The following is a 57,671-nucleotide window of genomic DNA, read 5'->3' as shown; positions in this document are numbered from 1 at the left end:
ACGCGCTTGTGGGTGCGGCGGTTGTCCCGTTTGATCTGCTTTGTCCGCTTTTTGCGGCGCTTTCCGGTTCGCCGCTCAAGTTCCTCCAACCCTTCCTCTTCATAATCGTCCAGCCGTTCCCAGTAAACGCCGGCCTCCTCCGCGACTTCCACCAGTCCTTCCGACGCACGGGAGGCGTTGGCCCTCACATGGGTCGAGTCCGCCCCCACCACGCGCCCGCTGACCAGACCTTTTTCGATGCACTGCCCCACGACTTCTTCAAATAACCGCCGAAACACCTTGCGGAAGGACGGTTTCCGGCGGCGCAACTGCGAGACGGTGCTGTGATCCGGCACCCGGTCGAAGAGGTCGAGGCCCAGGTACCAGCGCAGGGCGATGTCGGTCTGGACGCGTCGCTCGATCTGCCGCTCCGACGGGATGCCGTACAGGAAACCCACCAGCAGATACTTCACGATGACCACCGGGTCGATGGCCGGGCGCCCGTATTTTTTGCTGTAAAACGGGGCTGTTTCCTCGTAAACGAAGGACAGATCCAGCGCTGCTTCCAACTTTCGGAGGAAGTGCTCCCGGGGCATCAGATCCTCGATCGTTACCATGTGCATCGCCAGCTGCATCCCATCACCTCAGGTCGTTTTCCTCATTATAACATACCGCGAGGGCTGTTGCGAGACTTTGTCAACAGCGCCAACTTGGCCCGAAGCGTGGAGCAGAACGAAAGGGCAGCGCCTTTTACCGGGCGCTGTCCTTTCGCGTTTCCCCACCGGGACAATGCGGGAAAACGCTGGCCGTCAACCAACTATGCAAAGGAGGCTTTAATGGTACAATCCGTTACTTATCAGAGTGAAACCAAGACCGTTCCTTTTCAGGGAAAAAGCATTGTGCTGGAAAGTCTGACGCCGGTACTCTCCCCGAAGGAAAAGGAGAAGCGGAAAAAAGACATTGAACGCTGTCTGTATGAGGTGTTCAGCAAGTACAGAAAGGCCGGGGACAGCCCCGCCTGACCATCCACAACATTGTCCTGCGGGGCTATCAATGGTATAATATACTTGTAGGTTGGTAGCTCCATTCCACAGGAAAGGAGCCCAATATGAATAACAGAGAAGATGTAATTTATGCAAGACAATCCGTAGACCGCAAGGACAGTATCAGCATTGAGAGCCAGATTGATTTCTGCAAGTATGAGTTGAAGGGAGGCAGTTGCCGGGTTTTCAAAGACAAGGGCTACTCGGGAAAGAACACCGACAGGCCCGAGTTTCAAAAGCTCCTTGGCGAGATACGCAAAGGCAAGGTACGCCGGGTAGTTGTCTATAAGCTGGACAGAATAAGCCGCTCCATTCTGGACTTTGCGAACATGATGGAGCTGTTTCAGGAATACGATGTGGAGTTTGTTTCCTCCACAGAGAAGTTTGACACCTCGACCCCGATGGGCCGGGCCATGCTGAATATCTGTATCGTATTTGCCCAGCTTGAACGGGAGACAATCCAGAAGCGTGTCACGGACGCTTACTACTCCCGGTGCCTGAAAGGCTTCCACATGAGCGGCCAAGCCCCCTATGGCTTCGACTTGGAGCCGACGGTAGTAGAGAATATCCGCACAAAGATGATGGTAGCCGACCCCATAGCCGCCAACCATGTGCGCCTGATGTTTGAGATGTACGCCGAGCCCGAAACTTCCTTCGGAGACATTACCCGGTACTTTGAGGAAAAGGGTATCAAAGTATATGGGAAGTCATTGACACGCCCCTTCCTATCCCAGCTCCTACGCAACCCGGTCTATGCACAGGCCGACTTGGAAATGTATGAGTTCTTCAAAAGTCAGGGTGCTGTGGTAGTCAATGACGCCGCCGACTTCGCCGGGACAAACGGCTGCTATCTCTACCAAGGGCGGGATGTGAAGGAGGACAAGGACAAGAGCCTGAAAGATCAGATCCTTGTGCTCGCTCCCCATGAGGGCTTCATATCCTCCGATATTTGGCTGAGGTGCCGCAAGAAGCTGATGACAAACATCACCTTCCAGAACGGGCGCAAGGCCCGGAACACTTGGCTGGCCGGGAAAATCAAATGTGGGAAATGCGGGTATGCTCTCAAAACGACCCATAACCCCTCCGGCTATGAATACCTGCGCTGTTCCAAACGGGCTGACCACAAGGGCTGTCCGGGGTGCGGTACACTCCGCAAGAATGAGTTTGAACAATTCATTTTCACCGCTATGGGAGAAAAGTTCCGGGAGTTCAAGCTACTCCGTGGCGGCGAGGGAAAAGTTAATCCCAAGATTACTGCCTATCAGGTGGAGCTTGCACAGGTGGAGGCCGAGATTGAAAAACTGCTTGATACGCTGACCGGGGCCAACGCCACCTTGCTTGCTTACGCCAACAAGAAAATCGAGGATTTAGACAACCGCCGCAAAAAACTGTCCAAGGCGATTGCCGACCTGTCCGTTGAAACGCTGTCCTCCCAGCAGATTGAATTGCTGTCCGGGTATCTGGACGATTGGGAACATATCAGCTTTGAGGACAAACGAAAAGCCGCTGACGGCCTGATTTCATCAATCAGCGCAACCAGCGACTATGTAAAAATAGAGTGGAAAATCTGATACTTTTTCCACTCTATCAAACCACTTGTTTCTTTATACCGCTTGTAGCCCCTTGTAAACCGTTGCTTCTCAAAGCATATGAAAAGCTGGATACATTAAAAAAAGAGAAATTTTTCCGAACCTGGATCACCCGAATACTAATTAACGAGTGTAACGGAATCATTCGCAAAAGAAAAAATATCATTCCTTATGAAGAATACATGGAAAATGCGCAAATGTTTGAAGAGAACCGTTACGACCACCTGTATATGGCAATTATGGAACTTCCGGAAAATCTGAGAATACTGGTAACCTTGTATTATATTGAGGGCTTTTCTCTGAAAGAAATCAGTGCAATTTTTAATATCCCAGAGGGAACAATCAAAAGCAGACTCTCTAAGGCGAGAGAACTTTTAAGGGAACAGCTTCTCGAGGAAACGGAACGAAAATCTATTGTAAACACACGTATTTGCAAAGTATCCGAAAAAATGACAAGAAAGGAGCATATGCCATGTTAGAAAATAATTGGAAGGACTCAGCACCGAAGGTACCACAGGAGTTCCATGAAAGATTTGAAGAAACGTTGAGACAGATTGAAGAAACGACGATATCGGACAACAAAAGGAAAAATAAAAAAATCCGGATTCGTGTTTTGACAGTAGCAGCTGCACTTTGCGCCTGCATGACTGTTACCGTAGCCGCAAAAGAATTTCTTAAGTGGAATGTAGTATTAAAAGAACGATTAAATCCGTCCGAGGAACAACAGAAATCTTTGGAAGAAACGAATTATATCCAAAATGTTAACCAGTCAGAAACACATAATGGTGTAACAGTTGCTCTGTCAGATTCTCTTCAGGATCAGGGTATTTTATATGCAGTTTTTGAGATAAAGACCGGAGCGGATATTTCCATGGATCAAAATACTTCTTTCGAACATTTGGATATAAAAATTGACGGAAAATCAGTGTTTGGAGATGAACAATTTGGATCATGCAGTGTAGGCGGAGGTTTGGCATATTTAGAGGATGATGCAAATACATCTGCGCATCTTCAGTATTATGAGGCAACTTTTTCTTATGACTCCGATTACAATTTAAGTGGAAAAAAAGTAGAGATCACATTAGAAAATCTGACAGAAGACGGAGACAAAGCATCGGAAGGAACTGTAGTGGCACAGGGAACCTGGAACTTTGAATGGACTGTTGGAGAACTTGATCCAGAAACGCTTCTGGAGGTGAACAAGAAATGTGATTTTGGAGGCTATGAAATTAATGTGAGAAGCATGGAGATATCCCCATTTTTCTGGAAAATTTATCTTGACTATCAGGATGCAATGAAAGTATATGAGGATGAAAGAAATCGCTTTGAGTACAATGGTTCTGATTGCGGAATGGATCTTTATGCAAGAACCCATATTGATGCTGTGAGGTATAAAGATGGTACAGTCGTAAACTTTGATTCGGCTTTAGGCGGAATTGGAGGTGGTGGTGAACTAGAGGACAAGAAAAATGGTGTTGTGGTGATTCGAAATAGCTTCGGACAAGCGATAGATGTAGATCAGCTTCAGGCTGTGCATTTTGGAAATGTGGATCAGTGGCTTGAAGTAAGATGATTTTTGAAAAAAAGATAGAAAGACCATTCGTCTTCCAGGATAAAATACAATATATAAGAATGCAAAAACACAATATATAAGAACGCAACTGTTGACATGTACTATATATTGTGCTATCCTACAATTGAATTATCGTTTATGCATAGCACCCTATGTAGTAAAATTTTGTTCTGGTGTAAAGCCAGGAGCAATCATTTGAGAAACTATATCTGGAAAACATAGAAAGACATCAAAAACCTGGAATGGATTTTTGGTGTTTTTTTTTGTTGCAAAAATCTGGAATTCAAGCAAAGGGAGCAAATACAAAAGAAAGGAGAAACGGGATAATTCAAAAAAGAAAATATGGAAATCGGAGGATAAACATGGAACAGAAAACTTTGGACTAGGAAAGAATCTGTGAAGAGGGCGATTAGGCATAAGGGACGAAGAATACGCTGGTTACTATTGCCTGGTCCTGGCAATTGTATGCAGATTAAATGCAGCGGAGGCATGGAAAATCTATCAGTATGGTCCAGGTCATCCGTTAAGCAAAAAAATTCTGAAAAATAAGATCAGGGATTCCTCCCTGAAAGAATTAAAGAAAAAAGATCAGGGACCTATGATGAAAAAGCTGTTTTCACAGGGATACAGTAAAAACGCGATTGCAGATGCGTTTGGATGCTTACCTGAAACTGTAACAGCGAGAATCAAAAAAGCAGAGGAGGATACGAATGGAACATAGTAATATAATCGGACCTATATTTAATGACTTTTTAGGATTGTATACAGGAAAGAAGCCTGTTGGAATCCAGGAACTGATTCAAAAATATGACAGGCATCCGGTTCTGATGGGGCTGTTATCCAATATGAATTCTATCATATACGTGGATGCCGAAAAGGTTATGCATGAAATCTATCCAATTTATAAGAAATACAGACATCGTGCATTGGATGATAGTGTGTGGAAAGACATTGTAGAGAGTGCGGAGACCCTTGAAAAGAAGTGGAATGGAAACCTTTGGGTACGCCGGGTAATCCTGAACCTGGTGAATGAACTTGACAGGGAATCACAGGAGGTGCAAAAGGCTGCTACAGGTGAAATGCAGGAAAACCTGAAACAAAAAGCTGCATAGTAGCAGGAGGAATTTTATATGCTGGAAAGACTTGCAAAAAGTAAAGAGGAATTAAATATTCTGGCTGAGCATTACCGGACCTGTCAAAATGTAGCGGCAATTGAAAGGCTTGCGAAAGAGCATGCTATTCCGAAGGAGGACACGGATGCATTTATAGCAGGAAAAAGCTGCTGCCTGTTGAAAGTTCCATTAATGGGGCAATCCGGTTCAGTAACCGAAAAACTGACAGAAGAAATGCTTCTTTTGCAGGATTCCGGGTATGCGACCGTGCTTGGCACGTATCTTTTAGACCTTGCCAGAAAAGATCCTGTTATGAAAGATGTGATCCTCCAGCCTCATAAGACGCTGAGACACTGTCTCGAATATGTCCATGAAAAAGCATATGAGACGGCGCTGGAAAAGGCAAAGAAAGAGGGAAAAACTGGTGTGGGGCAAAATGCTGGTATAGTGATTGGCTCTACAGAGGTATTTGCCTGGGGAATAGACTATTACCTGTTGGACGACCGTAAAGACATGGAGAAAAAAGCACAGGAAGAAAAAGATACAATAAAGAAAGCCTGGAAAAGAGCGGAATCAATCAGGACAGTGTCAGCAAAATCAAAAGATTCAGATACGAAGAAAGATGTTTCGGAAGAGGCAAAGGTGGCAGCAAAGCCAGCAGCGCAAAAGAAAGAAGAACCGGAGCAGCTTTCTTTATTTAATTTAGGAGCCTGAATATGATTGCATACAAAGGGTTTGAAAAAAATTTAAGTTGCAGGGGTTATCAATTCAAACGATATGGGATCAATGAGACAACGGAGGCAAATTGCAGACAAAATGGATTCCATTGTGCGGAAAATCCGCTGGATTGTCTTGTTCACTATCCGAATTGGAGAAACTCCAGGTATTTTGTAGTGAAAGCATTTGGAGATCTGGATGAAGATGACCGGGATACCAAAATCTCGTGCACCAAGATGGAACTGAAGGAGGAACTGGATTTTTCAATGCTTTTACTACGGGGAGCTGCGTATATGGCAATACATCCGGACCGCCCATGGTGCAGCCTGGTTTGCAAAGAAACAGGTGTGGGCAATAATGGATTCGTAATTGTACGCGGCAAACAACCAAAAGCAAAAGGAAGGAAAAATGATCTTCTTATTCTTGTCCAGGAAGAGCCTGACAGCAATGAGATTATATATGTAAACCAGCTCTGTGTGGATGGCATAAGACATAAGGAAAATGAATGGTACGGAATTGCAGATTGAAAATTGGATGCTGGATCAGCGGTCATAGAGAAACCGCAGAAAGGATTATTACGATGAAGTTAGGATATTTGGAATTTGTTGAGGTATTAAGAAAACAGCTTTTAAATGCTTTGCATTTACAGGAACAGCAAATATTTTTCAAAAAGAAAGCCATAGATAATAAGGATCGCTTGTTTGTGGACGCATTTGAAAATTTAAGTGGAAAGCAACTGTGCGGTATTGACGTGAAAGATTTATATGAGCGTTATATGGAAGGGAGTTCGATGGAGTCAATTTCATATTCTGTACAAGATGAAATCGAGAAACTAAAAACGGTTGGCATGTTAGAGGGCGAGATGACTCCAGACAGTTACCAAAAAATCAGAAAATACCTTTTTGTAAAACCGCTAAACAAGAAAGCGCATTCGCTTGAGTTGGAAGATGCAGTGCATAAGGATGTTGGAGATATCGCTTGTGTCGTGTATATGATGCTTAGTAATACGAACGCGTATTTTTGCGTGAAGATAAAAAATCAGCATTTGAAGCAATGGAAAATGACAAAAGAGGCTGTTATGGAAGAGGCACTTAAAAATACCTGCCAGATGGCACCCCCTCTCATTTGTACTAATGATGAGAACAAGTGGGGAGGATCCTTTATGGAGAATGGAGCATTCTGCTTATCGAAAAGTGATAAAGTTATGGGGGTTCGACTTTCCACAAATACAAAAGAATATGGAGCGATTTCCGTATTTTACCCTGGTGTCCTTCAAAGACTGGCACAGCTTATGGGAAGTGATTTGTACATTTTATTTACAAGTGGGAATGAAAGTACAATTTACAGTGCAAATGAGAGTAATTTAGAAGATATTAAGACTGAACTCAATGAAATGGTGATTGAGTATAGGAATGCTATGGTGTTTAAGTGTAGGAATGGTATGGTGTTTGAAGAAAAATTATTGTCAGAAGAACTCTACTACTATAGCAGAATCGAAGATAAGATTTCTGTATATATGGAAAAAGTAAAGGTTAACTTTACTACGGTTAATTTAAAGGAAGTGCACTGATTATTAGAAAAGGTAGATAAGGCTGCGTAATAGTTAAGTAGTAAGCAGTATCTGTATAATCCTAACGAAAGGAAATGAAAAAATTATGAATGAAATTTTAAGTTATGAAAAGTTTGTCGAAAACTTAAGAGCGTATCTGTTAGATACTTTAAATCTGCAAGAAGAGCGAATTTATTTTGAAGCAAAAGATGAAGAGGGAATGGCTCCGAATGGAGACCGTTTATTTATGGAATGTCGTGTAAGTTCAGAAGGGAAAGAAGTATGTGGAATCCATACGGAAGAGTTATATGAGGATTATCTGGATGGTATTTCCATAAAAAGAATTGGAGATACTGTTACAAATGAAATCCTGAAATTAAAAGATGCAAGGCTTTTCAAAAAAGTACAGGATGTAAATAATTATTTCAAAGTAAAGGGAGACCTGTTTATACGGCTTTTAAACAAAAAGAAACATGAAAAGGCACTGGAAAATGCTGTGTATAAAGAAGTGGATGGCATAGCCTGTGTTTTGTATATGAAAGTTGGTCAGCAAGATGGCCGTATCTCCAGCATGAAAATCCACAAAGCCAGTCTGGCAGACTGGGGAATGGACGAGGACGAAGCCTACGAAAATGCTTTGGCGAATACATATTTCCTTACTCCCCCAAGAATTTATAAGTGGGAATGCCTGCTTTTTAATCCTGATTATGAGGGCGATGACTTTATGGACATGAATTATGAAGAAAATATTGTGGAAAGAAATGCTGGAAGCTGTCTTTCTACAAGTATTCGCACCAATGGGGCTGTGGCTGTTTTTCTGCCGGATGTGGCACAAAGGATTGCAGACCTTATGGATGATGATTTCTACATTGTATTTACAAGCGTCCATGAGGCAATGATTCATTCTAAGAGGATGTTCTGTCCGGAAGATCTTGAAAGAATTTTAAAAGAGACACTTAAAGAGGCTACCCTGGACGAAGATTTTCTGACAGATGAAATATATTACTATGACAGAGGTGCCCGGAAAATAATGAAATGGAAAAAGGTGGTATCAAAGGTAACTTTACCGGCAAGCTGTGTTGAAAGGCTTCCGTTGTAAATAGCAATGATAATGTTTTGCGGATTATAAGAAAGGAAACGGAAACTTTATATGTGTCAGCGTTTAACGTATGAAGAATTTGTCCAGAAATTACGGAAATGGATCATAAAAGCTGCTCATCTTCCAGAGGACTATGTTTTCTTTAAGAAAAAAGAAAAGACTGGAATAACCGCAAATGGGGACCGGTTATTTGTAGTCTGCGCTGAAACGGATTCCGGAAAAGACATCTGCGGGATTTTTGTGGAAGAACTTTACCAGGATTATGTAGAAGGAACTTCTATGGAAAACATAGAAGCAAGGGTGAAGTGTGACCTGGATAGAGCGGGAAATATGGAAAATACCAGATATCTGAATGACTATGAAAAAGTCAGGGAACATCTCTTTCTGGGGCTTTTGAACCTGGAAAAACACAGGCATGAACTGAAAAATGCCGTATATAAAACAATGGGGGACATTGCAATCACGTTATATGTGCATGCAGGAACCTTGAAGGATGGGATTACATATTTGAAAGTCAGATCGGAATATTTGGAAACATGGGGCTTGGAAAAAGACGATGTTTTACACGATGCTCTTTTAAACAGTTATCGTATATTGTCTCCAAGAATCTATGATTTCAAAAAATGATGTACACTCCGGGGTATGCTGGTGATGACTTCATGAATGTGGATCCCTATTTTATTTCAGATAAAAAAAAGAAGGAGGTAATCTGTCTTAGTGTAAAAGGACTCACAAATGGAGCTGTGGCAGTCCTGTATCCAGAAGTGATAAAAAAACTGGTGGAATTAATGGATGGGGATTTTTATGTGGTATTTAGCAGTGTGCATGAAGCCCTGATACACAGCTCAAAACTTTGCAGCTTAGAAGAACTTGAGAATTTATTAAGAACTTCCAATTCGAGAATGACATTCCAAAAGGAGTTTTTAACGGATAAGGTCTATTATTACTGCAGGGAAGAGGATAAATTTATTATGCTTCAAGGCAGGCTGAAAATGTTAGTTACAACAATCCGTATGGATGAGGAAAATTAAATGATAAGGAACGAGATGCGGCGGGAATTTCCTGCCGTATCTTTTGTTAAGAGGAGAAGAAAATGTCCGAGGGATACGAATACAATTTGTTGACACAGGAGCTGCTTCTTCAAGGATATACGGCGGAACACTATCCGGACTATGTTCGAATCGGAAACGGAAGGCTGGGAAAGTCACCACTTGAAAATTCATGCGGCGGTTTTATATATACCAAAGATTATCTGGAAAAGAAAGCATTTATGTCTGGCTGTGGTCTATACGTGAGTTGGGAAAAATGTATTAACGATATAGATTATCTGGAGGAAACATTCTGCTTTGAAAATGATAATGTCGTTTTTCGGTGTCCATGGCATAAGAAAAATTGTGAACAGAATCATCCCTTATTAAGGGAAGATAATTTCGGCTTCTGTGCCTGCCATATGGTATCAGATTACCAGTATGAAAAAAGTGCAGAATATTTGGAAAACCAGGCAGATCAGAAAAAGGAAGAATTGTTTCAGAAATTTAAGGAACAGCATAAAAACTGTATTTGTAAGATGCATATGTCTTATAACTACGAGAAGCAGGAATGGAGCCTGCAATATGATCCGATGAGGTGCATGTGCGGACCAGGAGAGTATTGTATGCTGCGGGGCAGACCTCTTTCCAAAAAGACAGGGAATATATATTACGATCTAAAGGTATCTACAATCCGAAAAGATGATACCTTTTTTGCCGGGGAGCCTATAGTGACGATCACAAGGGGGAAGAAATTTTTGCAAAGCAAGGTTTCGGTTGATATCTGTGAAGAAATTGTAAAAAGAAAACAGGAGGATATTTTTAATAAGGAATGGTGGAATGGCTATTCTATGCAGGCCTTGTACGATCCAGATTTGAAGATGGAAATTCTGAATGTTAGAGTTGCTACGCGATTGACGCGAGATAAGGCACAGGATATTGAGGATGAGAAAGCCGGAATATACATTGGCTATGAAGCAGACTTTGCGAAAGCGAAGAAGAAGTGGAAACAGAAACGAAAAGAGAAACGCCTGGAGCAGGCAAAAAGAAAGGTTGTGAAAAAGGGCTGGGAGTCTCTGAATGATACAGAACAAAGATTTATGAAGAAGAGACTTTCTGCCGAACAGATTGAAGCTTTGCAACAGGAGTGGGTTACGGCAAATGAGCATAAGGATGAGGCTGAGCAGTTAACCCTGGACTTATAAAATAACTTCGGAAAGGACAAATTAGATGGAAAAACGAAAGCTTAAAAAAATGAAGGTATTGGAACCATCGGAGGAGATGGTTCTGGCGGCAGAAAGTGATATTCCAGTTATCGGAAATATGGCTTATGATAGAATGAAATATCCAATTGGTTTGTTCATTCAGGCAGAAATGGACGAAAATATCTTAAAAATTGGTTTTTTTGTTACAGATATTTTGACTGCTGGCGGAAGAAGACCATTATATACCCTGTTCATTGATAAGGAAAAAGATTGCTTCATAGGATATGATTACCGGCTGAAGAAATGGACTAATAAAATGCTGGATAAAATTGAACTGCCCAAAGGTGTAAAGGGAGATCATGCCTGGTGTGATCTAAACAGCCGCAGTCAAATATGGGAAACCCTGGGTGAGGAATATAGAAAAGATAATGTATGTTATGGCCTTTTTCATTTTGAAGATCAGGTACGGGAAAGGCAAAAGATACAGAAACATTTAAAACGAACAACCGCCTGGGATCAGATTATGAAATATGTTAGGGAAACTCCGAAGGACTGGGAGAAATGGCTGAAAAAAGTGGGAATTACACAGAATTACATTTTTTATGAATACTCCCGGAAGAAAAATATCACAGGCTACTGTACATGGTGCGAAAAGAATGTGGTGGTGAATGGAGTAAAACACAACAGGACGGGAAAATGTCCTAACTGCAGGCATAAGATCCAATATAAGGCAGTGGGAAGGCAGCGCATGGTAAAGTCAAAAGAAGAAACTGCATATCTTTTGCAGACATGCGGTGATAACTTTGTTATTCGTGAATTCAGGGCAGATGTGAAATATGACATGGTTGCTTATACAAAACCAGTTTATAACTGGAGAGAGCTGCGACGATATGTATTTGATAAAGACCTTAACGAAAAAGAATTTTACTGGGGCTATTATCATGGGACAGAAGAGAACAGATGGATCCATGGGTCATTAAATACATACAACCCTTATTGCTGGGGGAATTGTAGATATGAACTCCGCTATCCGGGACATATCTACAAAAAGTCACTCCATGGAATAAAAAATAATCAGCTTAAAAGAAGCGGATTCCATGAGCTGGCCAGAAAAAGTGAAACAGTAGAGCCGGTAGCCTATTTTCATCGGTTAAAGCAATATCCTTATCTGGAGCAACTGATAAAAGCCGGGCTGAATGAGCTTGCAAAGGAAATCATAGGAAACAGCACTTCTATTTTTTATAAGGAAGCAGATTCGCTTGGACATGCTCTTGGGATTGATATGTTCCGCCTGAACCGCCTTCGCAATAATCATGGTGGAAAAGTATTTCTGCAATGGTTGATTTATGAAAAAGGATTTAAAAAAGTGATGAAAGATAACGTGATTTCCTGGTTCTCGAAATGGCAGATCTGTCCGGAAGAGCTTTTGTTTGTACTGGATCGGATGAGACCGGAGCAGATAAAAAATTATTTGGAAAAACAGGCAAAAGAAAGTGAAAAAAAACCAAAGGAGCTTATTGGTACCTGGAAAGACTATCTTGACATGGCGTCAAAGCTTGGTATAGACGTGAAGGATCCAATTATATACCGTGTGAGAAAACTGGAAAAACGGCATAACGAACTGGTTCAATTGATGATAGAGAAGAAAATGGATATAAAAGCCGAAGAGATCGCAGAAAAATTTCCTGGTATAGAAAACGTCTGTGAGAACCTGAGAAAATATGAATATAGCGATCATACTTTCCAAATTGTGGCACCGCGGAAAATCAAGGATATTCTGGAAGAAGGAGAAGAACTGCAGCACTGCATCATCGGAAAAGATACTTATTTTGCGCGCATGGTAAAACAGGAGTCTTATCTTTTGTTCCTGAGAAAAAAGAATGCACCCCAAAAGCCATATTATACATTGGAAGTAGAACCAGATGGGACAGTACGCCAGAAACGGACATATTTTAACAGGCAGAACCCGGATATTAAGCAGGCCGAGAAATTTTTATTGCGCTGGCAGAAACAGCTTTCGCGTAAACTTAATAAGGAAGATAAGATTCTTTCGCTAAAAAGCCGTGATCTTCGAAAGAAAGAAATTGAGGATCTGCGGGAAAAGAAAATAAAGGTGAACGGATTTGGCTTTACTGGAAAGCTGCTTGCGGATATTCTGGAGGAAGATTTAATGGAAAATGCTGCATAAATGGTATTATTCCTATATTGTTGGCTCATACGAGTCTTAGAAAATAATTTTGTAAATTATCATGGTGATGAAATTAAAATACTACGTATATGGAACTACGGTGAAATTGACACAAAACTACAGAATGATATAATAAAAATGGCATTTGGCAGCAGATACTGCGTAAATTCTTATCTCGATTTTGTTTGAGATTAAAAAAATTATATGCGTGAATAGAGCGCCCAAAATCAAGAAGATTATTGATTTTAGGCGCTTTTATTGTTTCCAAATGCCAATCTCCAATACGAAAGGGGGAAAGTATGTGCTGTGTCAACTCCATATGTTGAAAGGAAGACGATATTATGCATAAACCAAGGCGGAGAACCAAATATTTTGAAAGATTCTATTTTGAATATGAAGGTATTTTATACCTAAGCAAAAAAAATTGTTGTGAGAAACTTGGATTTGAGTATGGTTCTGTTTTAGGGTATAGACATACGAATAATTGTTCTTTCACGGAGGCACTTGATCATTTCATGGAAATACGTGAGCAGAATCAATTTGTTTTTCGCAATCGGAATTGGTTGAATCTCGACAACTGCTGTGAATTTTATGGTGTAAATAAATTTACCGTGCGACATTACCAATATGATTATGGTGATACCATTCAGGAAGCATTAGAAAAAGCAATTAAGTATACGAAACAGATAAAATTCGTTTACAAGGGAAAAACATATCCTTCTTTAGCAAAATGCTGCAGGGAAATGGGAATACCAGAATCAACAGTACGAAAATGCATGGCAGAAACTGGAAAAACCGGAGCTGTTGCATTGACCCATTGCATAAAAAAAGCGGAAGAAAGAAAATATAGTAATCCGTCCCCGTTTTTTTATAGAGAAAAGGAATATTCAATGTTTACAGAGTGCTGTCGTGAATTTAATCTGGAGCCAAACAAGGTCAGACAAAAAAGCATTTCGCTGAATAGCTCGTTACAAGATGCACTGGATTTCTTTCTCTTAGATCACCCTGTAAGGAGAAAAAAGAATTTTGATGACAATTATTCTATTGAATCGGTATCAGCAACATGTAGGCAATATGGAATTAAAAGAGCTGATGTTTACAATTATATAAAAGACAATCAGTGTTCCAAGGAAGAAGCAATCAGGTATTATATTGCTGTTAAGAACAAAATTGGAACTGGGCCTATTACATTTGAAGGCGTTAAATATGTAGATGTCCGAGAATGTTGCAGGAAACTTGGAATTTCTTACAGATGGGTGTGTGACAGGATTATATATAAAAATGCTGGAGTGGATGAAACTTTGTTTTATTACAAGACAGAGAAAGAAAAATGGCAGAAGATGTCAGAAGAGCCGATTTATCTGGAAGATGGAACAAAATATGATAATCTTCACGATTTTTGCCGGGTTCTTAAGATACGCCAAACAGATATTTATGGGTATATATACCGTCATGATTGTTCCGTGCAGGAGGCAGCAGATTTTTATGCAAGCAGACAAGCAGCTGTGGATAAAGAAATGATACAAATTGGGGAAATGGTGTATACAGATCTTCAGAAATGTTGTAAGGAACAGGGAATTCTTTATCGCTGGGTGTGTAATAAGATGCTGCGTGAAAATATTACAGCTTCTGAAGCAGTCAAGTATTACATTCGCAAAAATGAAAAGAAACAGTTAAAAGCCCAGAGAAAAGCAGCACTTAAAGTGAAAGGGAAAATGCCGGAACCACAGAGAGTTGTTGTTATGGGACAGGAATATGAGTCAAAAGAAAAATGTTACAAAGCCCTTGGGATCACTAAAAAACTGGTTCTTAGACACATGCGGGAAACAAATTGTCTGTTTGAAGAGGCGGCTGCTTATTGTTACGAAAAGAAACGGAAAAAACAATTTGAATTTCGTGGGAAAACATATAAAAGCTATAACGCCTGTTGTAAAGCATATGGAGTGGCACAGGAATATGTTGCATTAAAAGCCAACAGGGAACGAATAACAAGACAGGAGGCAATAGAAAAACTACTGGAGCAAAGAGAAAATAAAAGTACGTTGTTGGTTGATAACTTAATTACGAAAGATGAGGGATAATATGACAAGAAAAGGAAATAAACAGGAAGAACCAGAGAAACTTCTTCTTTCAGTAAAGGAAACATGCGAATTAACTGGTTTATCAGAAAGAACTGTGCGAACTATAATGGCGGAAAATGAGTTTACGGTCCGGATCGGGAGAAGAACGCTTGTTCATAAGAAAAAATTTGAAAAATGGCTGGACAAACAGTACTCTTGAATATTTTGTGAGAACGTGATAATATTCTGATGTACTTGAGATCTGGTCTGGAAAGGATGAATGCCATATGGGTAAATCTTTAAAAGGTAAAGAACTTGGACGTGGGCTTTACCAAAGATCAGATGGGCTATATGTGGCCAGAATATATACGAAAGGTTCCCCGAAACCAATCTACTTATATGACAGCAATTTAGCCAAACTCAAAAAGAAGCGTGATCATGAAAAAGCAAGATATATTATGGGGCTTAATGCAGAAGCACGAAAGTATACTACTGCTGAGTGGTTTGATGAGTGGATGAAGCTATATAATATAGGACGCCTAAAAAACACGACTATTAATGGTTATGTTGATGGATTTGAACGAATTACAGATTATATTGGCTCGGTGAGACTGGAAAGTCTCACCCCTGCCCATATTCGTAATATGGTGGAAAGATTACAGGCAGATGGCTATGCAGAAACGTCAGTGGAGCATTCGCTGACGATTGTAAATCTATTATTAAACAGTGCAGTAGATAGCAGAATGATTCCCATGAATCCATGTAAAGGGATTTTAATTGCGAAATCGGAAGAAGCTGTAGTCGATCCATTACAGGAAGATGAAGAAAAAGTTCTGACCAAGGAAGAAATTGAAACCTTTTTGAATGCTGCAAAAAATACAAGATATTATGAAGTGTTCTATATTATCCTGAATACAGGTATGCGAATTGGAGAACTTGCAGCTCTTCAATGGGAGGATATTGATTTTCATTCACACAGAATTCGTGTTTATAAAACCCTTAATAAAACAACTAATTTTTATGATAACAAAAAAAATCGTGTTGAAAACCCATACAATACAAAACAAATAACAACACCTAAAAAGAAGGCAAGTTACCGTTGGATTCCAATGTCAAAAAAAGTTGAAAATGCCTTTCTGACTTGGAAGGTAAAGCAGGATATGGACAAGGAAAAATATGGTTCGAAATGGGGCGCAAATAACGTTTTAAAAGACGAATACCCAGATCTTGTTTTTACAACAAAGCCCGGTAATCTCTTCCTTCCCCAGTATGGTTCTCAGGAATGTTCACGTATATTAAACATCATTGATAAAAAAGAGATAAAACGTGCACAGATAGAAAACAGGGAACCACATCTTTATAGTGTATATCCACATAAATTTAGGCATACGTTTGTTACGAGAATGAACCAGTCAAATATGTCGCCATTTACTGTAAGCAAAATTGCTGGACATTCAAGCGTAAATATGACAAACTATTATACGCATTTGGAGAAGGAATATGTTTCGGATGAGTTCAATAAATTTATAGAAACATACGAAGAAGAAAATATTCCCCAAATTGAAGAGAATACAACAAAGGATAAATATGAATAATACTACTGATAACGAGAAAATTAAAAAAACCGTGCAGAAACCGTGCAGTAACACTTCCAAAAGCGGCGCAAATGCAGATAAATCAAGGGGTTCTGGCAAAAGTATGAACATGTCGCCCATGATGTGCGAATACCTGAAAACCAAGGAAGAATACAAGGATTGTATTCTTTTTTATCGTCTTGGAGATTTCTATGAAATGTTTTTTGATGATGCCCTTCTGGTATCTAAAGAACTGGAACTGACACTTACGGGAAAGGATTGCGGCCTTGAAGAACGTGCTCCTATGTGCGGGATTCCGTTCCATGCGGCAGATACCTATATTAACCGATTGATCGAGAAAGGCTACAAGGTTGCCATTTGTGAGCAGGTAGAGGATCCCAAAAAGGCAAAGGGACTTGTGAAACGAGAGGTTATTCGGGTGGTTACGCCTGGAACAACCTTAGATGCCACCTCACTGGACGAATCCAGGAACAATTATCTGATGTCTATTGTCTCTATAGCAGACCGTTTTGGTTGTGCCATAGCGGATATTACTACAGGCGACTGCTTTCTTACAGAAGTACCGGGAAGCCAGAAGCTGATTGACGAGATTAACAAATTCAGCCCTGCAGAGATTATCTGTAATGATTCCTTTTTCATGAGCGGTGTGGACACAGATGATCTTAGAAATCGTCTTGGAATCTGTATTTTCTCTCTGGATGCATGGTATTTTGATGACGATACCTGCCGGAAAGAGTTAAAAGAGCATTTTCATGTAAGTAATCTGGAGGGACTCGGAATCAGTGATTACGACAGCGGTATTATTGCTGCCGGTGCGCTGTTTCTTTATCTGAAGGAGACCCAGAAGACAGCACTTTCCCAGATGACTACCATTCGTCCGTATACTGCCGAGCGCTACATGCTGATTGACAGCTCAAGCAGACGGAACCTGGAGCTGGTAGAGACTCTTAGGGAGAAGCAAAAAAGGGGCTCTCTTCTTTGGGTTCTGGATAAAACAAAGACGGCAATGGGTGCCCGTACTCTCCGTTCCTTTGTGGAACAGCCGCTGATCGATTCCGCAGAAATCAACCGCAGACTGACTGCGCTGGAGGAATTGAATGAAAATCCAATGCTTCGTGATGAGCTTCGTGAATATCTGAATCCCATTTATGACCTGGAGCGTCTTGTCAGCCGTATCAGCTTTAAATCGGCAAATCCAAGAGATCTGGTAGCCTTTGCTTCTTCTTTGGAAATGATTCCATATATCAAACAGATCCTGAAGGATTTTCAGGCTCCGATTTTGAAAGAAATTTATGAGGATATGGATAGCCTTGAGGATATTACCGGTTTGATAAAAAGTGCTATTGTGGACGAGCCGCCTCTTGCACAAAAGGACGGAGGCATTATCCGGGAAGGCTTTAATGAAGATGTGGACAAATTCCGTAGTGCCCGTACAGATGGTAAAAAATGGCTGACAGAGTTAGAAGCCAGAGAGCGTGAGCGCACCGGAATCAAATCCCTGAAAATCAAATATAACCGTGTGTTTGGCTATGCCCTTGAGGTTACGAACACATTCAGGGAGCTGGTACCGGAGAACTACATCCGTAAGCAAACGCTTGCGAATGCTGAGCGTTATATTACAGAGGAGCTGAAAAACCTAGAGGATATGATCCTTGGTGCAGAGGATAAGCTTTATGCATTGGAATACCAGTTGTTTTCCGATGTGCGCGACAAGGTGGGCATGGAGGTTGTGAGAATCCAGCGTACAGCCAAAGCCATTGCAGGGCTGGACGTATTTGCATCTCTTGCACTTGTTGCAGAGAGAAACCATTATGTTCGCCCAAAGGTAAATGAAGGCGGCGTAATCGACATTAAAGGCGGCCGTCATCCGGTTGTGGAGCAGATGATCGACAACGATATGTTTATTGCCAATGATACATATCTGGATAGCAGCAAAAAACGTATTTCCATTATCACCGGACCGAATATGGCTGGTAAATCCACATACATGCGCCAGACAGCTTTAATCGTGCTAATGGCACAGGTCGGAAGCTTTGTCCCGGCAGATAAAGCCACCATCGGAATTGTAGACAGGATCTTTACCCGTGTAGGTGCGTCTGATGACCTTGCAAGCGGACAGAGTACCTTTATGGTGGAAATGACAGAGGTTGCCAATATTCTTCGTAATGCCACCTCAAAAAGTCTTCTGATTCTGGATGAGATCGGCCGTGGAACCAGCACCTTTGACGGACTTGCTATTGCCTGGGCTGTGATTGAGCATATCAGTAATACAAAGCTTTGCGGAGCAAAAACATTGTTTGCGACTCATTATCATGAACTGACAGAGCTGGAGGGTAAGCTTTCCGGAGTTACCAATTACTGTATTGCGGTTAAGGAAAAGGGGGATGATATCGTTTTCCTTCGTAAAATCGTGCAGGGCGGTGCAGATAAGAGCTACGGAATCCAGGTTGCCAAGCTGGCAGGGGTGCCGGATACGGTAATCAATCGTGCTAAGGAGCTGGTGGAGGAATTAAGTGATGCGGACATTACAGCTGCCGTGAAGGATCTCACCTCTCCAAAGAAGAAACCGAAAGTAGAAATGGACATGGCGCAGATGTCTTTGTTTGACACTGTGCAGGATAATGATATCATTGAGGAACTGAAGGGGATTGATATTGGAAACCTGACGCCCATGGAGGCGCTGAATACCCTTTATAATCTTCAGAACAAGATTAAAAACAGATGGTAAATCATCGGGAGAAATAATTTGAGAAAAATTGCAGTTTTAGACAAACATACCATTGATAAGATCGCGGCCGGCGAGGTGGTAGAACGTCCTTCCTCTGTTGTGAAGGAGCTTGTAGAAAACTCCATTGACGCTGGTGCTACAGCTGTGACGGTAGAGATTGCAGACGGCGGCAAAAAGCTGATCCGCATTACGGACAACGGAGGCGGCATCGAAGCCTCCCAAGTGCCAACTGCATTTTTGAGCCATGCCACCAGCAAAATTGAAAAAGTAGAAGATCTGGAAAACATAGCCTCACTGGGATTTCGTGGTGAGGCTTTGTCCAGTATTGCCGCTGTTTCCCAGGTGGAGCTGATCACCAAGACGCCTTCTGCTATCAGCGGCGTGCGCTATGTGATCGAGGGCGGCGTGGAGCAGAGCATGGAGGAAATGGGTGCGCCGGATGGAACCACTTTCCTGGTGCGAAACCTTTTTTACAATACGCCGGCCAGAAGCAAATTCCTGAAATCGGATACTTCAGAGGCCAATTATATTGGAACCATGATGGAGCAGCTTGCCCTTTCCCACCCGGAAATTTCCTTTAAATATATTCAGAACAAGCAGGTGAAGCTGCATACTTCCGGGAATTATAATGTGAAAGATGTCATCTATAACGTATATGGGCGCGACATGGCAAAGGCGCTCCTGGATGTTTCCTATGAGAACGATTTCATGAAGATTGAGGGATTTGCCGGGAAGCCGGAGGTGTCACGAGGCAATCGAAGCTTTGAAAATTACTATGTAAATGGCCGGTTTGTGAAAAATAACATTATCACAAAGGCCATCGAGGATGCGTATAAGGGCTTTGTGATGCAGCATAAATTTCCTTTTGTTTCCCTGCATATTCAGATGACGGGAAATGACCTGGACGTAAACGTGCATCCCAGGAAGCTGGAGGTGCGTTTTGCAAGAGGCACCGAGGTATATGATGCCATTTATGAGGCGGTGCATAATGCCCTGCTTCACAGGGAGCTGATTCCGGTAGTCCCTGTAGGAAAAGAAGAGCGGGTTCCAAAGGCTGCAGCAGTAAGCCGCGGAGCTGTTCCGGAGCCTTTTGAGAAAAGCCGCAGGCCGGAGCCTGGCTATGGAAATATGGCTGGGAACCCGGTACAGGCTGGAAAACCATTTCTGCAAAATGGGGGAAAAATGTCCGGGGGATACGGCAGCAGTTCCGGGTATCCGTTTGGCAGTATGCTTCGGGAGCAGGCAGTTTATCAGGCCAAGCCGTTTAGCAAAGAAGAGGAAGCTCTTTTTGCGGGAACCCTGAAGGCAGCTGCACAGGCGGATGAGATGGCAGCTGATGTCGGGAAAACAAATGATGGCAGCAGTCAGGCTGACGGTGCTCCAAATGATATGCAGGATAAACCTGGAGCTCAGCTAGGAAATCTGGAAACTGAGCAGTCTGCACAGACAGCACAAAGTGAAGCGTATACCGGGAAAAATTTAGAAAGTCAGGGCATGACACCTGTTGGACAGAATATGGACAAGAGCGGGATGTCTGGTCTGGAAGCTGGGAATTCTGCAGACTTCCAACCGGAGGACGTACAGGCACAGAATCCGGGGCAAATTGCAGAACAGGGAACAGGTTTCCAGGCAGCAGACACGGTATTGCTTCAGCGAGATTCAGAGTCATCTGCGGAGGCGTCCTCCAAGGTGTCAGATACAGAATCCGGTGCGGAGCCTGTTTCCCAGGAGTCACCGCAGCAGCTGGAACTTTTTCATGAGAAGCTTCTTGCCCCGGAGTCCAGAAGCCGCCACAAGCTGATTGGACAGCTGTTTGACACTTACTGGCTGGTGGAATTTGAAAATCAGTTTTACATCATTGACCAGCATGCGGCCCACGAGAAAGTAAATTATGAGCGTTTTGTAAAACGCTTCAAAGAACAAACTATAGAATCCCAGTACTTAAGTCCGCCTCTTGTAGTAACCTTGAATATGGAGGAACAGGCGCGGCTGAAGGCAAACGAAGAGTACTTCAGGCAATACGGTTTTGAGATTGAACCATTTGGAGGACGGGAATACTGTATCAGTGCAGTTCCATCCAATCTCTACGGCTTTCACGAAGAAGAACTGTTTCTGGAAATGCTGGATAATCTGGGTGGGGAAGGCTCGAAGGATGCGTTTAACCTTTTTACCACAAGACTTGCGACTATGGCATGCAAAGCAGCCGTTAAGGGAAATCATCAGATGTCCGCCCTTGAGGCAGACAAGCTGATCGACGAGCTTCTGACTCTGGACAATCCTTACAATTGTCCTCACGGTCGCCCCACGATCATTGCCATGACCAAAACGGAAATTGAGAAAAAATTTAAGCGAATTGTGTAACACAGGAGAAATCATGAAAAAACCTCTTATTGTCCTCACCGGCCCAACAGCAGTGGGAAAAACAAAATTGTCTATTTCCCTTGCCAAAGCAGTTGGCGGTGAGATCATTTCTGCAGATTCCATGCAGGTTTATAAATATATGGATATCGGTTCAGCCAAGATTATGCCAGAAGAAATGCAGGGAGTCCCTCACTATCTTGTGGATGCGCTGATGCCAGATGAGGAATTTCATATTGTGCGTTTCCAGCAAATGGCAAAGGAAGCCATGGAAAAGATTTACGCCAACGGGCATATTCCAATCCTGGTTGGCGGTACGGGATTTTATATTCAGGCAGTGACCAGGGATATCGATTTTACCCAGGCAGAACAGGATGACGGATACCGGGCCAGCCTGGAAGCCCTTGCCCAGGAAAAGGGAGTGGCTTATCTTCACCAGATGCTGGCCAAGGTGGATCCTAAAAGTGCGGAGGAAATTCATGAGAATAATGTGAAGCGTGTGATCCGCGCCCTGGAGTTTTACCACCAAAACGGCAGCCCGATTTCCGCTCACAATGAAGAACAGCAGGAAAGGGTCAGCCCGTATAATCTTGCCTATTTCGTGCTGAACGCGCCCAGGGAACTGCTTTATCAGCGGATTGATAAACGGGTGGATGAGATGCTGGCTGGAGGTCTTGTAAAGGAAGTGGAGGCTTTGAAGAGCATGGGCTATCACAGAGGGATGGTTTCCATGCAGGGGCTTGGATATAAAGAGATTCTGGCTTATCTGGACAGAGAAATGCCCCTGGAAGAAGCCGTGCGCATCCTGAAGCGCGACACCAGACACTTCGCCAAGCGCCAGCTCACCTGGTTCCGCAGAGAACTGGAAACCCTATGGATCAACAAAGACGAGTTCGGGTATGACGACGGGAAAATGCTGGAGTATATGCTGAGCATTTGCCGTGAAAAGGGGATACTTGGTTAATCTGGCTATTGAAAATACTATCAGTTTACCAGAAGCCAGTGAGTTTGCAAGGTATATTCGTGAGCAGGTCATTTCAGGAGCGGTTTTAACGGAGACCTGCGATGAATATACCTTGTGAACTCACGTCCGGAGAACGATACACTTATAAATAACACAAAAAATGGAGGAATGCCGTCAAACAGACGGTGAGAATTATTATGAAAGAATTATACGAACAACTTGGAATTTCATCCCAGGTATATGATTTTTGCCATGAGATAGAGGAATCTTTAAAAGAAAGATTCGAACAGTTCGACAAAACTGCAGAATACAACCAGATGAAAGTCCTTCTGGCAATGCAGAAAAACCGTGTCAGCGAGGAATGCTTCGGCTCCTCATCAGGCTATGGCTATAACGACTACGGCCGCGACACCCTGGAAAAAGTATACGCAGACACCTTCCACACCGAAGCCTGTCTGGTACGCCCCCAGATCGCATGCGGAACCCACGCCCTTGCCATCGCCCTTTTCGGAAATCTCCGCCCAGGGGATGAAATGCTGGCACCAGCCGGAAAACCATACGACACTTTGGAAGAAGTCATTGGAATCCGCCCATCCAAAGGCTCCCTGGCAGAATACGGCGTCACCTACCGCCAGGTAGACCTTCTCGAAGACGGCACCTTTGACTACGAAAACATCCGCAAAGCAATCAACGAAAAAACAAAACTGGTAGAAATCCAGCGCTCCAAAGGCTACATGACCCGCCCATCCTTTTCCGTAAAACAGATCGGCGAGCTCATCTCCTTTGTAAAAAGCATCAAACCAGATGTAATCTGCATGGTAGACAACTGCTACGGCGAATTCGTAGACACCATCGAGCCAAGCGACGTTGGCGCAGATATGGTAGTCGGTTCCCTGATCAAAAACCCAGGCGGCGGACTTGCCCCGATCGGCGGCTACATTGCAGGAACAAAAGAATGCGTGGAAAATGCTTCCTACCGCATGACCTGCCCGGGACTTGGCGCAGAGGTAGGCGCTTCCCTTGGAGTAAATCGCTCCTTCTATCAGGGCTTTTTCCTGGCACCTATGGTAACAAAGGGCGCATTAAAAGGCGCTGTTTTCGCAGCCAATATTTATGAAAAATTAGGCTTCGACGTTGTTCCCAACTCCACGGAACCAAGACAGGATATTATCCAGGCCGTCACCTTAAACAGCCCGGAAAGACTGATCGCCTTCTGTAAAGGAATTCAGGCCGCAGCACCGGTTGACAGCTATGTAGATCCGGAACCCTGGGATATGCCAGGCTATGACAGCCAGGTGATTATGGCTGCAGGTGCCTTTGTCCAGGGCTCTTCCATCGAACTTTCCGCAGACGGACCGGTGAAAGAACCATACGCCGTATATTTCCAGGGCGGACTTACCTGGGAGCACGCAAAGCTTGGCGTTATGATGTCTCTGCAGAAATTAGTAGAACAGGATCTGGTGAAGCTGCCGCAGTAAAGCTGGAGCCTTTTTCAGACACACTCGCAGACATTTGCAGGAGTTTATATGGATAAAAAACGTGTTGTAATCATAGGCGGCGGTGCCTCCGGCCTGATGGCTTCTATTGCAGCGGCGGAAAACGGCGCAGCCGTAACCATTCTGGAACAAAATGAAAAGCCAGGCAAAAAAATCTGCGCCACCGGAAACGGAAAATGCAATTTCACCAATCTCCAGAAGCAGACTGACGCTTACCGAAGCGACAATCCGGGCTTCTGGGAGGAAGTTCTGAACCAGTTTTCCGTAGAAAATACAGTAGATTTTTTCACAGAGCTTGGGCTTTACCCGGTAAATAAAAATAACGGATATCTTTATCCCCACAGCGGACAGGCTTCCAGCGTGGCGGAGGTGCTGTGCATGAAGGCCCGCAGCCTTGGGGTGAAGATCAAAACCAATGAGCAGGTAAAAAGCATTTCCAAAGAAAAGAACATCTGGAAAATCCATACCCAGGGCTGGACTTACGAAGGGTATGCTGTGATTCTGGCAAACGGTTCCAGGGCATCTTCCATTTCCGGTTCAGACGGAAGCGGCTATGAAATCGCTGCCGCTTTGGGACATTCTGTAATTACGCCTCTTCCGGCATTGACTGCACTGAAATGCAAAAACACAGGCTTTTCCGGCTGGGCCGGAGTGCGCACCGAAGGGAAGATTTCCCTGTACGCAGACGGGAAAAAAATCGCAGAAGAAACAGGAGAACTGCAGCTCACAGACTACGGCGTGTCTGGAATTCCTGTATTTCAGATCAGCCGCTATGCCATCCGTGCTTTCTGGAAGGGCCAAAAAACAGAGCTGCGCCTGAATTTCCTGCCCGAATTTTCCAGGGAACAACTTGCTGCGTTTCTGGAAAAACGAAAACAGGACAGCCCCTATAAAGGCAAAAAAGAATTTTTTACCGGACTTTTCCCGGATAAGCTTGCCAAAGTGCTTCTGGCGTCCAAAAATCTGGAGGAAGCCATTTACAGCTACCCTCTTAAAGTAACAGGCTATCAGCCCTTTGAACAGGCACAGGTGTGCTCCGGCGGCGTAGATACCAGGGAAGTGGATGCAAAAACACTGGAATCCAGATTGGTCCCCGGCCTGTACTTTGCAGGCGAGCTGCTTGACGTCGACGGAAAATGCGGCGGCTACAACCTGCAGTGGGCGTGGTCCAGCGGGTACGCTGCAGGAATGAATGCCGGCAGATCATAAGAAAAAGCAAGGAGAAACAACATGATCCGAATTACCCAGTTAAAACTTTCAATCAATCATACGCCGGAAGAGCTTGCCCATAAGATCCGCAAGGCCCTTCGTCTGAAAAACGAAGGTTTCTCTTACGAAATCGTGAAGCAGTCCCTGGACTGCCGCCACAAGGATGACAAAAAATTCGTATACACTGTGGACGTTTCTTTGCAGGAAAAAAATCAGGAAGGCAAGATTGTCCGAAAAGTTCACGATAATAATATTACGTTAACCGACAAAAAAGAATACATTTTCCCGACACCTGGCAATGAAGAACTGAAACATCCACCTGTGATCGTGGGAAGCGGTCCAGCAGGAATTTTCTGCGCCTGGTATCTGGCAAAGGCGGGTTACCGTCCGGTTGTGTTAGAGCGCGGCGAGGAAGCCCATATCCGCCAGAAAACGGTGGAAGCCTTTTGGAAAAACGGGGTGCTGGATCCAGATTCCAACGTACAATTTGGAGAAGGGGGAGCTGGAACTTTTTCCGATGGAAAGCTGAATACTCTTGTGAAAGATCCTTCCGGAAGAAACCATGAGGTGCTGAAACGGTTTGTACAGGCTGGCGCGCCTGAGGAGATCATTTACCAGCAGAAACCTCATCTTGGCACAGATGTGCTGGTAGGCGTTGTGGAGACTTTGCGCCATGAGATCGAGGAGATGGGAGGGACCTTCCACTTCCGTTCCAAAGTAACAGACCTGGTTTTGGAAAAGGGACAGTTAAAAGAAATTGAAATAAACGGGGAACAAAGGATTCCAGCTCAGGTGTGTGTGCTGGCAGTGGGACACAGCGCCCGGGATTCCTTTGCCATGTTTGAGAAAAAAGGAATCTACATGGAGCCAAAATCCTTTGCAGTAGGCGTTCGAATGGAACATCCCCAGTCCATGATCAACATGGTGCTCTACGGGGAAGAAGAAAACGAGAAGCTTGGAGCAGCTGCCTACAAGGTAACGCACACCTGCGAAAACGGCAGAGGCGTCTATTCTTTCTGCATGTGCCCGGGCGGATACGTGGTCAACGCTTCTTCTGAGCCGGGAGGACTGGCAGTCAACGGCATGAGCTACCAGGCAAGAGACAGCCGCAATGCCAATAGTGCCCTGATCGTGTCCGTGACCCCGGAGGATTTCCCGGAAGAAGGACCTCTTGGGGGCGTAGAATTCCAGCGCAGTCTGGAGCGTGCCGCATGGAAGGCTGGAAATGGAAAAGTTCCGGTACAGCTGTTTGAGGATTATCAGAATCACAGGCCAAGCACCGCACTTGGAGAAGTAGAGCCCTGTATTAAAGGAGAATATACCCCGGGGGATGTGCGGAGTATTTTCCCAAAAGAGATCGGAGATTCCATTGAAGAAGGCGTTCTGGCCTTTGGAAAAAAGATCAAAGGTTTTGACAGACCGGATGCCGTCCTTTCCGGTGTGGAAAGCCGTACTTCTTCACCAGTAAGAATTGTTCGTGAGAAAGACTCCCTGGAGGCAAATTATAAAGGAATCTATCCCTGCGGAGAAGGTGCCGGATATGCAGGGGGAATCACTTCTGCAGCCATGGATGGCATCAAAGTGGCAGAGGCTATTTCGAAAAAGTTTAAAAAAATTTAGGAGAGAGTGTACATCTCTCCTTTTTTATGCTAAAATGAGTCTGCGTTGTAATTCATCCTTACTGCTTACAGGCAAAATGTGAACAGTAACGATTTATCTCCTGGAGAACTGCAGGTACAAAGATATGAATGAAATAACGCAGACCATCAGAGATCTGCCGGAGTCTTCACGGCCTTATGAGAAATGTCTCAAGTGGGGACCGTCGGTGTTAAGCGACAGCGAGCTTCTGGCAGTGATCTTAAGAAACGGGGTGCAGGGAGCCAATTCTCTTGCACTTGCCAATCAAATCTTAAGTCTTACGAAAGATACCTCATATCCGGGGCTTTTGGGACTGCTTCACATGTCCCTGCCGGATCTGATGAAGGTGAACGGAATCGGGAAGGTCAAAGCCGTCCAGCTGAAATGTATCGGGGAGCTTTCCAAGCGGATGGCGTCTGCTGCTGCCAGACCAAGACTTTCTTTCAATGATCCCGTCACAATAGCAAGATACTATATGGAACATCTCCGTCACGAGGAGCAGGAGATGCTGATCGTCATGCTGCTGGATGGAAGGAATCATCTTCTTGGGGAGCAGACGATTTCAAAGGGGACGGTAGGAGCCACACTGATCACGCCCAGAGAGGTGTTTGTGGAGGCACTGAAGTTCCACGCCGTGAGCCTGATCCTGGTTCACAATCACCCAAGCGGCGATCCTTCGCCCAGTGAGTGTGATGTGGAAATCACGGAACGGATCTACCGGTCAGGGGAGCTGATAGGGGTGAAGCTTCTGGATCACATTGTGATCGGTGACCAGAAATACGTAAGCTTTCGGGAACAGGGAATGCTTCCTGTGTAATTCGGAAGTGCACCTTTGGGGAAGGGTAAAATGATGAAGGGACAGGTATATGCTGTTTGAAAAAACATATGGAATAGATCTTGGAAGCAGTTCCGTCAAGGTCTATTCCATGATTCGAAATAAAAGCTACATTGAGAAGAACATGATTGCGGCGAAAGGCCGCAAAATCATAGCCGTGGGCAACGAAGCGTATGAAATGTTTGAAAAAGCACCATCTAACATTTCCGTAAGTTCGCCGATGGCTTTTGGTATGATAGCCAATCTGGAACTGCAGGAAATTGTACTTTACAGTATGATGAGAAAAATTGATAAAATTTTAGGAATAGGCTCTGTTATGTATTTTGCAGTCCCTCTTGACATGACTGCCATTGAGAAACGGGCTTATTACCAGGTGGCAAATGGCCACTGGCTTCGCAAGAACCGTGTCTATATGGTGGAGGCACCCATTGCAGATGCCATTGCCATGGGCGTGGATCTGGAGAACAATGAGGGAAGCATGGTGGTGAATATCGGTGCCCAGAGCACGAATTTTTCCATTATCACAGGGGGCAGGATCATTATCAGCAAGAAGATCCCCATCGGGGGACGGCAGATGAATGAAGCTGTATGCAGCGAGGTGCGCAAGCGCTATAACCTTCAGATCGGAACCCGTACAGGGAAGCGGCTGAAGCTTGTAATGGGGCGTCTTGCAGACCAGCACAAGCAGGCCCGCAAGGTAGTTGGAATCGACAGTGTATCCGGACTTCCAAGAGAAGAAGTGATTTCTGCCTATGTGGTGAATGCAGGCATTATGAACTGCGTTAATGAGATCGGAGCCCAGATGAAGGTTTTTCTGGAGCGTATTCCGCCTCAGATTGCCTACCACATAGCCAAGGAGGGAATTTTCCTCACGGGCGGAAGTACCAGGATTCCGCACATAGATACATATCTGGCAAGCTATACCGGATATTCTTTTAACCTGTCCGACCTTTATGAGACCTCTTCGGTCACAGGACTTGAGAAGATCATTCACGACAGGGAGCTGCGCAAGTGGGCACAACCCATTACACAGCGTAAATTATAAGTTTTAGGGGTGCCATTTCATGAAAAACCTGAAGAAAAAATTTCGTTTCCGAATTAATTTAAAAAGCAAGCATCTGCTGGCAATCATGACGCTTTTCTGCCTGTGCTGCATTGTGTCCACCTTTGCATCGGGCATTTCCACTGCTCCTCTTCAGGAGGCGGCAGGAATCGTCATTGTGCCATTTGAGAAAAGCATTGAGAAGATCGGCTCCATGATCCGTTCTGCAAGGGACAGCTTCCAGGACAAGCAGGACCTGATTTTTGAAAATGAAGAGCTCAAAGCACAGATTGACAGCCTTACCACGCAGAACAACAAGCTGATCCAGGATCAGGGAGAATACCAGCGCCTGAAAGAGCTTTATGACCTGGACCAGACCTACGAGGAGTATCCAAAGGTTGCAGCCACCATTATTTCCAAGGATCCGGGCAACTGGTACGATACCTTTATGATCAACAAGGGCTCCAAGGACGGAATCCGCGTGGACAATAATGTAATCGCAGGCAAGGGACTTGTAGGAATCGTTACGGAAGTCGGTTCTTCCTGGGCAACAGTGCGCTCCATCATAGATGACAGCAGCAGCGTCAGCGCAATGACCGTAAGCACCTCAGACAACTGTATTGTAAACGGTGACCTGGAGCTGATCGATGAGGGCAAGCTTCGTTTTGAGCAGCTTTATGATCAGGAAAACAAGGTGACAGTCGGGGAACGTATTGTGACCTCCAATATCAGTGAGAAGTTCGTGGAAGGGCTTTTCATCGGCTATGTAAGCGAGGTGGAGGTAGACAGCAATAACCTGACCAAGACCGGTACCATTGTAACGCCTGTGGATTTCCTCCATCTGAAGGATGTATTTGTAATTACAGTCAACAAGCAGGATATGACAGATGACAGCGCGGCAGATACAGCGAAGAGTGTACAGGAGGGTGCGGATGAAGAGTAAGGTCGTCTTTTTTCTCACTGTGGTAGTATGCTTTCTGCTGCAGAGCACGGTTATGGATCTGATCTCCATTGGCTCTGTGACGCCCAACCTGATGCTGGTCCTGTGTGTGTCTATGGGATTGATGCGGGGGCGTAAGAGCGGGCTGTGGACAGGCTTTTTGTCCGGGCTTCTGGTGGATCTGTTTTTCGGATCCATATTTGGATTTTATGCTTTGATCTATATGTACATCGGCTATCTGAGCGGATATGCCCACAGAATTTATTATGATGATGACGTGAAGGTTCCCATGTTTCTTACTGCAGGTGCGGATCTTCTGTATAATCTGGCAGTCTACGGACTGCAGTTCCTTCTCCGGGGACGTCTTGGACTTCGTACATACCTGTACAGGATCATTATTCCGGAGATGTTTTACACGGTATTTATTACCTTGATTGTATATCGGCTTTTCCGTTACATCAACTATCGCTACATGAATATTGCAAGGAAAGAAAGTGAGTCAATTTGGGTACTAAAATAAAACGTATTTTTCGAAAAATCAGTTTAAAAAGAACAACCGTCCTGGTCCTGGCATTTGTTCTGATGTCTGTTGTGCTGGTCCGCAGGCTTTTTGACCTGCAGATCATCCAGGGACAGGACTATATCAGTAAATTTGAAGCAAGAACCACCAAGGAACGTGTGATCAAAAGCACCAGGGGGAACATTTTGGACCGGAACGGAGATATTCTGGCATCCAATGTGCTGTCCTATTCCCTGACCTTTGAGGATAACGGAACCTACACTTCTACCAGAGAGAAGAACCTTACCCTGAACGGCGTGGCTTATCAGGTGCTTCAGATCCTGCACAGCAATGGGGATGATATCACCCATTCTTTTCATATTGTGGTAGACGACAGCGGGGAATATGCTTTTGATGTATCAGAGGGATTTACCCTGAACCGTTTCCGTGCGGATATTTACGGCCAGGCGCTGATCGATGACCTGGAGGATGCGCAGAAAACGGCAACTGCGGATGAAATGATGGCATTCCTTACCGGTTCCGAGAAGTTTTCCATTGTTCTGGAGGGCGACAGGGCGTACACGGAAGAAGAGCTTTCCTCCCATGGTCTGCCTCAGACTTTGACGAAACAGGAAATGCTGGATATTGCCACTATCCGATATGAACTGAATACCAACAGCTTCAAGAAATACATGCAGGTGACCATTGCGACCAATGTAAGCGAGAAGTCTGTGGCTGCCATTATGGAGAATAAGACCGGACTTCAGGGAATCGATGTGGTGGAGGATTCTATCCGCCAGTACATAGACGACGAAAGCATGGCGCCTATTCTTGGCTACACGGGAAGGGCTTCCTCTGAGGAACTGACAGAGTTTCGCAAGCAGAACCCGGATTACTCCAATGATGCCATTGTAGGTAAAGCTGGAATCGAGCAGTATATGGAGCTTACCCTTCAGGGAACAGACGGTAAGGAAACCGTTTACGTGGATAACCTTGGAAAGGTTCTGAAAATTGATGAGGATACCAAGGTAGAGCCTGTGGCAGGTAATGACGTTCAGCTTACCATTGATACAGACTGGCAGTCCGCAATCTACCAGATTCTGAAGCAGCGTGTGGCAGGTGTGCTCCTTACCAAGATCGATGCGGTAAAAACCTTTGACTATTCTGCTGTGACAGATGCCAGCCAGATCCGTATTCCGATTTATGATGTATACAACGCACTGATTTCCAACAGTGTGATCGATATTAACAAATTTGACCGTACAGATGCTTCTGATACAGAAAAAAATTTATATGCCAAATTTCAGCAAAAGCAGCAGAGCGTTTTTGATACAATAAGCTCGAAGCTGAATGGCTCCAACCCGCCGGCCTATAAGGACGAGGATACAGAGACCCAGGAATACCTTTCCTATATCTGCAATGACCTTCTTCGGGATACCCTTGGAATCATTTCCCGTGATGCCATCGATACTTCCGATGCTACTTACAAGGCATGGACTACAGATGAGAGCATCAGCCTGAAGGATTATCTGACCTATGCCACAAGTCAGGGCTGGATCAACATCAGTAGCTTTTCTCCGGAAGGAGAATATCTGGATTCTGATGAGATCTATCAGGCACTGACTGCATATATCATTGATTATCTGAGTACAGATACGGGATTTTCCAAGCTGCTGTATAAGTATATGCTTCTGAATGATACCATTTCCGGTCAGGAGATCTGTCTGGCCCTGTATGAGCAGGGTGTTCTGGATAAGGAGGACGGATTTTATGAGAATTTGGCGTCCGGAGCTACAAGTGCCTATGATTTTATGATCAATAAGATCTATAATCTGGAAATCGAACCTGCACAGCTTGCCCTTATGCCTTGTTCTGCTTCCGCAGTGGTTGTGGATGTGAAGAACGGAGATGTGGTAGCCCTGGTATCTTATCCAGGATATGACAATAACCGACTGACCAACGATATGGATACAGAGTACTATGCCAAACTGGCACTGGATCAGTCCAGCCCATTCTTTAATAAGGCCACCCAGCAGACAACTGCGCCAGGTTCTACCCTGAAGCTTCTTTCCACCATTGCAGGTATGGAAGAGGGCGTGATTGACGAGGGCACTTATATTGAATGTACCGGTACCTTCGATTATGTAGATCCGCCGATCAACTGCTGGAACAAGGAAGGTCACGGCGGTCTTGATATCCGTACCGCTATTGAGCAGTCCTGTAACTATTTCTTTAATATGATCGGTTTCCAGCTTGGAAAGGTTGGGGACAATGAGTTTTCTGAGGTGCAGAGCCTTAGCAAGCTTCAGGAGTATGCTTCTTTGATCGGGCTTGATCAGAAGACCGGAATCGAGCTTTCCGAGGCTTCTCCGAAGGTTTCCGATGCGAAAGCAGTTCCGTCCTACATGGGACAGGGAAACAACCTGTTTACCACAACACAGCTGGCCAGATATGCAACAACTGTGGCAACTTCCGGTAACGTATTTAAACTTACCCTCCTCGACAAAGTAACGGATCCAAAGGGAGAAGTGCTTGAGGAATATGAGCCGGAACTGCAGGATGTAGTGAATATTTCTTCAAATATCTGGGATGTGCTCCATGATGGTATGCGCCGTGTAATCCAGACCCACAGCCAGTTCGACGGACTGGGCATTGAGGTGGCTGGTAAGACCGGTACTGCAGAGCTGGATCTGCGTCACCCGAACCATGGTCTGTTCGTTGGCTACGCGCCTGCATCCGATCCGGAATATGCGGTGGCAATCCGTATTGCCAATGGCTACAGTTCCGGTAATGCATGTCTGATAGCTAATGATACTTTTAAATATATGTACAATCTTGCAGATAAAGATTCTATTCTCACAGGAGTCGCTTCTACAGACACCAGTGATACATCGAATGACTAAACTTAAGCTATGCCTGCGGCAGTATTTCCGCAGGCATAACCATAAGAGGAATACCAGGATTTTGGAACATTTTGTTTAGGAGGAATCAGAAAAAATGGGTGAAGTCATTGTCATTACATCCGGAAAAGGCGGTGTGGGAAAAACAACTACCGTTGCCAACATTGGAACCGGACTGGCTATGATGGGCAAAAAAACAGTGGTTGTGGACACGGATATCGGTCTTCGAAACCTTGACGTTGTGCTGGGACTTGAGAACCGGATCGTTTACAACCTGGTGGATGTGGTTCATGGAAGCTGCCGGTTGAAACAGGCACTGATCAGGGACAAGCGTCATCCGGAGCTGTATCTGCTGCCATCTGCCCAGACCAAGGATAAAACGGCGGTATCCCCGGAGCAGATGATCAAGCTGACAGATGATCTGCGGGAAGAATTTGACTATATTCTTCTGGATTGTCCAGCCGGGATCGAGCAGGGGTTCAAAAACGCCATTGCAGGTGCTGACAAGGCCCTTGTAGTTACCACTCCAGAGGTTTCCGCCATTCGTGACGCGGACCGGATCATCGGCCTGCTGGAGGCCAATGACTTGCGGGACATTCATCTTATTATCAACAGGCTTCGCCCGGATATGATTGCCAGAGGGGATATGATGTCTGTGGATGATGTGACGGAAATTCTGGCTGTGGATCTGATCGGAACCCTTTTGGATGATGAGCAGATCGTGGTGGCGACCAATCAGGGAGAGCCCTTATCCGGCCGAAACTCTCAGGCGGAGGAGGAGTACCGCAATATCTGCAGGCGGCTTATGGGGGAGGAAGTTCCTTTTGCCCAGATCCGTCAGAAGAAGGGCATGCTTTCCAGACTATTTAAAAGACACTGAGAGAGTGCAGGAAGGACAGACTGGATCCTGATAGTTGTCAATAAAAGTTTTATGTAAATCATCAAGCCGCGAGGAGGAATTCTTATGAAGACCTTTTTACATGAGAAAAGGCGTTCAGCAGGATATGCCCGGGACAGAATGAAGCTTCTTCTGATTTCCGAGCGTATTGAATGTTCCCCACAGATGATGAAAATGTTAAAAAGTGACCTGGTACATACTGTGAAAAAGTATGTTTCCATAGAAGAAAGTAAAGTGAAAATACAGATTTCACAGGAGCCGCCGGTTCTTATGGCGTACATTCCTGTGCAAAGGGAAAAGGACAAATAGATATATGATTAGACAGTATAAGCTGCGTTTTTACAATTTTAAGCTGGTAGCCCTGCTGCTTGCCATCAGTTTGTTTGGAGTACAGCTGGTTGCAAGCGCGTCCCCGGATCTTCGCAACAAACAGCTGTTGGGAGTTGTGACGGGAGTTGTGATCCTGATTATTTTATCGCTAATGGATTATTCCTGGATCCTGAATTTCCAGTGGATCATGTATGGCTTTAATCTGCTTATGCTTATTGGCGTACGATTGTTCGGAAGCGAGGCAGGAGGTGCTTCAAGATGGCTGGATATCGGAGGCTTCCGTTTCCAGCCTACCGAGCTTTCCAAGATTATCATTATCCTGTTTTTTGCCAAGTTTTTTATGGACCATGAGGATGATATCAATACGTTTAAGATCCTTGCAGAGTCGGCAATCCTTCTTGCGGTTCCCCTTGCACTGATCTATGCACAGCCGGATATGAAAAATACCATTACTGTAACGGTGATCTTCTGTATTTTGCTGTATGTGGCGGGCTTAAGCTACAAGATTATCGGCGGGGCAATCCTGATCGCGGTGCCGCTGGCAGTTATTTTCCTTTCCATAGTGGTGCAGCCGGATCAGACTCTAATCAAGAGCTATCAGAGAGACCGTATCATGTCTTTCTTATACCCGGAGAACGCGGAATATCAGGAAGATATTGAACAGCAGAACAACTCCAAGACTGCGATCGCATCCGGAGAGCTGGTGGGAAAAAGACTGACCAGTGACGGCTATGTTTCTTCTGTAAATGAAGGAAACTTCGTTGCGGAGAACCAGACGGACTTTATTTTTGCGGTTGCAGGAGAGGAGTATGGATTTATCGGGTGCACGGCCATTGTGATTCTGCTTCTGCTGATTTCGATAGAGTGCATACGAATGAGTCTTCGAGCCAAGGATCTTGCGGGGAAAATACTTTGCTGCGGGGTAGGCAGCGTGGTAGCCATACAGAGCTTTCTGAATATCTGCGTTGCCACCGGACTTGCACCGAATACAGGTACGCCGCTGCCCTTTGTAAGCTACGGCCTGACATCTCTGATCAGTCTGTTTATCGGTATGGGACTGGTGATGAATGTAGGTCTGCAGAGCAGCGCATACAATAAAGAACTGAAGAAAAAAGAAATTGATAAGAAAGAGGAATACTTATGACAGCGGCGAAAAAAAACAACTCCAGGCGTAAGTCCGCCAAATTTCGCAGATCCAGGAAAAAAAGGATCCAGAAAACCATTTTGCTGGTGCTCCTTTTGATTTTCCTTGGCGGAGCGGGAATCGGGTCTATTTATCTTTTAAGAAACGGAACGCTGTTTGGCAAGCTGGATGAGCCTTATATGGCCTCCCGGGAGTTCTCCGGCGGAATTACAGGGACAGACAGCCTGCGGGCGGATGGCTTTGCCAAGAAGCTTTGTGTGGTGGTTTCGGATGTTCCTATGGATGGGGTTTCCCTTGGAGAGAACCAGAAAGGGCTTCTTCTGGATTTGGATGACAGGCAGGTGCTTTATTCCAAACAGGCACTTGAGAAGGTATATCCAGCCAGTATCACCAAGATCATGACTGCCATGCTGGCGCTGAAATATGGAAATATGGATGATGTAGTGACCATTACCCAGGAGAATCTGGATCTGGAATCCGGTTCTCAGGTCTGCGGCTTCTGGGCCGGGGATCAGGTGACCATGGATCAGCTTCTGCATTGTCTTCTGGTGTATTCCGGAAATGATGCAGCTTCCGCCATTGCAACCCATGTAGGAGGCTCTACAGAGGGCTTTGTGGAGATGATGAACAGCTTTGCGAAAGAGCTTGGCTGCACGGGAACCCATTTTACCAACCCACACGGACTGCAGGACGAAAATCATTATACCACGCCATATGATATTTACCTGATGCTGAAGGAAGCACTGAATTATCCGGAATTTACCCAGATTACCCAGATGGGCTCTTATACGGTAGAATACACCCATGCAGACGGAAGCAGCGCAAGCACGACTCTGACAGCCACAGACCATTATCTGACCGGAGAGGCGACTCCGCCTAAGAATGTGACTATTCTTGGAGGAAAGACCGGTACCACAGACAATGCCGGCAACTGTCTTGCCCTGTTAAGCCAGAACGCATACGGAAAGCCGTATATCTCTATTGTTATGGGAGCTTCTACCAAGGATGAGCTTTACCAGCAGATGTCCTCTTTGCTGCAGAACATCAATTGACGCAGTTTGCTGAATTGTGCAGTTTTTACACAATTGAGAAAAATAGACAGAAATTTCAAAAAAACTCTTGTCTTTTTAGAAAAATTATACTATAATATGAATTATATTAAACAAGGTTTTTGGTAAAATTTAATATCATATTGTCTAAGGAGGAAAACATCATGGTTGAACTGATCGTAGGAAAGAAAGGCAAAGGCAAAACAAAAGTGCTCTTAGACAGAGTAAACAATGCAGTGAAAGAAGCTAATGGAAGCATTGTTTATCTTGACAAGAGTACCAAGCACATGTATGAGCTTAACAACAAGGTACGTCTTATCGACGTTTCCTCTTATCCGCTGAAGAATGCAGACGAGTTTGTAGGTTTTATCTGCGGTATTATTTCTCAGGATCACGATCTTGAGCAGATTTATCTGGACAGCTTCCTGAAGGTTTCCAAGCTGGAAGATGCAGACGTTACAGATACTCTTGAGCAGCTGAACAAGATCAGCGAGAAATATGGTATTTCCGTAGTTGTAAGTATTTCTCTTGATAAAGAAGAGTTACCAGAAGCATTACAGGATAAGATTGCAGTAGCATTATAATCACAGATGATATGATATTGCAGCTATAAAATTCAGTAAAACCAAACCAGAGGTACATAAGGACACGACTCGTTATGGGATGTGTCCTTTTTCTGGCTGTTGGCCTTATATGTATTTCAATGGTTCAGTCCTCACGCAGCTTCACTGCGGTGGCGGCCTGACGGCGTCTGGAGTCGTCCAGGGCAGCGTAATGCTTCTTGGTGGTGTTGACGTCCTTGTGACCCAAAACATCGGCTACAAGGTAAATATCCCCTGTTTCCTGGTACAGGGCGGTACCGTAGGTACTGCGGAGCTTGTGAGGGGTGATTTTCTTGGTGGTGGTAACCTGGCGGGCGTATTTCTTGACCAGGTTTTCGACGGCCTGGACGCCAATCCGTTTGCGCTGGGTAGAGTAGAAGAGAGCGTGCTCGTGGCCTTCTACAGGGACGATATTTTTGCGCACTTCCAGGTAGTTTTTCAGGGCTTTTTCTACTTCAGGGCCGAAATATACAACCATTTCATTTCCGCCTTTTCGGGTAACCTTGATTCCGTTATTTTTGAAATCTACATCCTCAATGTCAAGACCGACACATTCCGAAACACGAACACCTGTTCCCAACAGGAGAGTGACGAGAGCGAGGTCGCGGTCCTTGGTTTTCTCGTAGTAGACCTTTTTCTGTCCGGTAAGGTCATCGCCGCCGTGTTCGATATAATCAAGAAGCAGGGCAACTTCATCGGCTTCCAGGCGGATGATGCTTTTCTGGTGGATTTTCGGAACGTCTACCAGGACCGTTGGATTGGTATGGATCATTTCCCGTTTGAAATAATAGGCATAAAAGCTTCTTAAGGAAGACATTTTGCGTTTCAGGCCGCGTTCGCCGTTGGTTTCAGTTTTGTCGCCGGCCTGGTAAACCTTCAGATATTCTTCATATTCCTCAAGATCAATGGCTGTGATCTGATCCAGAATATCTACAGTAAAGGCATCCATAGACCAGTCCTTGAAAACTGGATTTTGCTCCAAGAGGAACTGGAAGAAAATCCGGATGTCATAGGCATAGGAAATTCTGGTTTTGGTTGTGGTACGTGGCTCAATGGCACGAAAGAAATCCCTGCAAAATGGAGGCAAGGTTTTCAGAACGTCACGAAGCCGCAAGGTATTTTCAACGTCAGTTTGTTCGTGGTAAGTGACTTTTTTATCCATGAAAAATTCTCCTTTATAAAGTTCGTTGTTTATAGAATGTGATGATAAATGTATAGCTGCGTTTCAACTAAGACAACGGGCAATGATATGTAAGGTAATAAAGTACATGGCAATGAGAAATAAAATTCTAAAAAGCAACGGGTAAACAATAAAATAATTAGCAAAAAATGCAATTAAAAACAAAGCCCCAAAATACAGTCTAGATGGCCATTAAACGGCCAAATAGCCGTTTATCCAGAGAAGTGGCTTCTTTCCAGGCCTATCTATATGAAAAACTCGGGTTTGTCGTATAGATTGAGATGAGGAACATAACGCCGGATCAGCCGCTTCTTCCTGCCTTTCCGGCGTTTTTATGAATTTCCAGCATATTTTATGTGCATTAATAAATTAGATTTTTATTTCATAATAATTGATGATTTTATCAGCTGCTTCAATTCTAATTCTACCGTATTTGTAATTTGTACAATCAATGATGCAGCCATGCTCACAGAATGGATTCGTCCAGCATCACCGTAAATGGTCCGTCGTTTTCCAGGGAAACCTTCATGTCTGCGCCAAACACGCCGTGCTGAACAACTGGAACAACCTTGGCAGCTTCCTTTAACATATACTCATAAAGCTCATTCGCCTGATCCGGTGCGCCGGCTTCTATAAAGCTTGGCCGGTTTCCCTTTTTGCAGTTTGCATACAAGGTAAACTGTGAAACCATCAAAAGCTCCCCATTTACATCTGCCAGGGAAAGGTTCGTCTTGCCGTTGGCATCTTCAAAGATCCGAAGCCCCAGCATTTTCTTCAGGTATTTGTCTGCGATTTCTCTGGTGTCATTCTGACCAACGCCAACCAGTACAAGGAATCCTTTGCCGATGCTTCCAACGGTTTCCCCGTCTACCTTAACATCGGCATGATTGACGCGCTGTATTAAAAGTCTCATATGATTACTGTCCGTCCTTTTTGATGTTTTTTTTCTGTTTGTACTCTTCTATTAATTGTCTGACTTTTGCATAAATAATCAGTGAATATTTCTTAATAAATGTCCAGATGGTAATAAGAATTTTCTGGATGGTTTTCAGCAATGTAAGGGTAAATTCCAGCATTGCGGTACGCCTTGGAGTCTGGGCGTGCTTAGGCTCTTCCTCCGGGAAAAGAACCGGCTCGTGGGTCTCAGGGTCCAGGCAGTCAATGTTCACGTAAGTCTGCTCCTGATCTGGAACCTTCTTGTAAACCAGGCTAAAATGAACCAGCTTATCCAGCGCTGCATAGAGAACTGCAAACACCGGAACACCGATGATCATGCCAGGAATTCCGAAAATACCGCCTCCGATCAGGATGGCAACGATAACAAGGAAACTGGACAATCCGGTAGACTCTCCCAGAATCTTCGGTCCAAGGATATTGCCGTCAAACTGCTGAAGGGCCAGAATAAAGATCGCAAAATAAACAGCCTGCAGCGGATCCACCAGCAAAATCAGGAAGATACTTGGAATCGCTCCCAGATAAGGTCCGAAAAACGGAATTACGTTGGTTACGCCAATGATCACACTGATCAGAAGGATGTATGGCATGCTAAGAAGGTTCATGCCAATATAGCACAGCACGCCGATGATGGCAGAATCCAGTATTTTTCCAATGAAAAAGCCGATAAAGGTCTTATTGGTAAAGCGCATGGAACGGATGATAAAATTCGCGTGCTGCGGAGAAAATACTGCATATGTGAGCATTTTCGCCTTGGCGATAAAGCCTTCCTTGTCTGCCATCAGATAAAGGGAAACGATGGCTCCGATCAGGAAGTTCTTCAGGAAATTGATCAGGTCAAAAACACCGGCAGAAATATTCTTCAGCATCTCCTGCATCTGAGGAAGAATATTCTGTGTCAGGTAATTCTGGGCATTTAAAGTGTACTGATCCAGGGTATCAAGTGCCTGACTGTTCAGATTCCATTTCTCCAAAACACTCTGAAGCCATTTCTGGCTGGCTTTCATATAGGTTGGAAAGCTGTAGATCAGGTTCATAACGCTTCGGATCAACTCCGGCAGAACCATCATGATCAAGGCATAAATCAGTGCCAAGAAAAGGAACATGCACAAAAGGATACAGGCCCAGCGGATCGCTTTGCGTCCATTCTTTCCTACTGTGACCTCTTTCTTCTGAAGAATGGGATAAATGATTGTCTTCTCCAGAAAATTAAGAAGAGGTGTGAGAAGAAATGCGATCACAACTCCATAAACAATAGGTGTAAGGATTCCAAGAAAGGTCTGGATTCCTGTGATCAGGGTCTTCATATGGAAAACACCGTAATAAAAAAGCATACTGGCTGCAATTACAAGGAAGGCAGTCACTCCCCAGCGAACATGCTGATTGTCCCAGCGTAATTTCATCTTATTCGATCATCCTCCTGCAACATAATTGCTGAAAATATATGGCTTCGTTTACCATAACAGCGGTTCCTTTCATTATATCATATTATCGCCGAACTGTCTTATTAAAAAAGTATAAAATAATAAAGAGGCTCACCTCTCTCCTGCCTTCAGGAAAAAGGTGAGCCTGACGCCGTTTATTTCATTACTGAAAAAGAATTATTTCTTCAGGTCATCGAAAATATGTATGGTATTGATGATCGCCTGCGCAGCACCCTCAATGCCAAGCACTCCGCTGTCAACGCAAAGGCTGTAGCCTGCAGCTGCGCCCCATTTCTTATTGGTGTAGTAATTGTAATAGCTTGCACGGCTCTTATCCGTCTTGGTGATCATATCCTTGGCTTCCTTCGGAGTTTTATTGTATTTTCCTGCAATACGATTGATTCTCCAGTCCAGATCCGCATGGACGAACACACTGAAGCAGTCCTTGTTATCTGCAAGTGCATAGTCCGCACAGCGGCCGACCATAACGCACGGTCCCTCTGCAGCCAGCTTCTTGATGGCCTCAAACTGTGCCAGGAAAACCTTATGGTTCATAGGCATGTCTGTAAATCCCGCAGAAGAATATCCAAAAGAATAGGTATCCATTACAAGAGAATACAAAAAGCTGTTGGTAGGCTTCTCATCGTGATTCTCGAATAATTCCTTGCAGATACCGCTGTCATTTGCTGCATGCTCCAGAAGCTCCTTGTCGTAGCACTTGATTCCGAAATATCTGGCTACTTCCTGGCCAATCTGTCTTCCGGCACTTCCGTATTCACGTCCGATGGTAATAATTGAACTTGTAGTATTGTTCATAGCTGCCACTCCCTTCTGCAATTCCTTTGTCACTGTCAACTTCGTGCGCAGCAACGTTTTTTCTGTAAATGGCGTTTCACAGAAATATTGTAAGACTATTATACACTACATCTGGGTAAAATGACAACTATTTTCTTAATTTTTCTAACAAATTAAGAAAATATTCTGGCAAAGGTGCAGAAAATTCCATATACTCTCCGGTCCGGGGATGTACAAACCCAAGGACCATGGCATGAAGGGTCTGTCCCTGGAGATGGTAGGGATTTTTGCCGGAGCCGTAGATTTCATCGCCCAGAAGGGGATGCCCAAGGCTGGTCATATGTACACGGATCTGGTGGGTGCGGCCTGTCTCAAGACGGCACTCTATATAGGTGGCGTTCCCGAAACGTTCCAGAACCTTATAATGGGTGACGGCATCCTTGCCGTTTTTGTAGTTGATGGCCATTTTCTTGCGGTCAACAGGGTGACGGCCGATTGGCCCCTCTACGGTTCCCTCATCCTCCTTCAAATTGCCGGAAACAATAGCCCGGTATCGGCGCTTGATGGTATGGTCCTTCAGCTGCTGGGCCAGATCCCGGTGTGCGGTGTCATTTTTGCACACAAGAAGTGCCCCGGTGGTGTCTTTGTCAATGCGGTGGACAATGCCGGGACGCATTACTCCGTTGATTCCGGAAAGATTTCCCTGGCAGTGGTACATAATGGCATTTACCAGGGTTCCGCTGGTGTGTCCGTTTGCAGGATGCACCACCATTCCCTTGGGTTTGTTGACCACCAGTACGTCATCATCCTCATACAGAATATCAAGAGGAATGTTTTCCGGAAGGATGTCCGGCTCGCTTAAATCCGGCACAGTGGTCTGCACCAGATCCCCGGCCTGCAGTTTGTAATTTGCTTTTACAATCTTCCCATTGACGGTTACGCCCTGGTCCTTCAGAAGCTTCTGAAGATAAGAGCGGGAAAGATCCTCATATTTATCAGAAAGGCAGCGGTCTATGCGAACCCCTGCCTCCTCATCTGCTGCGGTGAACTCTAACAGTTCCATATTATTTCAAAACTCCTCTCCGGCATGGAAGCGGTCAAAGGAAGCTTCCTGCCTGGTGTTCACGGTTTCAGAAAATCAAAGTCATCCTCTTCCTTATAGCGGAAAAAGATGAGAAATACCAGGGCAATAATGCCGCAGGTAACGTAAATATCAGCTACATTAAAGGTGGGAAAATCAATCAGGGAAAAATAGATGAAATCCACCACATATCCGCGGAAAACACGGTCAATAAAATTCCCCATAGCCCCGGAAAATACAACTGCTGCAGTAAAAAGCAGGGGCCCGTAATAGGCGGTAGCCGGAGCCTTTACAAAAAGGTAGATAATGGCTGCAAAAAATACAAGACAGATCAGCACCAGAAACAAAAGCCTGCCCTGAAGAAGCCCGAATGCCATGCCCCGGTTCTCAAGGTACCGCAGCACCAGAACGCGGTCAATCAGGGTAACGCCTGCGTTGTCCTTCAGGCCACGGATTGCAAGAAGCTTTGTAATCTGGTCAAAAAGCACCAGAAACAGGATCAGCAGGAAGCCTTTTAGCCTGGGAGCCTTTAATGGCCTGGTTCGTCTGTCCTGGGACAGTGTCTGCTCTTTCATAGGGCATTACCTGCAGATCGCATGGATTCCCACAAGAAGCTCTTCATCTGTAACTGTTTTGTCAATGAAGCTCTTTCCAAGACCGTCCATGAGAATGAATTTGATCTGTCCCTGTTCCATTTTTTTGTCCTTTTTGGTAGCGGCAAGGATATCCTGTGGGGAAAGTCCCTCCACATATAAAGGCAGATTGTAAATCTCTAGTGCATGGCATACCTGCTGGTATTCCTCCTGGGTAAGCAGTCCCCGCTCTTTGGAAATGGCAGCTGCGGCAACCAGGCCGATTCCCACGCACTGTCCGTGAAGCAGCTGGAAATTCATCAGCTTTTCTACAGCATGTCCGATGGTGTGGCCAAGATTGAGAAGGGCACGCTCGCCCTGTTCCTTAGGGTCACGCTCTACAACGCCAGCCTTGATGGCACAGCATCTGCGGATCATTACAGCTAGCATTCCAGGATCCATTGTGCGTATTACCTCGTAATTGGCGCATACGAAGTCGAAAAACTCTTTGTCGCAAATCAGTCCGGTCTTTAAGATTTCGCCCATTCCGCAGCCAAATTCGCGCTCTGGAAGGGACTGAAGGGTGGCCATGTTCATATAAACCAGACGGGGCTGGTGGAAGGCACCTACCATATTCTTGAACTGTCTGAAATCTACGCCGGTTTTGCCGCCTACACTGCTGTCTACCTGCGCAAGAAGGGTGGTTGGAATCTGGATAAAATCAATTCCCCGAAGATAGGTCGCGGCCCCAAATCCGGAAAGATCCCCTGTTACGCCGCCGCCAAGAGCAACCACAAGGCTCTTGCGGTCAAGTCCGTTCTCAATCAGGCACTGGTACAGGTCTTCCACTGTGTCCAGGTTCTTATGTGCTTCACCAGCCGGGAACACGAACTGGCAGACATGATCGGTTATTTTCAGAAGCTCTGCCTTCACCTGCTCTGCATAAAGGGGAGCAACGGTGGAATCAGAGACGATGCACATTTTTTTGCCTGCAAGCCCCTCTTCTTTCAATGCACCGGAAAGAGCTTGAAAGTCGTTTTCAAAATAAATGGGGTAACAGAAATCCCCGTCGCGTTTCACCAGTAATTTTTCTTCTGCCATAGTAATCGTCCTCTCTTCAGATATATTTGCGAAGCCGCACGCCCAGCCTGCCCTTCTTGGTCTGTCTGGAAACGCCGTCGTAGATAAAGCGCCCCTTTCCGCGGACGGAAATAATGTCTCCCTCCTTAGGCTCATAGCCATTGGACGTGATCAGCTTGCCGTTTACAAACACAAGACCGCTTTCAATAAAGGAAACCATACTGCTTCTGGACGTCTGAAAAGCCAGTCCGATCAGGGAATCCAGGCGAACGGAAGCACAGGTGCCGCTGATAGCTTCAAACTGCGGTTCTGGAATTTCCTCTGCCTGCTCTACCCTGGTAACAAGCACAGTGGTGTGCCGCACGCGGACCAGATTGTCTATAAAAAAATCTGACATTTTGTGAAGGCAGAAAACCCAGGCTTCTTTATCCTTAATGAGAATGTCTCCAACCACACTGCGGTCAACGCCCAGGTTCAGAATCGCGCCCAGGTAGTCCCGGTGTCCCAGCTCTTCGGAAAAACGAAGGGCTTTCGGGATGATCTTAAGGCAGTCGATGGGATATTCCCAGGAAAAGCCTACAGTACCTGGATAAAAGGCCGCCATCTGCCGCTCGGCATGGTTGTAGCCGCCAAAAAGCTTCACACTTACGCCCATCTGCCGGAGCTTCAGGGTGGCAAGCATATTTTGTTCATTTAAGTTAAGAAAATCCGTAAAGGTGACAATATCTCTCTGATAAGAGAGATTTGCCAGCTCCCGGATTCTCTTAAGTAAAAAATCGTCCTTATCCATAAAAATTAATAACCAGCTCTTACGGACGGTGTAGATCCGCCAAGAATATTCTGAAGGTCACCTGTAATGTCAACAGAAGACGGTCCAAGTACGAAAATATAGCTGGAAATCTTCTGAAGAGATCCATTTAAGGAATAGCATGCGCCGGATGCGAAGTCAATGATACGCTGTGCCAGCTCTACATCAATGCCCTCCAGGTTCAGAATTACAGTTGCATTGTCAAGGAGTGTGTCTGCAATCTCGCGGGTGTCTTCCATGGAAGCTGGCTTGATCACACAAACCTCCATAGAGGAAGCCTGGTTGGCGCGGCGGCTGCTTCTCATTGGAGTGATCTTGGAAGATGCGGCAGGACGCTGTTTCTCAGCCGGCTGTTTCACAGGAGCCTTGGCTGCTGTTGGCTTCGGAGCGGCAGCAGTATGTATCGGCTCTTCCTTGAAGGTCTCTTCCTCATCTGCGAAGTCATCCTCTTTCTTGCGGCCGAATTTCTCGAAAAATTTCTTCTTAGGCTTGTCATCCATAGGATCATCATCGAAGAAATCGCCCTCTTCGTCATCATCCATTAAATCTTCATCCAAATAACCATCTTCATCATAGTCATCATCATTCAGCTTAATAGTATCCAGTAATTTATCAAAAACGCTCATTTTCAATCTCCAATCTTAGTCTTCTTACACTGTGGCGTAATTACGCTCACCAAAAATTCCAGTACCTACGCGTACCATAGTCGAGCCTTCCTGGACAGCAACCTGATAATCTCCGGTCATACCCATACTCAGAACACTCATAGTAACATTATTAATGTTTTTGGCACTAATGTCAACACTTAATTTTTTTAATGTACGAAAAACTTCGCGATTTTCCTCTGGATTTTCTACAAAAGGCGCAATTGTCATAAGTCCTTTGACCTGAATGTGAGAAAAACTGCTGGTCTGCTCCAGAAGCGGAAGCACTTCTTCTACTTTAAGACCAAATTTGGTATCCTCTTCTGCTACGTTTACTTCCAGAAGAATCGGCATCACCAGCTCCTTCTTGGCAGCCTCCTGCTCAATGGTCTGTGCAAGACGCAGGGAATCCACGGAATGGATCATGGCAACCTTGTCAATGATGTATTTCACCTTGTTGCGCTGGAGATGGCCGATCATGTGCCACTGGATATCAGAGGGCAGCTGATCGTATTTGTCCATGATCTCCTGGACTTTATTTTCCCCGAAAACACGGGCTCCGGCATCATAAGCTTCCTGAAGCATGGATACGGGTTTGGTCTTGCTTACGGCAACAAGTGTGATCTCACTGGGAGCACGCCCCACAGCAGCACAGGCTTTTTCAATATTTGCATTTACCTGCTGTAAATTTTCAGCTAACATTTTTATAAGCCTCCTTAAAAATGGTATATCAATCAATAGAAATAGAAAAATCTTATTCCTTCACCTGGGAAGAATCCCTGGCAATGCGGTCATATCTGGAAAGGCCGTAGGAAGTGGAACTGGAAATGATGGCATATTCCTCATTCTGATCCAGAATCTCAACCCAACGGAAAACAGGGTAGCCCTGATTAATGCAGTATACGCCTTCCAGGGATATGGTCTCGCTGACAATGAAGCGCTGGTTGGAATTATTCTTTACCAGTGCATCTCCTTCCTTGAATGCGCTTTTATCTACATAATAATCGCAGATTTCCTTTTTACCCGAGGAATCATAGCCGGTGACCAGCTTTCCGTAAATTCCAGCTTTGATGAAGGTTTTGACTGTGTTTCCGTCGGAATCCTTGGAAACCTTGTTAAAGCCGATGACGCCGTTGGCATCTGTGGTGGAATACTCGGAAGAGATCACGTAAAAATCCCGGTAAGTGGTAGCGGAAAGGGGAATCTTAAGCCCGGTTACCGTGTTGGTAACAAGCTCAATATCCAGGAAACGCTCTGATGCGTACCGGATCAGGCCGCGGCTGAAATCAATCTTGCCGTATTTGGCCCCATCTATTTTGACAATGGAAAAATCACCGCTCTGGGTCATGCCATCCTTGAGAAATTTCACACGGATGGTGGTGCGTCCCTGCAGCTTGGCAGCCTGCTTATCGCTGAGTGGAATGATCAGGCTCCACAGCTCACTGGTGATATTGGTATAAATATTATCTCCCGTCTGTATCTGGGCATCCGTTTTCAGATCTGTTTCATGGTACGAGGTTTGGTCAAAATCCTCTGCTGTGAGGGTATCAACCGTTTTATTCTCATAGCCGTCCATGGAATACAGGATAATTCCGTCCTCCTGGGCCTTGCATACGTTTTGTCCCCCAATGGAAACTACATGGGAACTGGCATTCCCGTCTGTGGAGATTCCCTCGTACTGAAGAATGCTGCCCTCCAGCTGGTTCTTGAAACTGTAGGTATTGTTAAACTTGCTTCCGGAAAAGCTTTTGGAAAAGCTGAGCATGGAGCTGCGGATTTTCGCCAGGTCTTCCGAGCTAAGTGCCGCGGAAGTCTCGGAGGTCTTGCCGGAGCTTAAGCCGTAGACCGCTCCGCCGGCATTGATCTTGCTGCCTTCTCTTGCGTAATAATTCACATAACCGGATGACTCTGCCTTAAATACACTCTCCTCCCGAATGGAAAGGCCGGTATAGGTTTCATTCCGGGAAAGGGGGCCTGTGGTTACCTGATAGGACTCTATATGTGTGGAGGTGATCAAAAGGACTGCTGTAAATACCATATAAATCAGCAAAACACCAAAAGCAATGGTGGCGATGTTGAGTCCGAATATTTTCTTCAACTGTACAAGAAGCCCGGCCATATGCCCCGGTTTGTTCGTTTTCTTTTCGGACAAGCAGATTCCCCCTTTGTTTTGATCATGTCGCCTGTCGGCAACATATCTGTTTTGTAATCGTTCAATTCGTGCCAAACAATTGTACCATTTTTTGCCTTTGAACACAAGGAAAACAAGAAGAAAAGTCTGTGAACAAAAAAGAGGAAAACGAACATATTTTCAGAATATCTGTTTGCTTAATAAAGAAAAATATGATATGATAGAAAAAAGTTGAATGAATTTCGGAGGAAAACTCTTATGACATATGGTAAAATCAGTAAAAAACAGCAGGAAATCCTGGATTATATAAAAAGTGAAATCTTGAACCGCGGCTTCCCACCGGCAGTCCGTGAAATCTGTGAGGCCGTAAATCTGAAATCCACCTCTTCTGTTCACGCGCACTTAGAAGCCCTTGAGAAGAACGGCTACATCCGCCGCGATGCCACCAAGCCGAGAGCCATTGAGATTATTGACGACAATTTTAATCTGGTCCGCCGTGAAGTGGTGAACGTTCCCCTGGTAGGAACGGTAGCTGCCGGACAGCCTATTCTTGCCGTGGAGAACGTAGAAGGCTATTTCCCGATCCCATCAGAGTTCATGCCTAATGAGCAGAGCTTCATGCTTAAGGTTAAGGGTGACAGCATGATCAATGCCGGAATCTTCGACGGCGACCAGGTGCTTGTGAAGCAGCAGCCTACGGCTGATAATGGAGATATTGTAGTTGCCATGGTAGAGGATTCCGCCACAGTGAAGACCTTCTATAAAGAAAAAGGCTACTACCGTCTTCAGCCGGAGAATGACGCCATGGATCCGATCATCGTCACAGGCGAAGTAAAGATTCTGGGGAAAGTATTCGGTGTGATGCGCTTTTATCAGTAAGTTTTAAAGTGCGCCCCATACTCATTTCCGTAAAGTATGATGCAAATCCTGCAGAAAGCCGTTCGGAGTATGCAGGGACTCTTAATCTCTTATATTTTGAAAGGTACCAAAATATAAGAGATTAATTTTTTAAGTGCTTTATTTACATAATATTATTATTGACAACTTATAGAACGATATATGTCAGGATGCGTAGAATTGTCAGCCGATGAATCAGAAGTGAAAGAGCTTATGTCTGAAAGAATGCAGGATTTGTGAGTAAAATAAAAGCCGCATGAGCATCTTCTGTCTCTTAGGTTTGAGACGAGTTTGCCCATACGGCTTTTATCATACATTATTTCTCCAGAAATTCATCCATTTCCAGCACTTTTCCATCTCTCCAGATTCTCTCCAGATCATAGAAAAGCCGGTTCTCTTCATCAAATACATGCACGATCACATCGCCGTAATCCATGAGAATCCAGCTGGAATTGCGGTTTCCCTCGATCTGCTTTGCTTCAAATCCAGCACGTCCAAGCTGTTCCTCAACATTGTCTACGATCGCCTGAACCTGGTTGGAGTTGGTACCGCTTGCGATTACAAAGTAATCTGCAATTACGGAAACAGTATGAATATCGATTACCTTGATATCCTGTCCTTTTTTATCATCAATTGCCTTGCAGGCAATCTGTGCCATCATTTTTTCTGTGCTTACTGTACTCATGTTCTGCTCCTTTCGGTATAGTAGTAACAGTACAGCGGTTTCTGCTATGCGGCAGAAACTTTCATTTCGCTGTCAGCTATTGGTAACATTGCCGCGTTTATTATGTAATTCTTTATAATAAATATAAGCTTCTCTGGAAGTTGGCTCGATATCCTCAGCTGAATCCTCTTCCAGATATTCCAGCGTATCTTTAAGAATCTCATACATACACTCATCCAGATCCTGGAATGCGATTTTACGGATTTCAGGCAAACGGCTTGCCTTATAGCGCATAGGCTCAATGTAATCCGCAATATAAATAATCTTTTCCAGAAGACTCATATCACATCTGCCTGTAGTATGGTAATTAATGGCAGAAAGAATCTCCTGATTGTCAATTCCGTATTTTTCATGAGCAATATATGCCCCTAATCTTGCATGGAGAAGAAAAGGATGCCCAAGTTCAAAATCAGAAACCGGGATATTATGCTCACTGCACATTTTCAGTTTCTTTTTATTTGGGATGCATTTGGCACAGTCATGAAGAAGACCGGCAACCTGTGCATCCTTCACATCATATCCGTGTACCATAGCTAGGCAGGCACTGGTGTACATGACTCCCATGGTATGCTGAAAACGATCTTCATCCAGATACTTGGAAAGCTTTTTTTCTATTTTCGCAAAATCATAATCTGCCATGGTCAGACTTCCTTCTTTCTGTAGATTCCATTTTCCTTCATGTAAGAGATTACAAGATCCGGAACGTAGTATTTCAGACTTTTATCTTTGGCTATCCACTGGCGTATCAGGTGACTGGATACATCAATGTTCATAGTATCCAGAATAACAAAATGTCCATGATACTTCTCTGAGAGATACTGGATTCTCTCGCGAAGCTGCTCCCTGGAAGCGTGATCACGCACAGCAACTACAAGAGTGCAGGCTGCGCAGATACGTCCGGGCTCACGCCACTCTTCAAAGGCAAATAAAGAATCGGCTCCGATGATAAAATAATAATCCGTATCGGGATTTGATTCCTTTAATTCCTCCAGAGTGCGGTAGGTATAAGTGTAACCGGTCTCGTTCATTTCCGCAAGAGACAGTTCAAAGTGAGGATTATCTGAAATGGCAAGGCGGACCATATCTACACGCTGCTCATCAGCTGCTCTGCCAATTCGGTTCTTCTTGTGCGGAGGATTTCCGGCTGGCATAAACAATACCTTATCCAGCTTCAGCTGCTCATAGCTTTGCTCGCCAAGTATCAGATGTCCCATATGGATGGGATCAAAGGTTCCGCCCATAATCCCGATTTTTCTGTGATTATTTTGGCAGTTCAATTTTCTTCTTCTCTTTTTTACCTTCACGGTATAATACGATTTTTTTGCCGATTACCTGTACAACCTGGGAATGAGTGCGCTCTGCAAGAACCTGTGCCATTTCCTTCGGATCCTCCAGACAGTTCTGCAGCACGCTGATCTTGATCAGCTCTCTGGCTGCAAGAGCTTCGTCAACGGCTTTGGTGTTCTCAGGTGTAAGACCGCCCTTGCCAAGCTGGATGATGGCATCCATTTTCATGGCAAGACCTTTTAAATATGCTCTCTGCTTGCTTGTCATAATTTATCTCCTGAACTGCAGCCGATTATACATCACAGGCTGCAAAATACATAAAATCAATGGTTTATTTGTAATAATCAAATTCAAATCCATACATGCGGACGGTATCGCCTTCCTGAATTCCGGCTGCTTCCAGTTCCTCCAGAATGCCGCCCTCTTTGAGGAAGCGCTGGAAGAAGGCAAAGCCTTTCTCAGAATCCAGATTGGTGTAGCCCAGCATTTTCTCAATGCGGGGTCCTTCCACAACAAATACGGAGGGATCCTCCTCATCGATCTCCACGGTAAATGGAAGGGTCTCATTGATCAGTGCATCCTCCGGGAAGAATTCCTGCTCAAATACGATAGCCTTCTTCGGACAGCTATCCAAAAGTTCCTTAATGTGGAAAAGGAGCTCACGCACACCTTGTCCGGTAACTGCGGAAATGGGATATACCTTGATTCCCTTAGGCTCAAATTCCTTACGGAGTCTGTCAACGGGATTCTCCTGACCATCGTCAAAAATACAGTCCACTTTGTTGGCTGCAATTACCTGAGGACGCTTTGCAATCTCCGGATTGTACTCCTCAAGCTCTTTGTTGATCTTGTAAATATCATCAATAGGATCGCGGCCCTCTGTGGAAGCTGCGTCTACAATGTGTACCAAAACTCTGGTACGCTCGATGTGGCGAAGGAATTCGTGGCCAAGGCCTACGCCCTCAGAAGCTCCCTCAATCAGACCTGGGATATCTGCGATGATGAATCCGCCATTCTCAGTATCCACAACCCCAAGATTCGGGCTAAGAGTTGTAAAGTGATAGTTGGCAATCTTTGGCTTTGCATTTGTGACACGGGAAAGAAAGGTGGATTTACCTACATTAGGAAAACCTACCAGTCCAACGTCAGCGATCACCTTAAGCTCCAGAAGAACTTCAAGCTCCTGGAAAGGCTGACCTGGCTGTGCATATTTGGGAACCTGCATAGTTGGAGTTGCATAGTGCTGGTTTCCCTTGCCGCCGCGTCCGCCGCGCAGAACGACCTGACGACGATTGTCGCCGGACATATCTGCAATAACCTTGCGGGAAGCTGCGTCCATGATTACGGTGCCTTCCGGTACCTTTAATATAATATCAGCTCCATCGGCTCCGTGGCAGCGCTTTTTGCCGCCCTCCTGGCCGTCTTCTGCCTTATATTTTCTCTTATGACGGTAGTCTCCGAGGGTATTCTGTCCCTCGTCTACCTCAAAAATTACGTCTCCGCCCTTACCGCCGTCGCCGCCATCCGGACCGCCGTCAGGTACATATTTTTCCCTGCGGAAGCTTACATGGCCGTCGCCGCCTTTACCGGAACGGATTATAATGGTAGCTCTGTCTGCGAACATAAATCTCCTTTATAAGAAAAGGCTCCAAACCTTTATAGATTTGAAGCCTCTTGCTCTACTGATTACTCTGCCTCTACTGGTACGATAGAAACCTGTTTCTTATCGCGGCCTTTTCTGGTGAATCTTACAACACCATCGGTCAGTGCAAATAAGGTATAGTCTTTTCCACATCCTACGTTCTCACCTGCATGGATCTTAGTTCCGCGCTGTCTGTAAAGGATGTTGCCGGCTTTAACAAACTGTCCGTCTGCTCTCTTCGCACCTAATCTCTTGGACTCGGAATCACGACCGTTCTTTGTAGAACCAACTCCCTTTTTATGTGCGAATAACTGAAGGTTCATCTTCATCATTGTTGTTACACCTCCTTGACTCTTACTGTCAAATATCGATTGTTATAACTATGCTCAATTTCTGTTAATCCGAGAATAAGGGAATCCATAAGAAGCTTCCCGCGCTCAGTATTAGGATTTGTTTTAAAATGGATGGATACGTATCCGTCATCCTCTCCAACCTCAATCTTCTCTTCTGTGAATGCATCAAGTGAATTCACAGTTGTGATGATCAAAGCAGATACAGCGGCACATACAATATCCTGTCCCTCTTCGGCATAGCCTGCATGTCCTCTGGACAGAAAATCCAGATAAGAGCCATTTCTCTTCTTAACTGTAATATTGATCATAACAGCACCAGATTAAGCGTTGATCTTTTCGATTTTAACTTTGGTGTACTGCTGTCTGTGACCGTTTTTCTTGTGATATCCAGTTTTTCTCTTGTACTTGTAAACGATGACTTTCTTAGCCTTTCCGTTCTCAACTACAGAAGCGGTAACACTGGCATCCTTAACGTCTTCTCCAACTTTTAATCCCTCATTGCTAACTGCAATTACGTTATCAAAAGTAACGGTTTCACCAGCTTCAACTCCGAGCTTCTCAACTCTGATTACGTCGCCTTCAGCAACTTTGTACTGTTTACCACCTGTTGCAATAATTGCGTACATTTGTGGCACCTCCTATAGACTTTACTCGCCAAATATGGTGGCCTTATGGCTCTTAAACCTCTTTGTGCGGCATACTTGATTATAATAACAGGGTGATCCCTGTTCGTCAAGTGGTTTTTTAAAATATTTTGTAAAATTTTGAAATTTTATTTGGCATCTGCTATTGTGCTACCTGATCTTATCTGTCTGATCTCTTCAATCACAGGCCGTCTGACTTTTTTCCTGGTCATCTCCAGAATATGCAGCGGCGTAATATCTACCGCTTTGCATTTCACCGGATCTTTTCGCAGGTATTTCTGAAGCACGTGGAACAGCTCGTCGTTGTGATCCGGATTTGCCATATTGATAAAGTCGATGAGAATGATCCCGGATAAATTGCGCAGGCGAAGCTGCCTTGCAATTTCCTTTGCCGCTTCCAGATTGATCTTGCGGTAGGTCTCCTCTGCCTTTTTCTTTCCGGTAAATTTACCACTGTTTACGTCTATGGAAACGAAGGCTTCGGTCTGCTGGATCACAATAAATCCGCCGCTGTTCAGCCAGATTTTTTCTTTTTGGACTTCCTCCAGGGCATTTTCCAGACGGGAAAGCTTATATAATGGAAGGAGCTTGTCCTGGTAAAAACGGGCCTTGCTCTCTTCTCCCGGGCTTGTTTCCTTCAGATAGGAAGTGATCTGCTCATAAATGTGAGGATCGTCTGTCACAATGTCGGTCAGGTTTTCACTGTAAATATCCCGAAGGGTGGTGAGATAAACCGGTTCCGTCTCATAAAGGACGCTGAAGCAGGTGCGGCTTCTGCCGTTTACCGCAACTTTTTCATAGAGGTTCTTCAGATAGGAAAGCTCCTGCAAGACTTCGCTTTTTTCTGCCTGTGCGGCGTTGGTGCGGACGATAAGGCCATATTCTTTGTCAGGACGCGCTGCTTCCTCTTCCAGCCAGGAAGAAAGGGTGTGACGTTCCGTGCCGGAAAGCTTGCCGGAAAGGCCGAATTTCTTTTCCCCTGTTGTGAGGACCAGATATTTGCCTGTGAAATTTAAGTTGGCGGTAAGGGCTGGAAGCTTGCCTTTCATGGCATCCCGGCTTACCTGGACAAGGATCTGATCTCCCGGGCGAAGGGGGCTTCCAAGGGCTTTTCCAGAGGCATAGATCACATGCTCCGCTTCCTGAATGGGAAAATAACCGCGCACGCCAGGGGCAATCAGTACAAATGCGGCCTGGATGTTTGCAGCAATGTTTTCCACCTGTCCCACATAAATATTTCCAAGAATGGACTGGCGGGAGGCAGCTTCCAGACGAAGCTCCATGATCTGGTTTTCTTCCTCGATTGCACAGGCATGGCACTGATTGCCGTCAAGTTCCATGGTTGTTATGATTAGTTTACTCAATTGGTTCACCTGGTTGTTTATTTAATTTCTTCCCCTAATGATTCAAGGGAAACAAAGTTGTGCTTCTTCTCGTCTCCCAGATCTGCGTACACTTCCAGACGGTGGATCATGCATGCAAATTCCGGAAGCTCCCATCCAAGCCATTTGGCAAAGGCGGCAATGACGGCATCCGGTTTGGTGTAGTTGGCGCTTGCAGATGCAAGGCTTAAGAAAATGCGGTCATTTTCCTGCAAAGCCATTTTATAGATGAAAGGACGGATATCTACCTCTTTTTCCCCTTTTTTGGTCTCTTTTGTGACCAGAATCTCAGGTTGCTTCATAAATTCCTCAATTTTGTTCTGCCAGCCTTCTTCTGGTGCTTTGCCCTCACGGAATTCTACCAGATAATCCGCGGCGGCAACAAGGGACATGGCTTTGCTTGCTTTTCCATCCTCCACCTGGCGGGCGCTTAAAACTTTAACGCCCTGGACCATCTGCGCGTCAAGGCGCTGGCAGATCTCATCAGTGGGAAGAGTTTCTGTAAGCTCCATGTCAAAGTACTCTCCTGTGCTGGTAACGCCAACTCCAAGAGGAGCTGCAAAGGACATGATCATATGGGGGCTGTATCCGCCGGAAAAAGCGATGGGCAGTTCGGCTCTTCGAACCGCTTTCTGGAAGTAGCGCATGGTATCCAGATGGCCTACAAATTTCATAGGGCCTTCTTTTGTAAATTTAATTCTTACCTTCATAGCATACGCCTCCTTTATAACGTCTTGCTCCGCAGCCTGCACATTTCTGGCGGCAGTTTGGAGTTACCACCTCGCCTTTGGCCTGTTTCCATTCCCGGATCAGGAATTCCTTGGTTACGCCTGCATCAATGAAATCCCATGGCAGGATCTCGTCTGTGCTTCTCTCACGAAGAGTGTAGAATTCAATGTCAATGCCAGTCTCTGCAAAAGCTTCCTTCCAGATATCGTAGCGGAAGCTTTCAGACCAGGCATCATAAAGAGCGCCTTTTTCATAGGCCTTTAAAATGACCTCAGAAGCACGGCGGTCACCTCTTGCAAGGAAGCCTTCCAGTGTAGTAACATCCGGCTCATGCCAGTTGTACTTGATGCTTTTTTGGTTCAACTGGGCACGAATCTCTTCTTTAACAACCTTTGCCTTATCAATGAAATCCTGCTCTGTGTACATTGGTGCCCACTGGAATGGAGTAAATGGCTTAGGCACAAAGAAAGAAGTGCTGACCACGATCTGTACTTTTCCATGGCGTTTTTCCTTGGGAACAGTATCATAGTATTCTTCTGCAATGCGCTCAGCCAGATGAGCGATTCCTTTCATGTCTTCTTCAGTTTCCGTCGGGAGACCAAGCATGAAATAAAGCTTCACACGATTCCAGCCGCCTACGAAGGCTTCTTTTGCACCGTGGAGAATAACCTCTTCTGTAAGGCCTTTGTTGATTACATCACGAAGCCTCTGGGAACCGGCTTCCGGAGCAAAGGTAAGACTGCTTTTCTTGATATCCTGCACCTTGCTCATTACATCCAGGGCAAAGGCATCGATACGAAGGGATGGCAGGGAAATGTTTACGCCTGCAGATTTAAACTCATCAATCAGAAAGTTTACCAGCTCTTCCAGATGGGTGTAATCACTGGAGCTTAAGGAGCTGAGGGAAATTTCCTCATGTCCCGAATTCTTCAGCATGGCTCTGGCGGACGCTTTCAGCTCTTCAACATCACGCTCACGCAGCGGTCTGTAGATCATACCTGCCTGGCAGAAACGGCAGCCACGGATACAGCCGCGCTGAATTTCAAGTGTTACACGGTCCTGTGTTGCTTTGATAAATGGTACAACCGGTTTTTCAATTGGACAGTAGCCTTTATCCATGTTTACGATCAGCTGCTTCTGTACTTTCTCGGGAACTCCCGGGCGATTTGGTGTAAAGGAAGCGATGGTGCCGTCTTCCTTATAAGTGACATCATAAAATGCCGGAACATAAATTCCTGGGATCTGTGCTGCTTTCAGAAGAAAGTCTTCTCTGCTGCCTCCTGCTTCCTTATTGGCCTTATATGCATCAAAAAGTGCATCATAGACGGTTTCACCTTCACCAATATAAAACAGGTCGAAAAAGTCTGCCAGAGGTTCCGGATTGTACGCACATGCACCGCCGCCGATTACGATTGGACATGATTGGTCACGGTCAGCTGCTTTTAGCGGAATCTGGGAAAGATCCAGAGTCTGAAGCACGTTGGTGTAGCACATTTCATAGCCAAGGGTGATGCACAGGAAATCAAAATCCTTAATGGGATCCTGAGATTCCAATGCAAATAATGGGATATTTTTTTCTCTCATAAGCTTGTCAAGATCAAGCCACGGAGAGTATACACGCTCGCACCATACGTCCGGGCGCTTGTTGAACATGTTGTAGAGGAGCATCATACCCAGGTTGGACATACCGATTTCGTAGACATCCGGAAAACAAAACGCCACACGGACATCTATCCCGTCTAAATTTTTCATCACAGAGTTGACCTCCCCGCCGATATAACGGGCTGCTTTGTCAACGCTGAGTAATATTTCGTCACTAAGTGCTAATTTTCTCATTCTTTTCCTTTCACGATTTGTCACTATTTGCCAAATACAGAACTTCTTCTGTTTAGATTTGGATAGTGACTTTTTTTCTGAATAAGTGGGAAAAATAATGCTCATTTTTGAACCTATTTTTACCCCGAAAACGGCATTT

56 protein-coding genes (1 of these 56 running past the window's edge) are annotated in these 57,671 nt (G+C 44.9%); 33 read left to right on the top strand and 23 right to left on the bottom strand.

The annotated features are described in order from the left end of the window. On the bottom strand, positions 1-614 hold the start of the coding sequence (locus H8S54_RS09470; RefSeq protein ID WP_186901365.1) for an IS1182 family transposase. 745 nt of this gene lie to the left of the window's left edge; only the first 614 of its 1,359 coding nucleotides appear in the window; it begins with the start codon at positions 612-614; its stop codon lies off the left edge, out of view. Between the two features lie 201 nt (positions 615-815). Between H8S54_RS09470 and H8S54_RS09465 the strand changes: the two genes are divergently transcribed. The 32 genes from H8S54_RS09465 to H8S54_RS09310 all read left to right on the top strand — a co-directional run bounded on the left by H8S54_RS09465 (position 816) and on the right by H8S54_RS09310 (position 37,351). After that, positions 816-1,001 carry a hypothetical protein gene (locus H8S54_RS09465; protein ID WP_186901364.1) on the top strand — a complete coding sequence of 62 codons (186 nt, stop codon included), beginning with the start codon at positions 816-818 and terminating at the stop codon, positions 999-1,001. An 86-nt stretch (positions 1,002-1,087) separates the two neighbouring features. Continuing rightward, positions 1,088-2,593, top strand: coding sequence for a recombinase family protein (locus H8S54_RS09460; RefSeq protein ID WP_186901363.1), 1,506 nt, complete (start codon positions 1,088-1,090; stop codon positions 2,591-2,593). Further along, entirely contained in the window at positions 2,581-3,090 is a 510-nt protein-coding gene (locus H8S54_RS09455; RefSeq protein WP_330600150.1) for an RNA polymerase sigma factor, read from the top strand. The genes H8S54_RS09460 and H8S54_RS09455 overlap by 13 nt, the downstream gene beginning before the upstream one ends. After that, entirely contained in the window at positions 3,084-4,184 is a 1,101-nt protein-coding gene (locus H8S54_RS09450; protein ID WP_186901362.1) for a DUF4179 domain-containing protein, read from the top strand. Before H8S54_RS09455 ends, H8S54_RS09450 begins: the two co-directional genes overlap by 7 nt. 710 nt (positions 4,185-4,894) lie before the next feature. After that, positions 4,895-5,296 (top strand): hypothetical protein, encoded by a 402-nt coding sequence (locus H8S54_RS09445; RefSeq protein ID WP_186901361.1) that lies wholly within the window; start codon positions 4,895-4,897, stop codon positions 5,294-5,296. An 18-nt stretch (positions 5,297-5,314) separates the two neighbouring features. After that, the gene (locus H8S54_RS09440) at positions 5,315-6,010 is read left to right on the top strand and encodes a Cas9 inhibitor AcrIIA9 family protein (RefSeq protein WP_117853650.1); all 696 of its coding nucleotides are present in this window, start codon (positions 5,315-5,317) and stop codon (positions 6,008-6,010) included. A gap of 2 nt (positions 6,011-6,012) precedes the next feature. Next, the gene (locus tag H8S54_RS09435) at positions 6,013-6,540 is read left to right on the top strand and encodes a DUF7666 domain-containing protein (RefSeq protein ID WP_117853648.1); all 528 of its coding nucleotides are present in this window, start codon (positions 6,013-6,015) and stop codon (positions 6,538-6,540) included. 53 nt (positions 6,541-6,593) lie between these two features. After that, positions 6,594-7,583: a DUF5688 family protein gene (locus H8S54_RS09430; RefSeq protein WP_147343018.1), complete on the top strand. Its 990-nt coding sequence runs from the start codon at positions 6,594-6,596 to the stop codon at positions 7,581-7,583. Positions 7,584-7,668: 85 nt separating this feature from the next. After that, positions 7,669-8,661, top strand: a complete 993-nt coding sequence (locus H8S54_RS09425; protein WP_186901360.1) for a DUF5688 family protein — start codon at positions 7,669-7,671, stop codon at positions 8,659-8,661. 51 nt (positions 8,662-8,712) lie between these two features. Next, entirely contained in the window at positions 8,713-9,288 is a 576-nt protein-coding gene (locus H8S54_RS18465; protein WP_117853643.1) for a DUF5688 family protein, read from the top strand. Further along, positions 9,285-9,692 carry a DUF5688 family protein gene (locus H8S54_RS18460; protein ID WP_117853640.1) on the top strand — a complete coding sequence of 136 codons (408 nt, stop codon included), beginning with the start codon at positions 9,285-9,287 and terminating at the stop codon, positions 9,690-9,692. The genes H8S54_RS18465 and H8S54_RS18460 overlap by 4 nt, the downstream gene beginning before the upstream one ends. Before the next feature lie 62 nt (positions 9,693-9,754). After that, complete coding sequence (locus H8S54_RS09410; RefSeq protein WP_117853638.1) at positions 9,755-10,894, top strand: hypothetical protein; 1,140 nt, start codon at positions 9,755-9,757, stop codon at positions 10,892-10,894. 25 nt (positions 10,895-10,919) lie between these two features. Further along, on the top strand, positions 10,920-13,082 hold the full coding sequence (locus tag H8S54_RS09405; protein ID WP_186901359.1) for a PcfJ domain-containing protein: 2,163 nt from the start codon (positions 10,920-10,922) through the stop codon (positions 13,080-13,082). A 341-nt stretch (positions 13,083-13,423) separates the two neighbouring features. After that, entirely contained in the window at positions 13,424-15,163 is a 1,740-nt protein-coding gene (locus tag H8S54_RS09400) for a hypothetical protein (RefSeq protein ID WP_117853631.1), read from the top strand. 1 nt (position 15,164) lies between these two features. Continuing rightward, positions 15,165-15,362: a helix-turn-helix domain-containing protein gene (locus tag H8S54_RS09395; protein ID WP_173769984.1), complete on the top strand. Its 198-nt coding sequence runs from the start codon at positions 15,165-15,167 to the stop codon at positions 15,360-15,362. A 67-nt stretch (positions 15,363-15,429) separates the two neighbouring features. After that, positions 15,430-16,737 (top strand): tyrosine-type recombinase/integrase, encoded by a 1,308-nt coding sequence (locus H8S54_RS09390; protein WP_186901358.1) that lies wholly within the window; start codon positions 15,430-15,432, stop codon positions 16,735-16,737. A 103-nt stretch (positions 16,738-16,840) separates the two neighbouring features. Beyond that, the gene (mutS, locus tag H8S54_RS09385) at positions 16,841-19,465 is read left to right on the top strand and encodes a DNA mismatch repair protein MutS (protein ID WP_289045619.1); all 2,625 of its coding nucleotides are present in this window, start codon (positions 16,841-16,843) and stop codon (positions 19,463-19,465) included. 18 nt (positions 19,466-19,483) lie between these two features. Beyond that, positions 19,484-21,826 carry a DNA mismatch repair endonuclease MutL gene (gene mutL / locus H8S54_RS09380; protein WP_186901357.1) on the top strand — a complete coding sequence of 781 codons (2,343 nt, stop codon included), beginning with the start codon at positions 19,484-19,486 and terminating at the stop codon, positions 21,824-21,826. 13 nt (positions 21,827-21,839) lie between these two features. Continuing rightward, entirely contained in the window at positions 21,840-22,787 is a 948-nt protein-coding gene (miaA, locus tag H8S54_RS09375; RefSeq protein WP_021925866.1) for a tRNA (adenosine(37)-N6)-dimethylallyltransferase MiaA, read from the top strand. 197 nt (positions 22,788-22,984) lie between these two features. Continuing rightward, on the top strand, positions 22,985-24,265 hold the full coding sequence (locus H8S54_RS09370; RefSeq protein ID WP_021925865.1) for a methionine gamma-lyase family protein: 1,281 nt from the start codon (positions 22,985-22,987) through the stop codon (positions 24,263-24,265). 48 nt (positions 24,266-24,313) lie between these two features. Beyond that, complete coding sequence (locus tag H8S54_RS09365; protein WP_186901356.1) at positions 24,314-25,492, top strand: BaiN/RdsA family NAD(P)/FAD-dependent oxidoreductase; 1,179 nt, start codon at positions 24,314-24,316, stop codon at positions 25,490-25,492. A 21-nt stretch (positions 25,493-25,513) separates the two neighbouring features. Further along, entirely contained in the window at positions 25,514-27,112 is a 1,599-nt protein-coding gene (locus H8S54_RS09360; RefSeq protein WP_173767789.1) for an NAD(P)/FAD-dependent oxidoreductase, read from the top strand. 124 nt (positions 27,113-27,236) lie between these two features. After that, on the top strand, positions 27,237-27,947 hold the full coding sequence (gene radC, locus H8S54_RS09355; protein WP_021925862.1) for a RadC family protein: 711 nt from the start codon (positions 27,237-27,239) through the stop codon (positions 27,945-27,947). A gap of 49 nt (positions 27,948-27,996) precedes the next feature. After that, entirely contained in the window at positions 27,997-29,010 is a 1,014-nt protein-coding gene (locus tag H8S54_RS09350; protein WP_021925861.1) for a rod shape-determining protein, read from the top strand. Between the two features lie 19 nt (positions 29,011-29,029). Further along, entirely contained in the window at positions 29,030-29,950 is a 921-nt protein-coding gene (gene mreC / locus H8S54_RS09345) for a rod shape-determining protein MreC (protein ID WP_117853608.1), read from the top strand. After that, complete coding sequence (gene mreD / locus H8S54_RS09340) at positions 29,940-30,467, top strand: rod shape-determining protein MreD (protein WP_021925859.1); 528 nt, start codon at positions 29,940-29,942, stop codon at positions 30,465-30,467. Before mreC ends, mreD begins: the two co-directional genes overlap by 11 nt. Then, positions 30,452-33,349 (top strand): penicillin-binding transpeptidase domain-containing protein, encoded by a 2,898-nt coding sequence (locus H8S54_RS09335; RefSeq protein ID WP_243176758.1) that lies wholly within the window; start codon positions 30,452-30,454, stop codon positions 33,347-33,349. The genes mreD and H8S54_RS09335 overlap by 16 nt, the downstream gene beginning before the upstream one ends. 94 nt (positions 33,350-33,443) lie before the next feature. Then, positions 33,444-34,226 carry a septum site-determining protein MinD gene (gene minD, locus H8S54_RS09330; protein ID WP_021925857.1) on the top strand — a complete coding sequence of 261 codons (783 nt, stop codon included), beginning with the start codon at positions 33,444-33,446 and terminating at the stop codon, positions 34,224-34,226. An 84-nt stretch (positions 34,227-34,310) separates the two neighbouring features. Continuing rightward, positions 34,311-34,553 carry a cell division topological specificity factor MinE gene (gene minE / locus H8S54_RS09325; protein ID WP_186901355.1) on the top strand — a complete coding sequence of 81 codons (243 nt, stop codon included), beginning with the start codon at positions 34,311-34,313 and terminating at the stop codon, positions 34,551-34,553. A 4-nt stretch (positions 34,554-34,557) separates the two neighbouring features. Then, positions 34,558-35,718, top strand: a complete 1,161-nt coding sequence (locus H8S54_RS09320; RefSeq protein ID WP_021925856.1) for an FtsW/RodA/SpoVE family cell cycle protein — start codon at positions 34,558-34,560, stop codon at positions 35,716-35,718. Beyond that, positions 35,715-36,770 (top strand): D-alanyl-D-alanine carboxypeptidase family protein, encoded by a 1,056-nt coding sequence (locus tag H8S54_RS09315; RefSeq protein WP_117853602.1) that lies wholly within the window; start codon positions 35,715-35,717, stop codon positions 36,768-36,770. The genes H8S54_RS09320 and H8S54_RS09315 overlap by 4 nt, the downstream gene beginning before the upstream one ends. Before the next feature lie 161 nt (positions 36,771-36,931). Then, positions 36,932-37,351, top strand: coding sequence for a hypothetical protein (locus tag H8S54_RS09310; protein WP_021926513.1), 420 nt, complete (start codon positions 36,932-36,934; stop codon positions 37,349-37,351). A 124-nt stretch (positions 37,352-37,475) separates the two neighbouring features. On the opposite strand, the gene H8S54_RS09305 is transcribed toward H8S54_RS09310, so the two are convergent. The 11 genes from H8S54_RS09305 to H8S54_RS09255 all read right to left on the bottom strand — a co-directional run bounded on the left by H8S54_RS09305 (position 37,476) and on the right by H8S54_RS09255 (position 48,059). Further along, positions 37,476-38,531, bottom strand: coding sequence for a tyrosine-type recombinase/integrase (locus H8S54_RS09305; RefSeq protein ID WP_021926514.1), 1,056 nt, complete (start codon positions 38,529-38,531; stop codon positions 37,476-37,478). A gap of 484 nt (positions 38,532-39,015) precedes the next feature. After that, positions 39,016-39,462: a D-aminoacyl-tRNA deacylase gene (dtd, locus tag H8S54_RS09300; protein ID WP_021926515.1), complete on the bottom strand. Its 447-nt coding sequence runs from the start codon at positions 39,460-39,462 to the stop codon at positions 39,016-39,018. Positions 39,463-39,466: 4 nt separating this feature from the next. Further along, on the bottom strand, positions 39,467-40,906 hold the full coding sequence (locus H8S54_RS09295; RefSeq protein ID WP_186901354.1) for an AI-2E family transporter: 1,440 nt from the start codon (positions 40,904-40,906) through the stop codon (positions 39,467-39,469). A 198-nt stretch (positions 40,907-41,104) separates the two neighbouring features. Continuing rightward, entirely contained in the window at positions 41,105-41,743 is a 639-nt protein-coding gene (locus tag H8S54_RS09290) for a cytidylate kinase-like family protein (RefSeq protein WP_021926517.1), read from the bottom strand. A gap of 127 nt (positions 41,744-41,870) precedes the next feature. Further along, positions 41,871-42,785, bottom strand: a complete 915-nt coding sequence (locus H8S54_RS09285; RefSeq protein ID WP_021926518.1) for an RluA family pseudouridine synthase — start codon at positions 42,783-42,785, stop codon at positions 41,871-41,873. A gap of 59 nt (positions 42,786-42,844) precedes the next feature. Next, positions 42,845-43,378, bottom strand: a complete 534-nt coding sequence (lspA, locus tag H8S54_RS09280) for a signal peptidase II (RefSeq protein ID WP_173767797.1) — start codon at positions 43,376-43,378, stop codon at positions 42,845-42,847. A 6-nt stretch (positions 43,379-43,384) separates the two neighbouring features. Then, on the bottom strand, positions 43,385-44,476 hold the full coding sequence (gene aroB, locus H8S54_RS09275; protein ID WP_173767799.1) for a 3-dehydroquinate synthase: 1,092 nt from the start codon (positions 44,474-44,476) through the stop codon (positions 43,385-43,387). Positions 44,477-44,492: 16 nt separating this feature from the next. After that, positions 44,493-45,245 (bottom strand): YlmH family RNA-binding protein, encoded by a 753-nt coding sequence (locus H8S54_RS09270; protein ID WP_117853592.1) that lies wholly within the window; start codon positions 45,243-45,245, stop codon positions 44,493-44,495. Positions 45,246-45,250: 5 nt separating this feature from the next. Next, entirely contained in the window at positions 45,251-45,889 is a 639-nt protein-coding gene (locus tag H8S54_RS09265; protein ID WP_021926522.1) for a cell division protein SepF, read from the bottom strand. Between the two features lie 24 nt (positions 45,890-45,913). Continuing rightward, positions 45,914-46,609 (bottom strand): YggS family pyridoxal phosphate-dependent enzyme, encoded by a 696-nt coding sequence (locus H8S54_RS09260; RefSeq protein ID WP_021926523.1) that lies wholly within the window; start codon positions 46,607-46,609, stop codon positions 45,914-45,916. Positions 46,610-46,661: 52 nt separating this feature from the next. After that, the gene (locus H8S54_RS09255; RefSeq protein ID WP_243176756.1) at positions 46,662-48,059 is read right to left on the bottom strand and encodes an HlyD family efflux transporter periplasmic adaptor subunit; all 1,398 of its coding nucleotides are present in this window, start codon (positions 48,057-48,059) and stop codon (positions 46,662-46,664) included. Positions 48,060-48,296: 237 nt separating this feature from the next. Here H8S54_RS09255 and lexA point away from each other — a divergent pair, with 237 nt between their 5' ends. Further along, complete coding sequence (lexA, locus tag H8S54_RS09250) at positions 48,297-48,917, top strand: transcriptional repressor LexA (RefSeq protein WP_021926525.1); 621 nt, start codon at positions 48,297-48,299, stop codon at positions 48,915-48,917. 334 nt (positions 48,918-49,251) lie between these two features. Here lexA and rsfS read toward each other — a convergent pair whose 3' ends face one another. From rsfS to H8S54_RS09195, 11 genes are all read right to left on the bottom strand, one after another. Continuing rightward, a complete protein-coding gene (gene rsfS, locus H8S54_RS09245; protein ID WP_021926526.1) occupies positions 49,252-49,620 on the bottom strand; it encodes a ribosome silencing factor in 369 nt (122 codons plus the stop codon). A 72-nt stretch (positions 49,621-49,692) separates the two neighbouring features. Beyond that, positions 49,693-50,298 (bottom strand): bis(5'-nucleosyl)-tetraphosphatase (symmetrical) YqeK, encoded by a 606-nt coding sequence (gene yqeK, locus H8S54_RS09240; RefSeq protein ID WP_173767805.1) that lies wholly within the window; start codon positions 50,296-50,298, stop codon positions 49,693-49,695. Between the two features lie 2 nt (positions 50,299-50,300). Continuing rightward, positions 50,301-50,900 carry a nicotinate-nucleotide adenylyltransferase gene (nadD, locus tag H8S54_RS09235; RefSeq protein WP_186901379.1) on the bottom strand — a complete coding sequence of 200 codons (600 nt, stop codon included), beginning with the start codon at positions 50,898-50,900 and terminating at the stop codon, positions 50,301-50,303. A gap of 19 nt (positions 50,901-50,919) precedes the next feature. After that, positions 50,920-51,213 carry a ribosome assembly RNA-binding protein YhbY gene (yhbY, locus tag H8S54_RS09230; protein WP_021926529.1) on the bottom strand — a complete coding sequence of 98 codons (294 nt, stop codon included), beginning with the start codon at positions 51,211-51,213 and terminating at the stop codon, positions 50,920-50,922. 64 nt (positions 51,214-51,277) lie between these two features. Continuing rightward, on the bottom strand, positions 51,278-52,570 hold the full coding sequence (gene obgE, locus H8S54_RS09225) for a GTPase ObgE (protein ID WP_173767807.1): 1,293 nt from the start codon (positions 52,568-52,570) through the stop codon (positions 51,278-51,280). A 62-nt stretch (positions 52,571-52,632) separates the two neighbouring features. Then, positions 52,633-52,920: a 50S ribosomal protein L27 gene (gene rpmA / locus H8S54_RS09220; protein ID WP_015542711.1), complete on the bottom strand. Its 288-nt coding sequence runs from the start codon at positions 52,918-52,920 to the stop codon at positions 52,633-52,635. A 5-nt stretch (positions 52,921-52,925) separates the two neighbouring features. Further along, entirely contained in the window at positions 52,926-53,249 is a 324-nt protein-coding gene (locus H8S54_RS09215; protein WP_117853584.1) for a ribosomal-processing cysteine protease Prp, read from the bottom strand. 12 nt (positions 53,250-53,261) lie between these two features. Next, complete coding sequence (rplU, locus tag H8S54_RS09210; protein WP_117853582.1) at positions 53,262-53,567, bottom strand: 50S ribosomal protein L21; 306 nt, start codon at positions 53,565-53,567, stop codon at positions 53,262-53,264. A 146-nt stretch (positions 53,568-53,713) separates the two neighbouring features. After that, positions 53,714-54,958 (bottom strand): ribonuclease E/G, encoded by a 1,245-nt coding sequence (locus H8S54_RS09205; RefSeq protein WP_317259475.1) that lies wholly within the window; start codon positions 54,956-54,958, stop codon positions 53,714-53,716. An 8-nt stretch (positions 54,959-54,966) separates the two neighbouring features. Further along, complete coding sequence (locus H8S54_RS09200) at positions 54,967-55,677, bottom strand: TIGR03936 family radical SAM-associated protein (RefSeq protein ID WP_021924985.1); 711 nt, start codon at positions 55,675-55,677, stop codon at positions 54,967-54,969. Then, positions 55,661-57,532 (bottom strand): TIGR03960 family B12-binding radical SAM protein, encoded by a 1,872-nt coding sequence (locus tag H8S54_RS09195; RefSeq protein WP_186901353.1) that lies wholly within the window; start codon positions 57,530-57,532, stop codon positions 55,661-55,663. Before H8S54_RS09195 ends, H8S54_RS09200 begins: the two co-directional genes overlap by 17 nt. Positions 57,533-57,671 lie beyond the last annotated feature (139 nt).

This window comes from Blautia segnis (assembly GCF_014287535.1).
In the GTDB taxonomy this organism is placed as follows: domain Bacteria; phylum Bacillota; class Clostridia; order Lachnospirales; family Lachnospiraceae; genus Blautia_A; species Blautia_A acetigignens.
The sequence above is the reverse complement of the archived record's forward strand: the minus strand, read 5'-3'. Positions and strand labels throughout refer to the sequence as shown.

Excerpts from the sequence above, each read along its gene's own strand:
- H8S54_RS09465 (WP_186901364.1), top strand. The coding sequence starts at position 816 with ATGGTACAATCCGTTACTTATCAGAGTGAAACCAAGACCGTTCCTTTT.
- H8S54_RS09460 (WP_186901363.1), top strand. The coding sequence starts at position 1,088 with ATGAATAACAGAGAAGATGTAATTTATGCAAGACAATCCGTAGACCGC.
- H8S54_RS09450 (WP_186901362.1), top strand. The coding sequence starts at position 3,084 with ATGTTAGAAAATAATTGGAAGGACTCAGCACCGAAGGTACCACAGGAG.
- H8S54_RS09445 (WP_186901361.1), top strand. The coding sequence starts at position 4,895 with ATGGAACATAGTAATATAATCGGACCTATATTTAATGACTTTTTAGGA.
- H8S54_RS09440 (WP_117853650.1), top strand. The coding sequence starts at position 5,315 with ATGCTGGAAAGACTTGCAAAAAGTAAAGAGGAATTAAATATTCTGGCT.
- H8S54_RS09435 (WP_117853648.1), top strand. The coding sequence starts at position 6,013 with ATGATTGCATACAAAGGGTTTGAAAAAAATTTAAGTTGCAGGGGTTAT.
- H8S54_RS09430 (WP_147343018.1), top strand. The coding sequence starts at position 6,594 with ATGAAGTTAGGATATTTGGAATTTGTTGAGGTATTAAGAAAACAGCTT.
- H8S54_RS09425 (WP_186901360.1), top strand. The coding sequence starts at position 7,669 with ATGAATGAAATTTTAAGTTATGAAAAGTTTGTCGAAAACTTAAGAGCG.
- H8S54_RS18465 (WP_117853643.1), top strand. The coding sequence starts at position 8,713 with ATGTGTCAGCGTTTAACGTATGAAGAATTTGTCCAGAAATTACGGAAA.
- H8S54_RS18460 (WP_117853640.1), top strand. The coding sequence starts at position 9,285 with ATGATGTACACTCCGGGGTATGCTGGTGATGACTTCATGAATGTGGAT.
- H8S54_RS09410 (WP_117853638.1), top strand. The coding sequence starts at position 9,755 with ATGTCCGAGGGATACGAATACAATTTGTTGACACAGGAGCTGCTTCTT.
- H8S54_RS09405 (WP_186901359.1), top strand. The coding sequence starts at position 10,920 with ATGGAAAAACGAAAGCTTAAAAAAATGAAGGTATTGGAACCATCGGAG.
- H8S54_RS09400 (WP_117853631.1), top strand. The coding sequence starts at position 13,424 with ATGCATAAACCAAGGCGGAGAACCAAATATTTTGAAAGATTCTATTTT.
- H8S54_RS09395 (WP_173769984.1), top strand. The coding sequence starts at position 15,165 with ATGACAAGAAAAGGAAATAAACAGGAAGAACCAGAGAAACTTCTTCTT.
- H8S54_RS09390 (WP_186901358.1), top strand. The coding sequence starts at position 15,430 with ATGGGTAAATCTTTAAAAGGTAAAGAACTTGGACGTGGGCTTTACCAA.
- mutS (WP_289045619.1), top strand. The coding sequence starts at position 16,841 with ATGAACATGTCGCCCATGATGTGCGAATACCTGAAAACCAAGGAAGAA.
- miaA (WP_021925866.1), top strand. The coding sequence starts at position 21,840 with ATGAAAAAACCTCTTATTGTCCTCACCGGCCCAACAGCAGTGGGAAAA.
- H8S54_RS09370 (WP_021925865.1), top strand. The coding sequence starts at position 22,985 with ATGAAAGAATTATACGAACAACTTGGAATTTCATCCCAGGTATATGAT.
- H8S54_RS09365 (WP_186901356.1), top strand. The coding sequence starts at position 24,314 with ATGGATAAAAAACGTGTTGTAATCATAGGCGGCGGTGCCTCCGGCCTG.
- H8S54_RS09360 (WP_173767789.1), top strand. The coding sequence starts at position 25,514 with ATGATCCGAATTACCCAGTTAAAACTTTCAATCAATCATACGCCGGAA.
- radC (WP_021925862.1), top strand. The coding sequence starts at position 27,237 with ATGAATGAAATAACGCAGACCATCAGAGATCTGCCGGAGTCTTCACGG.
- H8S54_RS09350 (WP_021925861.1), top strand. The coding sequence starts at position 27,997 with ATGCTGTTTGAAAAAACATATGGAATAGATCTTGGAAGCAGTTCCGTC.
- mreC (WP_117853608.1), top strand. The coding sequence starts at position 29,030 with ATGAAAAACCTGAAGAAAAAATTTCGTTTCCGAATTAATTTAAAAAGC.
- mreD (WP_021925859.1), top strand. The coding sequence starts at position 29,940 with ATGAAGAGTAAGGTCGTCTTTTTTCTCACTGTGGTAGTATGCTTTCTG.
- minD (WP_021925857.1), top strand. The coding sequence starts at position 33,444 with ATGGGTGAAGTCATTGTCATTACATCCGGAAAAGGCGGTGTGGGAAAA.
- minE (WP_186901355.1), top strand. The coding sequence starts at position 34,311 with ATGAAGACCTTTTTACATGAGAAAAGGCGTTCAGCAGGATATGCCCGG.
- H8S54_RS09320 (WP_021925856.1), top strand. The coding sequence starts at position 34,558 with ATGATTAGACAGTATAAGCTGCGTTTTTACAATTTTAAGCTGGTAGCC.
- H8S54_RS09315 (WP_117853602.1), top strand. The coding sequence starts at position 35,715 with ATGACAGCGGCGAAAAAAAACAACTCCAGGCGTAAGTCCGCCAAATTT.
- H8S54_RS09310 (WP_021926513.1), top strand. The coding sequence starts at position 36,932 with ATGGTTGAACTGATCGTAGGAAAGAAAGGCAAAGGCAAAACAAAAGTG.
- H8S54_RS09305 (WP_021926514.1), bottom strand. The coding sequence starts at position 38,531 with ATGGATAAAAAAGTCACTTACCACGAACAAACTGACGTTGAAAATACC.
- dtd (WP_021926515.1), bottom strand. The coding sequence starts at position 39,462 with ATGAGACTTTTAATACAGCGCGTCAATCATGCCGATGTTAAGGTAGAC.
- H8S54_RS09295 (WP_186901354.1), bottom strand. The coding sequence starts at position 40,906 with ATGAAATTACGCTGGGACAATCAGCATGTTCGCTGGGGAGTGACTGCC.
- H8S54_RS09290 (WP_021926517.1), bottom strand. The coding sequence starts at position 41,743 with ATGAACAATACTACAAGTTCAATTATTACCATCGGACGTGAATACGGA.
- H8S54_RS09285 (WP_021926518.1), bottom strand. The coding sequence starts at position 42,785 with ATGGAACTGTTAGAGTTCACCGCAGCAGATGAGGAGGCAGGGGTTCGC.
- lspA (WP_173767797.1), bottom strand. The coding sequence starts at position 43,378 with ATGAAAGAGCAGACACTGTCCCAGGACAGACGAACCAGGCCATTAAAG.
- aroB (WP_173767799.1), bottom strand. The coding sequence starts at position 44,476 with ATGGCAGAAGAAAAATTACTGGTGAAACGCGACGGGGATTTCTGTTAC.
- H8S54_RS09270 (WP_117853592.1), bottom strand. The coding sequence starts at position 45,245 with ATGGATAAGGACGATTTTTTACTTAAGAGAATCCGGGAGCTGGCAAAT.
- H8S54_RS09265 (WP_021926522.1), bottom strand. The coding sequence starts at position 45,889 with ATGAGCGTTTTTGATAAATTACTGGATACTATTAAGCTGAATGATGAT.
- H8S54_RS09260 (WP_021926523.1), bottom strand. The coding sequence starts at position 46,609 with ATGTTAGCTGAAAATTTACAGCAGGTAAATGCAAATATTGAAAAAGCC.
- lexA (WP_021926525.1), top strand. The coding sequence starts at position 48,297 with ATGACATATGGTAAAATCAGTAAAAAACAGCAGGAAATCCTGGATTAT.
- rsfS (WP_021926526.1), bottom strand. The coding sequence starts at position 49,620 with ATGAGTACAGTAAGCACAGAAAAAATGATGGCACAGATTGCCTGCAAG.
- yqeK (WP_173767805.1), bottom strand. The coding sequence starts at position 50,298 with ATGGCAGATTATGATTTTGCGAAAATAGAAAAAAAGCTTTCCAAGTAT.
- nadD (WP_186901379.1), bottom strand. The coding sequence starts at position 50,900 with ATGGGCGGAACCTTTGATCCCATCCATATGGGACATCTGATACTTGGC.
- yhbY (WP_021926529.1), bottom strand. The coding sequence starts at position 51,213 with ATGACAAGCAAGCAGAGAGCATATTTAAAAGGTCTTGCCATGAAAATG.
- obgE (WP_173767807.1), bottom strand. The coding sequence starts at position 52,570 with ATGTTCGCAGACAGAGCTACCATTATAATCCGTTCCGGTAAAGGCGGC.
- rpmA (WP_015542711.1), bottom strand. The coding sequence starts at position 52,920 with ATGATGAAGATGAACCTTCAGTTATTCGCACATAAAAAGGGAGTTGGT.
- H8S54_RS09215 (WP_117853584.1), bottom strand. The coding sequence starts at position 53,249 with ATGATCAATATTACAGTTAAGAAGAGAAATGGCTCTTATCTGGATTTT.
- rplU (WP_117853582.1), bottom strand. The coding sequence starts at position 53,567 with ATGTACGCAATTATTGCAACAGGTGGTAAACAGTACAAAGTTGCTGAA.
- H8S54_RS09200 (WP_021924985.1), bottom strand. The coding sequence starts at position 55,677 with ATGAAGGTAAGAATTAAATTTACAAAAGAAGGCCCTATGAAATTTGTA.
- H8S54_RS09195 (WP_186901353.1), bottom strand. The coding sequence starts at position 57,532 with ATGAGAAAATTAGCACTTAGTGACGAAATATTACTCAGCGTTGACAAA.